This is a genomic window from Halorubrum ezzemoulense, from assembly GCF_004126515.1.
Taxonomy (GTDB): Archaea; Halobacteriota; Halobacteria; order Halobacteriales; family Haloferacaceae; genus Halorubrum; species Halorubrum ezzemoulense.
Genome location: NZ_CP034940.1, coordinates 2,067,665 through 2,120,841, shown reverse-complemented (window position 1 = coordinate 2,120,841; position 53,177 = coordinate 2,067,665). Strand labels below are relative to the sequence as shown.

At 71.6% G+C, this 53,177-nt stretch carries 59 protein-coding genes (2 of these 59 running past the window's edge); 34 read left to right on the top strand and 25 right to left on the bottom strand.

Going from position 1 to position 53,177, the window contains the following annotated elements; translation table 11 throughout:
• The 8 genes from pstA to EO776_RS10595 form a co-directional block, all read left to right on the top strand.
• Nucleotides 1-1,528: the 3' portion of a phosphate ABC transporter permease PstA gene (gene pstA / locus EO776_RS10630; protein WP_089308628.1), read on the top strand. Its footprint begins 101 nt before the window's first position; 1,528 of the gene's 1,629 nt are visible here — the last part of the coding sequence; its start codon lies off the left edge, out of view; the stop codon is at nucleotides 1,526-1,528.
• Nucleotides 1,529-1,533: 5 nt separating this feature from the next.
• The gene (pstB, locus tag EO776_RS10625; RefSeq protein WP_094520879.1) at nucleotides 1,534-2,466 is read left to right on the top strand and encodes a phosphate ABC transporter ATP-binding protein PstB; all 933 of its coding nucleotides are present in this window, start codon (nucleotides 1,534-1,536) and stop codon (nucleotides 2,464-2,466) included.
• Nucleotides 2,467-2,470: 4 nt separating this feature from the next.
• Entirely contained in the window at nucleotides 2,471-3,142 is a 672-nt protein-coding gene (phoU, locus tag EO776_RS10620) for a phosphate signaling complex protein PhoU (protein WP_094520880.1), read from the top strand.
• Between the two features lies 1 nt (nucleotide 3,143).
• Entirely contained in the window at nucleotides 3,144-4,169 is a 1,026-nt protein-coding gene (locus EO776_RS10615) for an AbrB/MazE/SpoVT family DNA-binding domain-containing protein (RefSeq protein ID WP_094520881.1), read from the top strand.
• A gap of 65 nt (nucleotides 4,170-4,234) precedes the next feature.
• Nucleotides 4,235-5,251 carry a mevalonate kinase gene (gene mvk, locus EO776_RS10610; RefSeq protein ID WP_094520882.1) on the top strand — a complete coding sequence of 339 codons (1,017 nt, stop codon included), beginning with the start codon at nucleotides 4,235-4,237 and terminating at the stop codon, nucleotides 5,249-5,251.
• On the top strand, nucleotides 5,248-6,051 hold the full coding sequence (locus EO776_RS10605) for an isopentenyl phosphate kinase (protein ID WP_049930758.1): 804 nt from the start codon (nucleotides 5,248-5,250) through the stop codon (nucleotides 6,049-6,051). The genes mvk and EO776_RS10605 overlap by 4 nt, the downstream gene beginning before the upstream one ends.
• Nucleotides 6,052-6,132: 81 nt before the next feature.
• Entirely contained in the window at nucleotides 6,133-7,176 is a 1,044-nt protein-coding gene (locus EO776_RS10600) for an Mrp/NBP35 family ATP-binding protein (protein WP_089308622.1), read from the top strand.
• Nucleotides 7,173-7,505 (top strand): hypothetical protein, encoded by a 333-nt coding sequence (locus EO776_RS10595; RefSeq protein ID WP_049930761.1) that lies wholly within the window; start codon nucleotides 7,173-7,175, stop codon nucleotides 7,503-7,505. The genes EO776_RS10600 and EO776_RS10595 overlap by 4 nt, the downstream gene beginning before the upstream one ends.
• A gap of 39 nt (nucleotides 7,506-7,544) precedes the next feature.
• Here EO776_RS10595 and EO776_RS10590 read toward each other — a convergent pair whose 3' ends face one another.
• Complete coding sequence (locus tag EO776_RS10590) at nucleotides 7,545-9,488, bottom strand: aldehyde ferredoxin oxidoreductase family protein (RefSeq protein ID WP_094520883.1); 1,944 nt, start codon at nucleotides 9,486-9,488, stop codon at nucleotides 7,545-7,547.
• Nucleotides 9,489-9,599: 111 nt separating this feature from the next.
• On the opposite strand from EO776_RS10590, the gene yqeC reads away from it, so the two are divergent.
• On the top strand, nucleotides 9,600-10,331 hold the full coding sequence (gene yqeC / locus EO776_RS10585; protein ID WP_089308620.1) for a selenium cofactor biosynthesis protein YqeC: 732 nt from the start codon (nucleotides 9,600-9,602) through the stop codon (nucleotides 10,329-10,331).
• A 34-nt stretch (nucleotides 10,332-10,365) separates the two neighbouring features.
• Here the strand turns inward: yqeC and EO776_RS10580 are convergent, their stop codons facing one another.
• Nucleotides 10,366-10,764 (bottom strand): hypothetical protein, encoded by a 399-nt coding sequence (locus EO776_RS10580; protein ID WP_094520884.1) that lies wholly within the window; start codon nucleotides 10,762-10,764, stop codon nucleotides 10,366-10,368.
• 128 nt (nucleotides 10,765-10,892) lie between these two features.
• On the opposite strand from EO776_RS10580, the gene EO776_RS10575 reads away from it, so the two are divergent.
• The 3 genes from EO776_RS10575 to EO776_RS10565 all read left to right on the top strand — a co-directional run bounded on the left by EO776_RS10575 (nucleotide 10,893) and on the right by EO776_RS10565 (nucleotide 13,805).
• A complete protein-coding gene (locus EO776_RS10575; RefSeq protein WP_049930768.1) occupies nucleotides 10,893-11,210 on the top strand; it encodes a DUF5785 family protein in 318 nt (105 codons plus the stop codon).
• A 445-nt stretch (nucleotides 11,211-11,655) separates the two neighbouring features.
• Complete coding sequence (locus EO776_RS10570; RefSeq protein WP_094494572.1) at nucleotides 11,656-12,762, top strand: DUF1611 domain-containing protein; 1,107 nt, start codon at nucleotides 11,656-11,658, stop codon at nucleotides 12,760-12,762.
• Entirely contained in the window at nucleotides 12,759-13,805 is a 1,047-nt protein-coding gene (locus EO776_RS10565; RefSeq protein WP_094520886.1) for a dipeptide epimerase, read from the top strand. Before EO776_RS10570 ends, EO776_RS10565 begins: the two co-directional genes overlap by 4 nt.
• Before the next feature lie 67 nt (nucleotides 13,806-13,872).
• Here EO776_RS10565 and EO776_RS10560 read toward each other — a convergent pair whose 3' ends face one another.
• Entirely contained in the window at nucleotides 13,873-14,760 is an 888-nt protein-coding gene (locus EO776_RS10560; RefSeq protein ID WP_049930773.1) for a PspA/IM30 family protein, read from the bottom strand.
• 175 nt (nucleotides 14,761-14,935) lie between these two features.
• On the opposite strand from EO776_RS10560, the gene EO776_RS10555 reads away from it, so the two are divergent.
• Nucleotides 14,936-15,907 (top strand): sugar phosphate isomerase/epimerase family protein, encoded by a 972-nt coding sequence (locus EO776_RS10555; protein ID WP_094520887.1) that lies wholly within the window; start codon nucleotides 14,936-14,938, stop codon nucleotides 15,905-15,907.
• Between the two features lie 16 nt (nucleotides 15,908-15,923).
• Complete coding sequence (locus EO776_RS10550; RefSeq protein ID WP_094520888.1) at nucleotides 15,924-17,057, top strand: Gfo/Idh/MocA family protein; 1,134 nt, start codon at nucleotides 15,924-15,926, stop codon at nucleotides 17,055-17,057.
• A 45-nt stretch (nucleotides 17,058-17,102) separates the two neighbouring features.
• On the opposite strand, the gene EO776_RS10545 is transcribed toward EO776_RS10550, so the two are convergent.
• Nucleotides 17,103-17,570, bottom strand: a complete 468-nt coding sequence (locus tag EO776_RS10545; protein ID WP_049930779.1) for a type IV pilin — start codon at nucleotides 17,568-17,570, stop codon at nucleotides 17,103-17,105.
• A gap of 202 nt (nucleotides 17,571-17,772) precedes the next feature.
• Between EO776_RS10545 and EO776_RS10540 the strand changes: the two genes are divergently transcribed.
• A complete protein-coding gene (locus EO776_RS10540; protein WP_089308614.1) occupies nucleotides 17,773-18,384 on the top strand; it encodes a YIP1 family protein in 612 nt (203 codons plus the stop codon).
• A 108-nt stretch (nucleotides 18,385-18,492) separates the two neighbouring features.
• Complete coding sequence (locus EO776_RS10535; protein ID WP_094520889.1) at nucleotides 18,493-20,682, top strand: DHH family phosphoesterase; 2,190 nt, start codon at nucleotides 18,493-18,495, stop codon at nucleotides 20,680-20,682.
• 36 nt (nucleotides 20,683-20,718) lie between these two features.
• On the opposite strand, the gene fer is transcribed toward EO776_RS10535, so the two are convergent.
• On the bottom strand, nucleotides 20,719-21,372 hold the full coding sequence (gene fer, locus EO776_RS10530) for a ferredoxin Fer (RefSeq protein WP_049930784.1): 654 nt from the start codon (nucleotides 21,370-21,372) through the stop codon (nucleotides 20,719-20,721).
• Nucleotides 21,373-21,525: 153 nt separating this feature from the next.
• On the opposite strand from fer, the gene fen reads away from it, so the two are divergent.
• From fen to gcvPB, 4 genes are all read left to right on the top strand, one after another.
• Nucleotides 21,526-22,503 carry a flap endonuclease-1 gene (fen, locus tag EO776_RS10525; protein ID WP_094520890.1) on the top strand — a complete coding sequence of 326 codons (978 nt, stop codon included), beginning with the start codon at nucleotides 21,526-21,528 and terminating at the stop codon, nucleotides 22,501-22,503.
• A 197-nt stretch (nucleotides 22,504-22,700) separates the two neighbouring features.
• Nucleotides 22,701-23,084: a glycine cleavage system protein GcvH gene (gene gcvH / locus EO776_RS10520; protein WP_089308611.1), complete on the top strand. Its 384-nt coding sequence runs from the start codon at nucleotides 22,701-22,703 to the stop codon at nucleotides 23,082-23,084.
• A gap of 137 nt (nucleotides 23,085-23,221) precedes the next feature.
• Nucleotides 23,222-24,550: an aminomethyl-transferring glycine dehydrogenase subunit GcvPA gene (gene gcvPA, locus EO776_RS10515; RefSeq protein WP_049930787.1), complete on the top strand. Its 1,329-nt coding sequence runs from the start codon at nucleotides 23,222-23,224 to the stop codon at nucleotides 24,548-24,550.
• Complete coding sequence (gcvPB, locus tag EO776_RS10510; protein ID WP_094520891.1) at nucleotides 24,550-25,980, top strand: aminomethyl-transferring glycine dehydrogenase subunit GcvPB; 1,431 nt, start codon at nucleotides 24,550-24,552, stop codon at nucleotides 25,978-25,980. Before gcvPA ends, gcvPB begins: the two co-directional genes overlap by 1 nt.
• A gap of 69 nt (nucleotides 25,981-26,049) precedes the next feature.
• Here gcvPB and EO776_RS10505 read toward each other — a convergent pair whose 3' ends face one another.
• A complete protein-coding gene (locus EO776_RS10505; RefSeq protein ID WP_086216448.1) occupies nucleotides 26,050-26,796 on the bottom strand; it encodes a helix-turn-helix domain-containing protein in 747 nt (248 codons plus the stop codon).
• Nucleotides 26,797-27,063: 267 nt separating this feature from the next.
• Between EO776_RS10505 and EO776_RS10500 the strand changes: the two genes are divergently transcribed.
• Complete coding sequence (locus EO776_RS10500; protein WP_094520892.1) at nucleotides 27,064-28,302, top strand: threonine synthase; 1,239 nt, start codon at nucleotides 27,064-27,066, stop codon at nucleotides 28,300-28,302.
• Between the two features lie 36 nt (nucleotides 28,303-28,338).
• Here EO776_RS10500 and EO776_RS10495 read toward each other — a convergent pair whose 3' ends face one another.
• Nucleotides 28,339-28,815: a cupin domain-containing protein gene (locus tag EO776_RS10495; RefSeq protein WP_094520893.1), complete on the bottom strand. Its 477-nt coding sequence runs from the start codon at nucleotides 28,813-28,815 to the stop codon at nucleotides 28,339-28,341.
• 155 nt (nucleotides 28,816-28,970) lie between these two features.
• Here EO776_RS10495 and EO776_RS10490 point away from each other — a divergent pair, with 155 nt between their 5' ends.
• The 3 genes from EO776_RS10490 (at nucleotide 28,971) to EO776_RS10480 (ending at nucleotide 31,395) form a co-directional block, all read left to right on the top strand.
• Entirely contained in the window at nucleotides 28,971-29,897 is a 927-nt protein-coding gene (locus tag EO776_RS10490) for an NADP-dependent phosphogluconate dehydrogenase (RefSeq protein WP_094520894.1), read from the top strand.
• 144 nt (nucleotides 29,898-30,041) lie between these two features.
• A complete protein-coding gene (locus EO776_RS10485) occupies nucleotides 30,042-30,386 on the top strand; it encodes a DUF5802 family protein (protein ID WP_049930796.1) in 345 nt (114 codons plus the stop codon).
• Nucleotides 30,387-30,609: 223 nt separating this feature from the next.
• Nucleotides 30,610-31,395 (top strand): TSUP family transporter, encoded by a 786-nt coding sequence (locus EO776_RS10480; protein ID WP_049930798.1) that lies wholly within the window; start codon nucleotides 30,610-30,612, stop codon nucleotides 31,393-31,395.
• Nucleotides 31,396-31,431: 36 nt separating this feature from the next.
• On the opposite strand, the gene EO776_RS10475 is transcribed toward EO776_RS10480, so the two are convergent.
• Nucleotides 31,432-31,962, bottom strand: coding sequence for a PH domain-containing protein (locus tag EO776_RS10475; RefSeq protein WP_049930800.1), 531 nt, complete (start codon nucleotides 31,960-31,962; stop codon nucleotides 31,432-31,434).
• Nucleotides 31,959-32,612 (bottom strand): PH domain-containing protein, encoded by a 654-nt coding sequence (locus EO776_RS10470; protein WP_086219095.1) that lies wholly within the window; start codon nucleotides 32,610-32,612, stop codon nucleotides 31,959-31,961. The genes EO776_RS10475 and EO776_RS10470 overlap by 4 nt, the downstream gene beginning before the upstream one ends.
• Before the next feature lie 205 nt (nucleotides 32,613-32,817).
• On the opposite strand from EO776_RS10470, the gene EO776_RS10465 reads away from it, so the two are divergent.
• Nucleotides 32,818-33,726, top strand: coding sequence for a Vms1/Ankzf1 family peptidyl-tRNA hydrolase (locus EO776_RS10465; protein WP_094520895.1), 909 nt, complete (start codon nucleotides 32,818-32,820; stop codon nucleotides 33,724-33,726).
• A gap of 21 nt (nucleotides 33,727-33,747) precedes the next feature.
• Here the strand turns inward: EO776_RS10465 and EO776_RS10460 are convergent, their stop codons facing one another.
• From EO776_RS10460 to EO776_RS10440, 5 genes are all read right to left on the bottom strand, one after another.
• Complete coding sequence (locus EO776_RS10460) at nucleotides 33,748-34,140, bottom strand: rhodanese-like domain-containing protein (protein ID WP_086215398.1); 393 nt, start codon at nucleotides 34,138-34,140, stop codon at nucleotides 33,748-33,750.
• A complete protein-coding gene (locus tag EO776_RS10455; protein ID WP_049930806.1) occupies nucleotides 34,140-34,466 on the bottom strand; it encodes a cupin domain-containing protein in 327 nt (108 codons plus the stop codon). Before EO776_RS10455 ends, EO776_RS10460 begins: the two co-directional genes overlap by 1 nt.
• A 47-nt stretch (nucleotides 34,467-34,513) precedes the next feature.
• The gene (locus EO776_RS10450; protein ID WP_094520896.1) at nucleotides 34,514-35,047 is read right to left on the bottom strand and encodes a cob(I)yrinic acid a,c-diamide adenosyltransferase; all 534 of its coding nucleotides are present in this window, start codon (nucleotides 35,045-35,047) and stop codon (nucleotides 34,514-34,516) included.
• Complete coding sequence (locus EO776_RS10445; RefSeq protein WP_049930810.1) at nucleotides 35,044-35,283, bottom strand: glutaredoxin family protein; 240 nt, start codon at nucleotides 35,281-35,283, stop codon at nucleotides 35,044-35,046. Before EO776_RS10445 ends, EO776_RS10450 begins: the two co-directional genes overlap by 4 nt.
• Nucleotides 35,284-35,378: 95 nt before the next feature.
• Nucleotides 35,379-35,777, bottom strand: a complete 399-nt coding sequence (locus EO776_RS10440; RefSeq protein WP_094494565.1) for an acyl-CoA thioesterase — start codon at nucleotides 35,775-35,777, stop codon at nucleotides 35,379-35,381.
• Nucleotides 35,778-35,886: 109 nt separating this feature from the next.
• On the opposite strand from EO776_RS10440, the gene EO776_RS10435 reads away from it, so the two are divergent.
• Entirely contained in the window at nucleotides 35,887-36,369 is a 483-nt protein-coding gene (locus EO776_RS10435; RefSeq protein ID WP_049930813.1) for an Lrp/AsnC family transcriptional regulator, read from the top strand.
• Here EO776_RS10435 and EO776_RS10430 read toward each other — a convergent pair.
• Entirely contained in the window at nucleotides 36,366-37,382 is a 1,017-nt protein-coding gene (locus EO776_RS10430) for an amidohydrolase family protein (RefSeq protein ID WP_094494564.1), read from the bottom strand. The two genes, EO776_RS10435 and EO776_RS10430, sit on opposite strands and share 4 nt — an antisense overlap.
• Nucleotides 37,383-37,634: 252 nt before the next feature.
• On the opposite strand from EO776_RS10430, the gene EO776_RS10425 reads away from it, so the two are divergent.
• Both EO776_RS10425 and EO776_RS10420 read left to right on the top strand, forming a co-directional pair.
• Nucleotides 37,635-39,122: a proton-conducting transporter transmembrane domain-containing protein gene (locus tag EO776_RS10425; RefSeq protein ID WP_094520897.1), complete on the top strand. Its 1,488-nt coding sequence runs from the start codon at nucleotides 37,635-37,637 to the stop codon at nucleotides 39,120-39,122.
• Nucleotides 39,112-41,604 carry a DUF2309 domain-containing protein gene (locus tag EO776_RS10420; RefSeq protein WP_094520898.1) on the top strand — a complete coding sequence of 831 codons (2,493 nt, stop codon included), beginning with the start codon at nucleotides 39,112-39,114 and terminating at the stop codon, nucleotides 41,602-41,604. Before EO776_RS10425 ends, EO776_RS10420 begins: the two co-directional genes overlap by 11 nt.
• 186 nt (nucleotides 41,605-41,790) lie before the next feature.
• Here the strand turns inward: EO776_RS10420 and phoU (EO776_RS10415) are convergent, their stop codons facing one another.
• Nucleotides 41,791-42,465, bottom strand: a complete 675-nt coding sequence (phoU, locus tag EO776_RS10415) for a phosphate signaling complex protein PhoU (RefSeq protein ID WP_049930819.1) — start codon at nucleotides 42,463-42,465, stop codon at nucleotides 41,791-41,793.
• 253 nt (nucleotides 42,466-42,718) lie between these two features.
• Here phoU (EO776_RS10415) and EO776_RS19630 point away from each other — a divergent pair, with 253 nt between their 5' ends.
• The 3 genes from EO776_RS19630 (at nucleotide 42,719) to EO776_RS10405 (ending at nucleotide 45,035) form a co-directional block, all read left to right on the top strand.
• On the top strand, nucleotides 42,719-42,853 hold the full coding sequence (locus EO776_RS19630) for a hypothetical protein (protein ID WP_254921774.1): 135 nt from the start codon (nucleotides 42,719-42,721) through the stop codon (nucleotides 42,851-42,853).
• A gap of 87 nt (nucleotides 42,854-42,940) precedes the next feature.
• On the top strand, nucleotides 42,941-43,678 hold the full coding sequence (locus EO776_RS10410; RefSeq protein ID WP_094520899.1) for a carbonic anhydrase: 738 nt from the start codon (nucleotides 42,941-42,943) through the stop codon (nucleotides 43,676-43,678).
• Nucleotides 43,679-43,781: 103 nt separating this feature from the next.
• The gene (locus tag EO776_RS10405; protein ID WP_094520900.1) at nucleotides 43,782-45,035 is read left to right on the top strand and encodes an outer membrane protein assembly factor BamB family protein; all 1,254 of its coding nucleotides are present in this window, start codon (nucleotides 43,782-43,784) and stop codon (nucleotides 45,033-45,035) included.
• A 170-nt stretch (nucleotides 45,036-45,205) separates the two neighbouring features.
• Here EO776_RS10405 and ndk read toward each other — a convergent pair whose 3' ends face one another.
• From ndk to rpl7ae, 4 genes are read right to left on the bottom strand one after another with little or no spacing between them, the layout of a single operon-like run.
• Nucleotides 45,206-45,685, bottom strand: coding sequence for a nucleoside-diphosphate kinase (ndk, locus tag EO776_RS10400; RefSeq protein ID WP_049930823.1), 480 nt, complete (start codon nucleotides 45,683-45,685; stop codon nucleotides 45,206-45,208).
• Entirely contained in the window at nucleotides 45,682-45,876 is a 195-nt protein-coding gene (locus EO776_RS10395; RefSeq protein WP_049930824.1) for a 50S ribosomal protein L24e, read from the bottom strand. Before EO776_RS10395 ends, ndk begins: the two co-directional genes overlap by 4 nt.
• Nucleotides 45,877-45,879: 3 nt before the next feature.
• A complete protein-coding gene (locus tag EO776_RS10390) occupies nucleotides 45,880-46,104 on the bottom strand; it encodes a 30S ribosomal protein S28e (protein ID WP_004595321.1) in 225 nt (74 codons plus the stop codon).
• A 6-nt stretch (nucleotides 46,105-46,110) separates the two neighbouring features.
• Nucleotides 46,111-46,473 (bottom strand): 50S ribosomal protein L7Ae, encoded by a 363-nt coding sequence (gene rpl7ae, locus EO776_RS10385; RefSeq protein ID WP_004595322.1) that lies wholly within the window; start codon nucleotides 46,471-46,473, stop codon nucleotides 46,111-46,113.
• 276 nt (nucleotides 46,474-46,749) lie between these two features.
• Between rpl7ae and EO776_RS10380 the strand changes: the two genes are divergently transcribed.
• Together EO776_RS10380 and EO776_RS10375 are read left to right on the top strand one after the other, a co-directional pair.
• Entirely contained in the window at nucleotides 46,750-48,171 is a 1,422-nt protein-coding gene (locus EO776_RS10380) for a bifunctional metallophosphatase/5'-nucleotidase (protein WP_094494560.1), read from the top strand.
• 143 nt (nucleotides 48,172-48,314) lie between these two features.
• Complete coding sequence (locus EO776_RS10375) at nucleotides 48,315-48,872, top strand: diadenylate cyclase (protein ID WP_049930827.1); 558 nt, start codon at nucleotides 48,315-48,317, stop codon at nucleotides 48,870-48,872.
• Between the two features lie 67 nt (nucleotides 48,873-48,939).
• Here the strand turns inward: EO776_RS10375 and EO776_RS10370 are convergent, their stop codons facing one another.
• Nucleotides 48,940-49,833, bottom strand: coding sequence for a tetrahydrofolate dehydrogenase/cyclohydrolase catalytic domain-containing protein (locus EO776_RS10370; protein ID WP_100050395.1), 894 nt, complete (start codon nucleotides 49,831-49,833; stop codon nucleotides 48,940-48,942).
• A gap of 93 nt (nucleotides 49,834-49,926) precedes the next feature.
• Complete coding sequence (locus EO776_RS10365) at nucleotides 49,927-50,703, bottom strand: aldo/keto reductase (protein WP_089308596.1); 777 nt, start codon at nucleotides 50,701-50,703, stop codon at nucleotides 49,927-49,929.
• Between the two features lie 200 nt (nucleotides 50,704-50,903).
• Here EO776_RS10365 and EO776_RS10360 point away from each other — a divergent pair, with 200 nt between their 5' ends.
• Nucleotides 50,904-51,446: a hypothetical protein gene (locus tag EO776_RS10360; RefSeq protein WP_094520902.1), complete on the top strand. Its 543-nt coding sequence runs from the start codon at nucleotides 50,904-50,906 to the stop codon at nucleotides 51,444-51,446.
• A gap of 34 nt (nucleotides 51,447-51,480) precedes the next feature.
• Here the strand turns inward: EO776_RS10360 and EO776_RS10355 are convergent, their stop codons facing one another.
• The 3 genes from EO776_RS10355 to EO776_RS18980 form a co-directional block, all read right to left on the bottom strand.
• Nucleotides 51,481-52,236: a hypothetical protein gene (locus tag EO776_RS10355; RefSeq protein ID WP_049930833.1), complete on the bottom strand. Its 756-nt coding sequence runs from the start codon at nucleotides 52,234-52,236 to the stop codon at nucleotides 51,481-51,483.
• Between the two features lie 68 nt (nucleotides 52,237-52,304).
• Nucleotides 52,305-52,988: an HAD family hydrolase gene (locus tag EO776_RS10350; protein ID WP_049930835.1), complete on the bottom strand. Its 684-nt coding sequence runs from the start codon at nucleotides 52,986-52,988 to the stop codon at nucleotides 52,305-52,307.
• A 57-nt stretch (nucleotides 52,989-53,045) separates the two neighbouring features.
• On the bottom strand, nucleotides 53,046-53,177 hold the 3' portion of the coding sequence (locus tag EO776_RS18980; protein WP_176450672.1) for a hypothetical protein. 9 nt of this gene lie beyond the right edge of the window; the window shows 132 of its 141 coding nt (coding positions 10-141); the start codon falls outside the window, past its right edge — the gene reads right to left on this strand; its stop codon occupies nucleotides 53,046-53,048.

Sequence of the window (53,177 nt, the reverse complement as noted above, 5' to 3'; positions counted from 1 at the left end):
CGCGCTCGCCGTCGCCGCGCTGTTCGAGCGCGTCAGCCTCACCGGCTCGCTGTTCGGGATTCGGACCGTGACGCTGCTCGGCGGGCTCCTGACCGCGCTCGGCGTCGCGGTGGTCGCCTTCGGCGCCGGCTCCCGTCTGGGCTACGTCGAGACCGACCCCGACCCGAGCGCCGGGCTCGTCGCCGGCTTCGGCGCCGCCGTTCCGTGGGTCGTCGTCGGCGGGAGCGTCGCGAGCCAGACGCTCGGTCTCGGCACGACGGTCGGCGTCCTCGCCGGGACGGCCGTCGGCGGCGGCGCGTTCGCGCTCACCGTCCTCCCCCGCGAGGACGTGGGGTCGACGCTCCCGCTCGGGAGCCTCCTCGCGCTGACGGGGCTCGTGTTCCTCACCGGCGTCATCGGCCCGACGTGGGTGTGGGAGCTGGACTGGGCCCAGCAGGCGGCCCTCACCGCGGAGTTCCTCATCCCCGCGGCGACGCTGTTCAGCGCGCTGTACGGCGGCTGGGCCTCGGCGAAGGCGTACGGTGGCTTCGGCGCCCGCGGTCGGCACATGGGCGCGTACGTCCTCGTGTACCTGAACGCGCTCTCGATCGTCGCTTTCCTGTTCGTCCTCGTCGCCTTCGTGGTCGTCCAGGGGGTCCCCGGGCTGTTGAACGGCGTCGAGATCGGCCTCGGCACCGGGCCGCAGACGACGGTCCTCGGCGTCTCGGTCACGCTGCCGGTGTCCGTCCCGTTCGTGATGAACGGCGTCGCCCTCTTCAACGACTTCCAGGGCGTGTTGCCCGCGATCGTCGGCACGGTCTGGCTCGTCCTCGGCGCCGTCGTGCTGGCGGTCCCGCTGGGCGTCGGCGCGGCGCTCTTCCTCACCGAGTACGCGGACCGCGGTCGGTTCACCCAGGTCGTCGAGATCGCGACAAACGGGCTGTGGAGCACCCCCAGCATCGTCTTCGGGCTGTTCGGCTTCGCCTTCCTCATCCCGCGGTTCGGCAACGGGAAGTCGCTGCTCTCCGGGATGATCACGCTCGGGTTCATGCTCCTCCCGCTCGTGGTGATCACCTCCCGGGAGGCGATGCTCTCCGTCCCCGACGAGTACCGCGACGCGAGCGCCGCCCTTGGGGTGTCGAAGTGGCAGACGATCCGGAGCGTCGTCCTCCCGGCGGCGCTGCCCGGCGTCGTCACCGGCGTCATCCTCGGCGTCGGTCGGATCGCCGGCGAGACGGCGCCGATCCTGCTGACGATGGCCGGCGGGACGTTCGTTCCCGGCTCGCAGACGGTCGACGTCCTCGGGAGCTTCCAGTTCACGTCCGCGCCGCCGTTCGTCGCCAATCCGGCCCTGCTGGAGGCAACCTCAGCGCTGCCGTACCAGCTGTACGCTCTGATTTCCGCCGGCGTGGGTGCCAGCAGCAACGTCGGCAACGCGGACGAGTTCCGCTGGGCGACGGCGCTGGTGCTGCTCGTCGTCGTCCTCTCATTCTACGCGATCGGCATCGCGACGCGCTACTACTTCCGGCGACGGCTCACACACACCTGAATCCGATGAGCGAGAACACCACCCAACAGACCCAGACCGCATCGACCGACGACCGCTCGCCGACCGACGGCCGCTCGCCCACCACGACGACCGGCGAGACCGTCGAGCAGACCCGCGACGAGTGGACCGACTACGAGTTCCGCGGCGACACGAAACTGGCCGTCGAGGACCTCGACGTTCACTACGGCGACGACCACGCGCTGAAGGGCGTCTCGATGGAGATCCCCGAGGAGAGCGTCACCGCCCTGATCGGCCCCTCAGGCTGCGGGAAGTCGACGTACCTCCGGTGTCTCAACCGGATGAACGATCGGGTCAGCTCCGCCCGGATCGACGGCTCGGTGAAGCTCGACGGGCAAGAGATCTACCGGGACGGGGTCAACCTCGTGGAGCTGCGTAAGCGGGTCGGAATGGTGTTCCAGTCGCCGAACCCCTTCCCCAAGACGATCCGCGAGAACATCGCCTACGGGCCAAAGAAGCACGGCGACCTCGACACGGGCCTCCTCGCCCGCCTGCTGAACCGGAGCGACGCCGACGAGCGCGACGCGCTCGTCGAGCGGTGCCTCCGCGACGCGGCGCTATGGGACGAGGTGAGCGACCGGCTCGACGACAACGCGCTCGGGCTCTCGGGCGGCCAGCAACAGCGGCTCTGTATCGCCCGCTGCCTCTCGGTCGACCCGGAGGTCATCCTGATGGACGAGCCGGCGTCCGCCTTGGACCCCATCGCCACGGCGAAGATAGAGGACCTGATCGACGACCTCGCGGAGGAGTACACCGTCGTCATCGTCACGCACAACATGCAGCAGGCGGCCCGGATATCGGACCAGACCGCCGTCTTCCTCACGGGCGGCGAGCTCGTCGAGTACGGCGACACCGATCAGGTGTTCGAGGACCCACACAGCGAGCGCGTCGAGGACTACATCACCGGCAAGTTCGGGTGATCCCATGCCCCGAGAACAGTACCAGGACTCGCTCGACGAGCTCCGGGCGGACGTGCTCGCCATGGGGGATCAGGTGATAGGGCAGGTCGAACGGAGCCTCGACGCCGCGGAGCGCCGCGACGAGCCGCTGGCGAAGAAAGTGGTCGACGCCGACGCCGCGGTCAACGAGACGTACCTGCGCTTGGAGGACCGGTGCGTGGACCTGTTCGCGCTCCAGCAGCCGGTCGCGGGCGACCTCCGACTCGTCACCGCCTCGTTCAAGATCATCACCGACCTCGAACGCATCGGCGACCTCGCGGTCAACCTGGCGGACTACCTCCGGACCGCGACGCGGACGCTCTCGCCGGAGGTTCAGCTCGACGCCATCGGCGAGGCGGCGCGCGACCTCCTCGAACGGAGCCTCGCCGCGTACGAGGCCGAGGACGCGGCCGCGTGCCGCGCGGTCGCGGCCGACGACGACGAGGTCGACGCGCTCTGCCAGCGGGCGAGCGAGAGCGTCACCCGCGATCTGATCGCCGGGACCGACGGGGACGGCTGGGAGGCCGAACGGCTGTTGGACGACGTATCGCGGGTGCTGTTGACGATCCGAGACCTCGAACGGATCGCGGATCACGCCGTGAACATCGCGGCGCGGACGCTGTACATGACCGAAAACGACCCGGAGCTGCTCTACTGAGATGGAGTCGAGAAAGGTCCAAACCGTGGGGAACGGGACGTACACGGTCTCGCTCCCGAAGGACTGGGCGGAGTCGCAGGGCGTCGCGTCCGGCGACACCGTGACGCTCCACGACCACATCGACGGCGTGTTGACGGTCCAGACCGGGAACGGCGGCGACGGCGACCCGCCCGTCGCCCGGATCGAGTCGGCCGACCCGGAGGTAATCGAGCGGGCGCTGCGGGCGGCCTACGCCGCTGGCGCGCGCGAGGTCACGCTCGAACGGGACGAGCCGCTCACCCCGGACCAGCGGCGCGTCGTCGAGCGGGTCGCCCGCAACCGGATCGGGATGTCGGTGGCCGCGGAGTCGGAGACCGCGACGACGGTTCAGATCATGCTGGACTCGACGGAGGTCTCCGTGAGTCAGTCGCTCCGACAGCTGGCGTTCACGGTCCGCTCGATACACGGCGACGCGGTTGAGGCGCTAGCGACGCCGCCCGACTCGTCGCCGATCGGCTCCCGCGACAAACAGGTCGACCGCCTCGCGTCGATGATCGACCGGTCCGTCTCCCGCAGCATGGCCGACCTCGGGGAGGTCGACGCCCTCGGCACGACCCGCCCGGAGCTGTTCGAGTCGTGGACGGCGATGCGGGAGCTGTGCCGCTTCCGCGACGCGGCGGCGGACATCGGGAGCGCCGCGGCGGCCCTCGACGACCCGCCGTCGGCCGCGCGACTGGCGGCGTGTCGCGACTTCGGTCGCACGGTCCGAGAGGTCGTCTCCGACGGGGTGAGCGTCGCCCTCGGCGACGAGGGCGCCGACGTCGCTCGGAGCGCGGTCGGTGAGCTGCGCCGGGCTCGCGACGACATCGACGCGCTCGATCGGGAACTGGACGAGGCGGGCGCGGGGGCGGCGGAGCTCCGCCGCGTCGCGCGCGCGCTACGGCAAACCGCGGAGTGCGGGGGCGACGTGGCGGAGATCGGGCTGCGTCGCGCGGTCCGCTGCCGCGAAACGATACGCGACCGCGACCCGGGACGGATAAACGAGTAGATGTCGGGTCCCGCCCAGACCCGCCAAGCGCAACGCCTGTAAGCGCGGGGGGAGAGGAGACTCGTATGACCGTTTGCGAAGCGCCGGGGAAGGTGTACCTCTTCGGCGAACACGCCGTCGTCTACGGCGAGCCGGCCGTGCCCGCGGCGATCGAGCGGCGCGCCACGGTGACCGCCGAGCCGCGCGAGGACGACCACGTGCGCGTCGAGGCCGAGGACCTCTCTCTGAACGGGTTCACCGTGGAGTACGCGGGTGGGACGAGCGACCGGCCCGATGTCGACGTGCCGACGCCGCTCGTCGAGGCCGCGATGGGGTACGTCGACGCGGCCGTCGAGCAGGCGCGCGAGGCGGCCGACGCGCCCGACGCCGGCTTCGACATCACCGTCGAGAGCGACATCCCCCTCGGCGCGGGGCTCGGGTCGTCGGCGGCCGTGGTCGTGGCCGGTATCGACGCCGCGACGCGCGCGCTCGGGGAGCCGCTCGACCGCCGAGAGCTGGCCGAGCGGGCGTATCGGGCCGAGTTCGAGGTCCAGGACGGGCAGGCCTCCAGAGCGGACACCTTCTGCTCGACGATGGGCGGCGCGGTGCGGGTCGAGGGCGACGACTGCGAGCCGATCGACGCGCCGAACCTTCCGTTCGTCGTCGGGTTCGACGGCGGCGCGGGCGATACCGGCCAGCTGGTCGCCGGTGTCCGCGAACTGCGGGCGGAACACGAGTTCGCCGCCGACACGGTCGAATCGATCGGCGACCTCGTCCGGACGGGCGAGGAACTGCTCGCGGATGCCGACCCCGAGAGCGACCCCGACCCGGCGCTGCTCGCGGAACTCGGCGAGCTGATGGACTTCAACCACGGACTGTTAGCGGCGCTCGGCGTCTCCGCCCGGTCGCTCGACGCCATGGTGTGGGCCGCGCGGGACGCGGGCGCGCACGGTGCGAAGCTCACCGGTGCGGGCGGCGGCGGCTGTATCGTCGCGCTCGACGAAAGCGACGCGACGGAGACCGCGCTCTCGTTCACGCAGGGCTGCGAGGAATCGTTCCGCGCCGAGCTGGCGACCGAGGGCGTCCGGGTGGTGGAGCCGTGACGGGGGGCGAAGCCGTCAGTAACGACGACGCCGGCGGAGAGTCCGCTCCCCCCGTCGTCCTCAAGCTCGGCGGGAGTCTGATCACGGAGAAGAACGAGCCCGAAACCCTCGACGAGGCGGCGCTCCACGCGGCCTGCGACGCCGTCGCGGACGCCCTCGCGGCGGGTACGGCCGACCGGCTCGTCGTCGTCCACGGCGGCGGGAGCTTCGGCCACCACCACGCCAGCGAGCACGGCGTGTCGACGACAGACGGGACGCGGGACGCCGAGGCGGCGGCCGCGATTCACGGGGCGATGAAGCGGCTGAACGCGCACGTGTTGGAACGACTCCGCGAGCACGGGGTCCCGGCGGTGCCGGTTCACCCGCTGTCGCTCGCGGCGCGGGCCGACGGCGCGGACGGCGGGCTCGACCTCCCGCTCGGGTCGACGGCGACGCTGCTCGGCGAGGGGTTCGTTCCGGTCCTCCATGGCGACGGCGTGGCGACGGCGGGCGACGGGGTGACGGTCGTCTCGGGTGACGAGCTAGTCGTCGAGCTCGCGTCCGGACTTGGCGCACGCCGCGTTGGGGTCTGCTCGACGGTGCCCGGCGTCCTCGACGGCGACGGCGACGTGATCCCAGCGATCGACGACTTCGGGTCGGTCGCGGACGCCCTCGGCGCGAGCGACGCGACGGACGTCTCCGGCGGGATGGCGGCGAAGGTGCGGGAGCTGCTCGCGCTGGACGCGCCGGCGTACGTGTTCGGCGCAGAGGGGCTGGTCCCGTTCCTGCGCGGCGAGGGCGCGGGGACCCGGATCGATTGAGCGGGTGACCGCGGGCGCGTCGCAAACGGTGGCGCGCCCCCGTACAGAACCCTTATTCGACCCACGGCCCTCCTCCCCGGCATGAACGAATCGGACGTACGGGAGCGGCTCGCGGAGGTGCGGGACCCCGACCTCGGCGGCGACATCGTCTCGCTCGGGCTGGTGAACGGCGTCGACGTCGACGAGGCGGACGGAACGGTCCACGTGTCGCTCGCGCTCGGCGCCCCCTTCTCGCCGACCGAGTCGGCCATCGCCGACGACGTGCGCGAGGCGCTCGCCGACACCGGGCTCGACGTCGAGCTGTCGGCGTCGATCCCGGACGACCTCTCGACCGAGGAGCAGGTCCTCCCCGGCGTACAGAACGTGATCGCGGTCGCCTCCGGGAAGGGCGGGGTCGGGAAGTCGACGATGGCGGTCAACATCGCGGCCGGGCTCTCCAAACTCGGCGCCCGCGTCGGCCTGTTCGACGCCGACGTGTACGGGCCCAACGTCCCGCGGATGGTGTCCGCGGAACAGCGCCCGGAAACCGACGGCGAGACGATCGTGCCACCGGAGCGGTTCGGCGTGAAGCTGATGAGCATGGACTTCCTCACCGGCGAGGACGACCCCGTCATCTGGCGCGGCCCGATGGTCCACAAGATCATCACCCAACTCGTCGAGGACGTGGAGTGGGGCGAGCTCGACTACCTCGTGATGGACCTCCCGCCGGGCACCGGCGACACACAGCTCACGATCCTCCAGACGCTCCCGCTGACGGGGGCCGTGATCGTCACCACGCCGCAGGACGTGGCGCTCGACGACGCGGTGAAGGGGCTCCGGATGTTCGGTAAACACGACACGAACGTCCTCGGTATCGCGGAGAACATGGCCGGCTTCCGCTGCCCGGACTGCGGCGGCTTCCACGAGATATTCGGCTCCGGCGGCGGGAAGGCGCTCGCCGCGGACCACGACCTGCCCTTCCTCGGCGGCGTCCCGCTCGACCCCGCGGTCCGGACGGGCGGCGACGACGGCGAGCCCGTCGTCTTGGAGGACGGCGAGACCGCAGACGCGTTCAAGGTGCTCGTCGAGAACGTCGCGAACAACGCCGGGGTCGTCCGCCGCCGCGGGGTGAGCGGCGAGCGATGACCGACGCGGACGACGGCGCGGGGGCCGGCGACGAAACCGGGGCGACCGGCGACGACCCGGAGGACCCCCTCGCGGCCGCGGGCGTCGACCCGGTGGTACCGGACGAGGCGTCGGGCGCGGAGATCCCGGCCGACGCGGAGGTGCGGGAGTTCCTCCGCGAGGTGGCGGCGGACGTACGCGCGGAGAGCTCGGAGAGCAAGCAGCTCTCGGCGATCCTCTACCGGGTGTCGGACTTATACGACGAGGAGGAGGAGACGTCGCCGGAGGAGATCTACCTCAACGTCCGGCACATCATGCGTATCAAGGCGGAGGGCGGGCTGCGTCGCTGAGGCCGCCGGAGCGGACGGCAGTCACGTCGCCGGGCGGGGTCAGTCGTCCGCGTCGGCCGCCGGGGCGGAGTCGATCGGGCTATCGTCCAGCGGCGTCGCGTCGTCGACGACGCGCGCGAGCCCGAGCCGCTCGGCGGTCTCCGGCGTCGGGAGCCCCCGTTCGCCCCACCCGCGTGCCGCGTAGTACCGATCGAGCAGGCGGTCGAACGCGTCGACGTCGACGCCCGGCGTCCCGTCGGCCGCGTCGGTGCGGAGCGGCTCAGGGAGCGCGTCGTCCGCGCGGTCGAATCCCTCTCGGGCGTTGAACAGTCGGGTGAGCGTCCAGATGCGCTCGCCGGTCGTCGCGAGCGCGGCGGGGGAGGGATCCGGTCGGCCAGCGTCCCCCGCGTCCCCGCGTTCCGACTCGTCGCGGTGCGGGCCGCCGCAGTCGGCGACCGCCGGGTGCTCGATCGCCGCGAGCCACTCCGCGCCGAGGTCGGCACAGACCGCCTCGCCGACGAAGTCGTCGACGACGAGGCTCCACAGGACCGAGCGCGCGTTCTGCTCCCCGACCACGTCGCGCACCCGGTCGGCGAGGGAGCGGTCGGGACGTGCCAGCGGCTCGCGCTCCTGCGGTCGCGCGCGCCGGTGACACGCGCCGCGGTCGCTCGTCGCGTACGCGAGCGCGACGCCGACCGCCGCGCGCGGGTCGAAGCCGGGCAGCGCCATCGACTTCACCGTCGGCACGAGCGCGTCGCCGCCGAATTGGGCCACCGCGGCGTCGACCCCGTCGGCGAGTGCGTCCGGGAGGTCCGGGTCCACGTCGAGATCGGCCGGGGGGTCGCGGGCCGCGATCGCCTTCAGCAGGTGCTCTGCGCCAGCGGCGTCACCGAAGTCGACCGGGCAGTCGACGACCCCAGCCCGCCCGGCGCGGATCGCCCAAGCGACCGCGCTGCCCGCGCCGATCACGTCGAGGCCGAGACGGTCGCAGACCCCGCAGAGCTCCGCGACGCGGTCGAAGTCGTCGATCCCGAGGCCGGCGCCGAGCGTGATCGGGGCCGCGCCGCGCGGGATCACTTCGCCGTCGGGCGTGTCGATCCGGAATCCGCCGGGGACGCCCGCCGGTCCGCTCTCGGCGCCCTCTCGGCCGTCACCGTCACGGCCGGCACTGACGGCTTCGCGTCCGGCCGCGCGCTCCGCCGCGGCCTCGACGCCGATGTCGTCGACCCCGTCGAAGCCGGTCTCCGTCCATCCCTCGGCCGCGAGGATCCCGACCTCGTCCGCGTAGTCGACCGTCTCGATCGTCTCGCCGGCCGCCTGCCACTCGCCGGTCGGCCGCCGCCCGTACGTCTCGGCGTCGCGGTCCCGGCGGGCGGCGAGGTCGTCCGGGACCGCTGGCGGGGGGTCGCGGGCGACGACGGCCTTCAGCCGCTTCGCGCCCATCACCGCGCCGGCGCCGCCGCGCCCGGCGTGGTGGTCGCCGCCGTCGCTCGCGATCGTCGCGTACGCCGCCTCGCGCTCGCCGGCCGGGCCGACGCAGGCGACGCCGGCGTCCGGGAACCGCTCGGCGGTCTCGGCGGCGTCGTCGCCCCACGCGTCGGTCGGCTTGACCCGGGCGCGACCCCCCTCGACCTCGATCCGGACCGGTCTGTCGGCGGTCCCGGTCACGAGCAGGCCGATGCAGTCGTCGAGCGACCCCGCGAGCCGGACGGCGAAGTCGCCGCCGGCGTACGAGTCGAGGAACCCGCCGGTGAGCGGCGACTTCGTCACTGCGGCGTACCGGGTCTCTCCCGGTAGGAAGCCCGCGAGCGGCCCGACGAGGAACGCGAGGAGATTCTCCGGCCCCGTCGGGTCCGTTCCCGGCGAGAGTTCCTCGTAGAGGTAGCGCGCTCCGATCCCCTTCCCGCCAACGAAGTCGCGTCGCCAGTCCCGCGGGACCCGTTCGCTGGTAGTCTCGCGCGTCGAGAGGTCCACGCGAATGACTCGGGTGCGGTTTCGGCGCATCCGGTTGACCTGCGTGGCGGAGTCGTATCAATTTGTCCGCCGCCGCGACGCCGCCGGTCGGCCGCCCGTCCGACCGCCAGAGTGAGGTTCGATGCGACTGAACGCCCCGGCATGGACCTGACGACCGCGCTCGACGCCCGCGACGCGACCGTTTGCGTCGTCGGCGCAGGCGGCAAGAAGTCGACGCTGTTCGCGCTCGCCGACCGGCTCGACCGGCCGGTCGTGACCGCGAGCGTCCGAATACCGATCTTCGACGACCGGGTCGCCGCGGTGCGCGTGACCGCGGACCCGGTGGCCGCGCTCGGCGAGGCGGGACCCGACGAGTGGCCGCTCGGGCTGGTCCCCGAGCGCGACCGGTCGGACCGGTACCTCGGGTACGACACGGAGACCGTCGCCGAGATCGCCGACGCCGCGCCCGGCGCGACGCTCGTGAAGGCGGACGGGGCGCGCCTCCGCGAGTTCAAGGCGCCGGGCGACCGCGAGCCGCAGATCCCGTCGAACGCGGACATCGTCGCCCCGATCGCGAGCGCGCACGTCGTCGGCGAACCGCTCACGGAGGAGCACGTCCACCGCCCCGAGGAGGTCGCCGCGATCACGGGCCGCGAGATCGGCGACGAGATCCGCCCGGCCGACGTCGCGACGGTCCTCGCGAGTCCCGCGGGCGGGCTGAAGGGGGTCCCCGGCGACGCGACCGCGATCCCGGTCGTGAACAAGGTCGACGACGAGGCGGACGCCGCCGCGGCCCGGGCGCTCGCCGAGGAGATCCTCATGCGCGCGAACGTGCCGCGCGTCGTTCTCACGCGCCTGACCGCGGACGATCCAGTCGTCGAAGTCGTGGAGTAGCGGCGGCGGTCTGGCCGTGCTCGGCCCGGTTCCGTCAGACCGGTTCCTCCAGTATCGTCTCATCCCCGTGCTGGACGACGGCGCGCTCCGGGACGGGAGTCTCCGTGAACGCGACGGCGACCGAGTGCGCGTGGGGCTCAGCGACGTCCGAGCAGCGGCCGACGTCCGAGTCGGGGTCGTCCTCGGAGACGATCCGGAGGCGGAGCGTCCCGTCGTCGAGCGCCGCCTCGAACAGCGTGACGCGTTCACAGCGGCGGGGGCCGTCGAGGAGCGATCCCGCCACGACCAGCCGCGGCGTATCTTCGTCGAGGCGCCGGCGAACCTCGGCGACGTCGATTTCCGCCGGGTCATCGCTCCACGGCGGGGTGGGACACCCTGCGAGCGCGGCGGTCGAGACGGCGGCCGCGGACGCGAGGAGGGCTCTGCGTCGCATGCCCGGAGCGACGCGGAGGGCCGTGAAGTGTTTCCGTGGTCGGGGGTGGGGTCGAGCGGCTCGGGAGGAGTGGCCGCCGCCACCACCGCATCCGAAACCACTATCCCCGATCCGGCGAACTTCCGGGTATGGACTGGCCACACGACCCCGACGGCGAGCAGGGGAGCGAGGGCATGCGGCAGTACGGCCACGCCGTGCTCGCGAAGAAGGTCAACGAGGATGAGGACTTTCCGCTGACCGCCGCGGAGTACGTCGAGCAGTACGGCGACCACCCGATCCGGATCGACTACGAGACGGTCGTCTCCGTCGAGGAGATATTCGAGAACGTCGAGCAGGAGGAGTTCGCGGACTTCGTCGAGTTCCACCAGGAGCTCGGCCGCGCGATGCGGGAGAACGGATACTGGTTCTACGAGGGCGCCGACCAGTTCGTGGACGGCAGCGCCTGACTGCTCGAACACTCGTTCCGGCGTCGTTCTCTTTCCCGAAGCCTCGGCTGTTCTGCGATACGTCGTCGCCACCGCGAGGAGCACTTCCGAAGCCCCAGCCGCGAGGCGGGCGCACGCTCGCTGTGCGCTTCGGTCGCTCGCGCTGCTCTCCCTCCAGTGCTTGCGCCACCTGCGCCCGCCTCGCGACTGCCCCTTCGAGTCCCGTCCCGCACCGCGACCGCACCTCACACCTCCCCAGCCTCGTCGACCGGCCGGAGCAACGCGGAGGGCGGTCGACTCCAGCGAGGGACCGAAGGTCCCTCTGGCAGCCGGCGCTACGCGCCGGCGACCTCGCGCGTGCGACTCGCGCCCTTCGGGCGCTCGTCGGCACGCGCCACCGCGGTTCGTTCGTATCGCTTGGCCGGCCCTCGACTCTTTTAAGAACGCGGGGGGCGAGCGAGCCACCATGGACCACGAGCGGATCGCCGTCCTCGCCCACGAGAAGTTCCCCGACCGCGCGAAGACCGCGCTCGGCGTGCTGCGCTACGGCGACCAAGACGTCCGGGCCGTCCTCGACCGCGACCGCGCCGGCGACCGCGTGAGCGATCACGTCGCGGACGTGGGGGACGCGCCGATCGTCGCGTCGTTCGAGGAGGCGCACGCGGCGGCCGACGGCGACCTCGACGCCTTGTACATCGGAATCGCGCCGATCGGCGGCGGCTTCGACGAGTCGTGGCGGTCGGACGTCGAGGCCGCGATCGAGGCGGGCTGTGACGTGGTGAGCGGTCTCCACTACTTCCTGAACGAGGACGAGGAGCTGGCCGCGCTCGCGGACGACCACGGTGTCGACCTCGTCGACGTGCGCGAGCCGGACGACGACCTCACGGTCGCGACGGGCGCGTCCGGCGACGTGGACGCCGACGTGCTGCTCACTGTCGGGACCGACTGCTCGGTCGGGAAGATGACCGCCTCGCTGGAGATCGTCGCGGCCGCCCGCGAGCGCGGCATCGACGCCGCGTTCGTCCCGACCGGCCAGACCGGGATCATGATCGCCGGCTGGGGGAACCCGATCGACCGCGTCGTCTCCGACTTCGCCGCCGGCGCGGTCGAGGACATGCTCGCCGAGGTCGGCGACGACCACGACCTCCTCGTCGTCGAGGGGCAGGGGAGCATCGTCCACCCCGCCTACTCGGCGGTCACCTGCGGCATCCTCCACGGGTCGATGGCCGACGGGCTCGTCCTCTGTCACGCCGCGGGCCGCGAGGTCGTCCACGGTTACGAGGAGTTCGCCCTCCCGCCGCTCGCCGACTACGTCGACCTCTACCAGGACTTGGCGGCGCCCGTCCACGAGGCGAGCGTCGTCGCGGGGGCGGTGAACACGAAGGACATCGACGAGGACGAGGCGGCCGCCGAGGCGGTCGCCGCGTTCGCCGACGAGACCGGGGTTCCCGCGATCGACCCGGTACGCCACGGCGCGGACGCCGTCGTCGACGCCGCCCTCGACGCCGGACTGGGCGCGGTCGACGCCGCGGACGCCGACTCGGAGGTCGACGGGGAGGAAGCGGCCGAATGAGCCTCGACACCGAGTTCGAGCGGGTGTCGCTGCCGCTCGAGAACGCGTTCACCATCTCGCGGGGGACGCAGACGGCGGCCGAGAACGTGGTCGTCCGCGTGACGGACGACGCGGGGATGACCGGGGTCGGCGGCGCGGCGCCGTCGACCCACTACGGCGAGACGGCCGACACGGTCGTGGCGGTCATGCCGGACCTCCTCGACGCCGTCGAGCGCGTCGGCGACCCCCACGCAGTCCGCGAGATCGAGACCGAGCTGCGGGCGGTCGTGAACGGGAACCCCGCCGCCCGCTGTGCCGTCTCGATCGCCGTCCACGACCTCGCCGCGAAGCGGCTCGGCGTCCCCCTCCACCGCCTGTGGGGGCTCGACCCGAGCGACGCGCCGAAGACGTCGTTCACCGTCGGACTCGACGAGACCGACCGCGTCCGCGAGAAGGCCGCCGACGCCGTCGCGGCGGGCCACGACGTGTTGAAGCTTAAGCTCGGGACCGACCGCGACCGCGAGCTGGTCGACGCCGTCCGCGAGGCGGCGCCCGACGCGCGGCTCCGGGTCGACGCGAACGAGGCGTGGACGCCGAAGGAGGCGGTCGCGAAGAGCGCGTGGCTCGCCGACCGCGACGTGGAGTTCGTCGAGCAGCCCGTCTCGGCCGACGACCCCGAGGGGCTCCGGTACGTCTACGAGCGGTCGGAACTCCCGATCGCCGCCGACGAGTCCTGCGTGACCGCGGCGGACGTGCCCGCGATCGCCGACCGCTGCGACATCGCGAACCTGAAGCTGATGAAGGCCGGGAGCCTCTCCGAGGCCCGGCGGGTGATCGCCGCCGCGCGAGCGCACGGGCTGGAGGTGATGTGCGGCTGTATGATCGAGTCGAACGCCTCCATCGCGGCCGCCGCGCAGCTCGCGCCCCTCCTCGATTACGCCGATATCGACGGGTCGCTGCTGCTCGACGACGACCCGTACGAGGGTATCGACCTCCCGGACGGTGAGATCCGGCTCGCCGATCAGGACCGCGCGGGGACCGGCGCGCGCCCGGCGTCGGAGTGAACCGAGTCTGAGGCGGGGACGAGAGGGACGGGGACCGCGGGGACCGAGCGCAGATCTGCTGGGGACCTCAGTTCCGCTTCTCGTCGGCTTGAGACTCCGACTCCTCTAGCTCAACGTCGAGCTCCTCGTCGAGGTCGGCGTTCGCATCACCGTCAAGATCGCTCTCTAAGTCGTCGGCGTCGATCTCCGACTCGATGTCCTCCAGTTCGGCGTCGACGTCCTCGTCGCTGACGGCGGCGTCGCCGTTCGACGACTCGCCCTTGCCGAGCTCGCCCTTCAGCGTCTCCAGCTCGGCGTCGACCTCGCTGTTCGTCGAGAGGCTCTCCAGCTCGCGGTCGATGCTGTCCTTGTCGGAGAGCGCGTCTTCGAACGCGCCGGAGTCCTCCAGCTCGTCCATCGCCTCCGAGCGCGCCTCCATCTCCTCGGTGCGCTCCTCGGCGCGCTCGATGGAGCGGCTCACGTCCTCCATCTCGTCGCCGACGCCCGTCATCGCCTCGGAGACGCGGGTGGACGCCTCGGCCGCCTCGTAGCGGGCCTTCATCGTCTCCTTCTTGGTGCGGAACTCCTCGATGCGGTTCTGGAGCTTGTTCTTCTTCTCGACGAGCTGCTCTTGGGTGTTGTTCAGGTCGGCGATCTGCCCTTCGAGCTCCTCGATCTGGGTCATCTTCGACTTCTTCTTCTCGAGGGCCTTGCGCGCGAGGTCGTCGCGGTCCTGCTGGACCGCCTCGCGAGCCTGTCGGTTGTGCTTCTCGACGTTCTCCTCGAGCTTGCGCTTCTGGATCTCCAGGCGCTTCTTCTGGGTCGTCAGGTCGGCGATCCCCTGTTTGACATCTTGGAGTTCGTCGCGCATCTGTTCGTACGAGTAGTCGAGCGATTCCGTCGGGTCCTCCGCCCGGTTGAGGAGGGCGTTCACCTTCGAGCGGACGACGTAGGAGGCGCGCGAGAGGATTCCCATACCACATCGTACGCGTTCCACCCGTTAAAACCTCATGCGGTTCGCGGCGCCAGCGCGGGCAACGCGCCGGAGACACCGCCGTCGTCGTCGCCGACGCGCGCCGGCCGCGGCGGCCGAGCGCCCCCGCGGCGGCGCTTCCTGAACACTTATTCGTGACGTTCGTGTAGCCTCAACCATGGACATCGGCGTGTTGACGGTCCCACTGGGCGGCGAACCGCTCGACGACGCGGCCGCGTACCTCGACGGCATCGGCGTCGACGCCGTCGAACTCGGTGTCGGCGGCTGGCCCGGCGAGGACCACGTCGACCGCGAAGCGCTCCTCGACGACCCGGCCGGGAGAGAGGAGCTGCTCTCGCTGCTCGACGACCGCGGGCTGCGGATCTCGGCGCTGGCGACGCACAACAACCCGCTCCACCCCAGCGAGGAGCGGGCCGCGGCGGCCGACCGCGAGCTGCGCGAGGCGATCGAGTTAGCCGACCTGCTCGGCGTCGACACGGTCACCTGCTTCTCCGGGCTCCCGGCGGGCGCGCCCGGCGACTCGACGCCAAACTGGGTCACGGCGCCGTGGCCGACCCAACACGCCGACGCGCTCGACTACCAGTGGGACGAGGTCGCGATCCCGTACTGGCGCGACGTGGGGGCCCACGCCGACCACCACGGGGTCGACGTGGCTATCGAGATGCACCCGAACATGCTGGTCTACGAGCCGACCGGACTGGTCGCGCTGCGGGAGGCGACGAACGACCGGATCGGCGCCAACTTCGATCCCTCGCACCTCTACTGGCAGGGGATCGACGTGACGGAGGCGATCCGGTTCCTCGGCGAGCGCGACGCGATCCACCACGTCCACGCGAAGGATACGAAGGTGTACGAGGCCGAGAGCCGCGTGAAGGGCGTGCTCGACACGACGAGCTATGCCGACACCGCAGACCGCTCGTGGCTGTTCCGTTCGATCGGCTACGGCCACGGCGAGGAACACTGGAAGGACGTGGTCTCGACGCTCCGGCTGGTCGACTACGAGGGCGCGCTCTCCATCGAACACGAGGACGCGCTCACCTCCTCGCGCGAGGGATTAGAGAAGGCGGTCGACGTGTTGGACCGGGCGGTGTTCGAGACGGAACCGGGCGACGCGTACTGGGCGGAGTGAGGCGGGGGAGGATCCGATGACACGAGAACCACTGAAGATCGGCGTACTGGGGTATCGCTTCATGGGCAGGGCGCACGCGAACGCCATGGCGCGGCTCCCGATGTTCTTTCCGGACGCGCCCGAAATCGAGCGGCACACGCTCGTCGGGCGCGACGAGGCGGCGCTCGCGGACGCGGCCGACCGGTTCGGCTTCGCGCACACCGCGACCGACTGGGAGGCTGCGATAGACGAGGTGGACGTCTTCTACAACCTCGGACCGAACCACGTCCACGCCGAGCCGTCTATCGCGGCCCTTGAGGCCGGGGTGCCGGTGCTCTGTGAGAAGCCGCTCGCGCCGACGCTGGAGGAGGCGGCAGCGATGCGCGACGCGGCGGCCGCGACCGACGTGACCAGCGGCACCGCGTTCAACTATCGGTTCGTCCCCGCGATCCGCCACGCGAAGCGGCTGATCGAGGACGGCGCGCTGGGCGAGATCCGGCAGGTCCGCGGGCGCTACCTCCAGGACTGGCTCGTCGACCCCGAGGCGCCGTGGGCGTGGCGGATGGACGCCGATATGGCGGGATCGGGCGCACTCGGCGACCTCGGCGCGCACACGCTCGACCTCGCGCGGTTTCTCGTCGGCGACCGCGTCGGCGAGTTCGAGCGCGTCTCTGGACAGTTGACGACGTTCGTCGACGAGCGCCCCGTCCACGACGAGGACGGCGGGGTCGCCGAGTACCGCGACGTGACCGTCGACGACGCGTACAGCGCGCAGGTCGAGTACGAGTCGGGCGCGACCGGAACCTTCGAGGCGAGCCGGGTCGCCGAGGGGCACAAGAACGACCACACAATCGCGGTCCACGGGACAAAGGGGAGCCTGAAGTTCTCCTTAGAGCGGCTCAACGAGTTAGAGGTGCTGCGCGAGGGGAACCGCGGCTACGAGACGGTGTTGGTCACCGAGGAGTCGGACCCGTACGTCGACCGTTGGTGGCCCCCCGGCCACGTGATCGGGTGGGAGCACACGTTCGTCCATGAGAACTACGAGTTCCTCTCGGCGGTCGCCGAGGGCGAGTCGTTCGAGCCGTCGTTCGCGGACGGCTACGAGGTCCAGCGCGTGCTCGCGGCGATCGAGCGGGCCGATGAGCGCGGCGAGCGTGTTCCGGTCGAGTGAGGGCTCCGCCTCAGCGTTGAGCGCGACCTCGACACCGAACCGACCTCAGACTCCGACGCCGCCGCCCGGCGTGCTGCCGCCGTTCTCCTCGCTCCACTCCTCTATCGCGGAGTCCTCGCCGTTGTACCTTCCGAGCGTCTCCCGGGTGTCGAACGCGACCGGCTCCCAGACGACCTCGAAGTTCTCGTTGCCGGTCGCGTTCGGGACTGGGACCCGATCGCCCGGCCGAACGACGCCGTCGCCGGGCCACGCGCCGAACTGGACGTTCCCGTCCGGGTCCTCGCCGCGGACGTACAGCTCCTCGGCCGGGACCGGCTCGGGCCCGAGCGCGACGACGACGAGCTCGCCGCCCTCCTGTCGACCCTCGAACTCGGCGTCGGGCGGGGCGACGCCGTCGATGAGGCCGAACACCGCCGCGCCGACGATGGCGAGCAGCAGCACGACGACCCCGACGAGCAGTCCGGTCCCCGCCAGCGGGGTGAACCCTCGCTCGTCGTCTCGGAACGCCACCATTCGGCTGTCACTCCGACACCGCCGATATAAGGGTTTGCGCACCGCGTATCAGCCCTGATAAGAATGAGGCGGTGTGGGGCCCGGCTCGGGACGGACGCGTGGCTGAACCAGCCACCGACGCGGGGTCGAACTGCCCACCGACTCGGGATCGAACCGGAAACGGGTTATTCCGCGCGGCCGAACTCCGACCGTGACGACTCGGATGAGCGACTCGGCGGGCGGACGCCCCCGCGGTCCGCGAGGGATCGCGCGCACCTGGATCGAGGTCCTCGTTCGTCCGCGGCGGGCGTTCGCGAACGGGATCACGCCCGGGGACCAGGCCCCGGCGCTGACGTTCGCGGTCGCGGTCGCCGCCGCGTTCACGCTCGGCCTGATCGCGACCGACTCTGGAGCGGTGCCCGTCGTCGTCCCCTCCTCGCGGCTCCTCTCGGACCTCGTCGTCTTCCTCGTCGCGGTCGCGCTGGCGGCGCCGGTCGGCCTCCACCTGACCGCCGCGGTCGCGACCGTCTCCGTCGTGGTCGCGAGCGTCGAGGTCGCCGACGGGAGCTTCTCGCTGCGCGACCGCGGCGGCGTGAGCGAGACGGTCCAGGTCGTCGCGTACGCGAGTTCGCCGATGGCGCTGGCCGGCCCGGCGATACCCGAACTCAGAGTCCTCTGCGGCGCGTACGCGGCGGTGCTGCTGTTCGTCGGGTTCCGCGCGGTTCACGGGCTGGGCGCGGTCCGGACGGTTGCGGCCGCGATCCCGCCCGCCGCGCTCGGGTACGGCGTCGGCTACCGCGTCGTGGCGGCGGGACGGACGCTGCTCGGCGCCTGACGCGTCGGGCCGTCGCGGCGTGACGACCGCGAACCCGCCGCGCTCCGATCGAGTCGCCGAGCCGGCTTTCGACAACCGTTTTAGGCCCGAGACTCTCGGTGTACTCAAATGGGATCCTGTATCATCTGTGGCACCGACGTCGGGGGCGGTCGCGTCTGCGACTCGCACCAAGAAGACGTCGCGTTCGACTTCCGCGGCGACTCTCCCGACGATCTGGTTCCGAGCCGCTTCTACCGGGGCGTCGTCGACGGATACGCCGAGTTCGGCGTGTTCGTCGACCTCGCGCCGGGCGTCACCGGACTGCTCCACCGCTCCGAGCTCGACCGTCGCCTCGACAGCCTCGACTGGGAGCCGGGCGACGACGTGTTCGTCCAAGTGAAAGGCGTCCGCGACAACGGGAACGTCGACCTCGGCTGGTCGATTCGACAGGCCGACCGCGAGTTCCGCGGCGTCCTCGTACAAGAGCCCTCCGGCGAGCACCTCCCCGACGAGGCGTCGGGCGACGACGTCGAAGAGTCCGAAGCCGACGACGACGCTGGCGCCGCGGAGTCCGCAGACGAGGACGAGACGGAAGCCGACGCGGAACCCGAGGCGCCGAGCGAGGAGGCCGAAGAGGCCGATGCGGAGCCGAGTGAGTCCCAATCGACGGACGCTCCTGAAGCGGATGCGGCCGCGGACGAGGGCGTCGGATCGGACGACGCGGACGCGTCGGAGGAGCCCGCGTCCGAGACGACCGCAGAAGACGAGGTGTCCGCGGAGACAGCCACGGACGAGTCTGACGTGGACGAACCGGAGCCCGAGCGCGTGTCGATCACGTCGCTCGGCGACGCGATCGGAGACTCGGTCCGGATCGAGGGCGAGGTCGTCGGCGTCCGCCAGACCGGCGGCCCGACGGTGTTCGAGGTCAGCGACGCGACGGGCGCCGTCGACGTGGCCGCGTTCGTCGAGCCCGGCGTCCGGGCGCACCCGGACGTGGAGGTCGGCGACGCGGTGCGGGTCGACGGGGAGGTCGAGAGCCACCGCGGCGACGTTCAGGTCGAGTCCGAGGCGCTCGTCCTCCTCGACGGCGAGGACGCCGAAACGGTCCGCCGCCGCCTCGCCGAGGCCCTCACAGACGAGGCGCGCCCCGAGGGGCTCCAGCCGCTGGCCGGCGACGAGACCGTCGCCGAGCTCGCTGACGACCTGCTCGACGCCGCTGAGGCGGTCCGCCGCGCGGTCCTCGAATCGCGCCCGATCGTCGTGCGCCACCCGGCGACCGCCGACGGCTACGTCGCGGGCGCCGCGGTCGAGCGCGCCGTCCTCCCGCTGATCCGCGACGAGCACGCGAAGAGCGACGCGGAGTACCACTACTTCACCCGCCGCCCGCTCGACGAGCCGGTGTACGGGATGGACGCGGCCACCAACGACGCGACGCGGATGCTCCAAGACCGCGACCGCCACGACGAGAAGCTCCCGCTCTTCCTCCTCGTCGGCGCCGGATCGACGACCGAGTCCGCCGACGGCATCGACCTGCTGTCGGTGTACGGGGTCGACGCGGTCGTCGTCGACGCCGCGGTCGCCGACCCCGAGACGCGGGACGCGGTCGACACGCTCGTCTCGCCGGAGCTGGCCGACGCCGACGGCGACGAGACGCTCTCGACGGGCGCGCTCGTCGCCTCGCTCGCGTCGGCGATCAACGACGGGGTCCGCGCCGACCTGCGACACTTGCCGGCCGTGAGCTACTGGGCGGACGCCCCCGATCGGTACGTCGACATCGCGCGCGACGCGGGCTACGACGCCGAGCGCGTCGCCGAGCTCCGCGAGGCGGTCGCGCTGGAGGCGTACTACCAGTCGTACCAGGACAAGCGTGAGCTGATCGCCGACCTCCTGTTCTCGGACGGCGGCGACCTCGCGGCGCACGTCTCCGAGCAGTTCCGGGAGAAGCTGGAGGCCGAGGTCGAGACCGCGGACGCGAACGTCGTGACCGAGGCGGTCGACGGCGTCGAGTTCGCCCTGCTCGACACCGACGGCTACACCCACCGGTACGACTTCCCGCCGACGCCCCTCCTCCTCGACGACCTCCACCGGCGCCGCGCCGACGGCGAGCCGTTCGCGACGGTCGGCGTCGGCACCGACGAGCTGTACGTGCGCACGACCGCGGACGTCTCCGTCCGCGACGTTGCCGACCGCGCGGCCGAGCTCGCGCCGGGCGCGGACATCGCCACCGCCGGCGTCCGCGAGGGGAAGATAGAGTTCCTCTCCGGCGAGCGCGACGCGGTCGAGGACGCCGTCGTCGCCGCCGTCTCCGAGTCGTTCTGAGGCGTCACGCGGTCAGCTTTTTCGGACGCGGCGGAGTCAGCGACGCGTGAACGGCCCGGGCGGGAGGATGAGGTCGTCGAGCTCGGGACGCTGTTTCACGTTGAACACGACCGACAGCTCGTCGGTCAGCGGGTAACCGTTACAGGAGAGCCGGAACCCCCGCTCGGCGAGGTCGTCGGGCATGATGTGGTCGGTCGGCTGCGAGAGCTCGCCCTCGGCGAGGTACACCGCGCAGTTCGCGCAGGCGCCGCCGCGACAGGAGAAGGGCCACGCGAAGCCGCTGCGCTCGGCCGCCTCAAGCAGACTCTCGTCCGCGTGGACGAGCAGGCGACCGTGGGCGTCGGGGCCGAGGTCGGCGTGGGCGGCCTTCCGGAACAGCTCGTCGTCCTCGAGCGACCAGCCGTAGTCGACGACCGCCTCGTAGTCGAGGAACTCGACGCGGGTCGACCGCGGCTCGCGCGCGTCGTCGCCCTCGGTGAGGTCGACGTCAGCCGGGTCGGTCCCGTCGCCCGCGTCGCCGTTCCCGTCGCGTTCGGACAGCTCGCGGTAGGCTCGGCGGACGAGCTGGAACTCCTCGATCGAGCCGCCCTGGTCCGGGTGCGCACGCTTCACGCGCTCGCGATAGGCCCGTTCGACCGCCTCGTCGTCGGCGTCCTCGTCGACCTCCAACACCTCGAACGGGGAAACCATTCAGACGCCTCGCCGTACGCGCGTGACGCACATAAACTGCCCAGAAGTCGGCAGGCGGATCGCGGCGGGAGCCGAAGCGACTGCGGGCCGCGAACCGCCGCCGGTCCCCCCGACCCGTCAGCGTTTAACAGCGACGCGCCCCACTGACGGGTAATGGGAAACGCCGACTTGCGCGACCTCGCGTCGATCCGCGACGCGCCCTTCGCGGAGATCGAGGGGGGCGTCGTCGCCGTCGACGCGCACAACTGGCTGTACCGGTACCTCACGACGACGGTGAAGTGGACAAGCGACGAGAAGTACACCACCGCCGACGGCGTCGAGGTCGCGAACCTGATCGGGGTCGTTCAGGGGCTTCCGAAGTTCTTCGAGCACGACCTGATCCCGGTGATGGTGTTCGACGGCGCGGTCACCGACCTGAAGGCCGACGAGGTAGCGGAGCGCCGCGAGAAGCGCGAGGCGGCCGAGGAACGCCGGGCAGCCGCCGAGGAGCGCGGGGACGCCGTCGAGGCCGCGCGCTTGGAGGCGCGCACGCAGCGGCTCACGGACACGATACAGGAGACGACCCGCGAGCTGCTGGGACTGCTCGACGTGCCCGTCGTCGAGGCGCCCGCGGAGGGGGAAGCGCAGTGCGCGCACATGGCCGCGACGGGGACGGTGGACCACGCCGGCAGCGAGGACTACGACACGCTGCTGTTCGGCGCGCCGACGACGCTCCGTCAGCTGACGAGCAAGGGCGACCCGGAGCTGATGGACCTGTCGGCGACCCTGGAGGACCTCGGCCTCGACCGGCAGGGGCTCGTCGACGTCGCGATGCTCTGTGGCACCGACTTCAACGAGGGGGTCCGCGGGGTCGGGCCGAAGACGGCGGTGAAGGCGATCGAGGAACACGACGATCTGTGGGGGGTCCTCGACGCCCGGGACGCCGAGATCCCGAACGCCGAGGCGATCCGGGAGCTGTTCATGGACCCGCCGGCCGAGGACATCGCGGTCGACGCCGACGTGAACCCGGACGTCGAGGCCGCCCGCGAGTACGTCGTCGACGAGTGGGGCGTCGCCGCGGGCGAGGTCGAGCGGGGGTTCGAGCGCATCGCCGAGTCGCAGGTCCAGACCGGGCTCGATCGGTGGACCTGACGGGGCGCCGAGGCGGGTGACGGAGGAGCTCGGACGCCGGGGTCGAGGTGGTTCAGACGCCGGGACCGATCCGGCGCTCCGGGCCGCCGTTCCCCGGCTCGACCGCCGCGAACACACCTTTTATTTCCTCGTCGTCAGAAGGATGATTCACACGTGTCGCGGACCGGAACCCGATCGGACCGCGGCGACCCCGACAAATGAGCTTCGACGTTCCCGACGACAGACGGTACTTGGAATCGCACGAGTGGGCGACGACCGGCGGCGACACCGTTCGGATCGGCGTCTCCGACTTCGCGCAGGACGAGCTCGGCGACGTAGTGTTCGTTGAGCTCCCCGAGGTCGGCGACGAGGTCTCCGCCGGCGAGTCGTTCGGCGTCGTCGAGTCGATCAAGGCGGTGTCGGACCTGTACGCGCCCGTCTCGGGCGAGGTCGTCGCGGTCAACGAAGCCCTGTTCGACCGCCCCGAACTCGTCAACGAGGACCCGTACGGCGAGGGGTGGATGCTCGAGGTCGACCCGGCCGAGGGCGGCGACGCCGATGGGACTCTCGACGCCGACGAGTACGACCAGCAGATCGCTTGACCGCGCCGACCCGGATCCGACGACGGACATTCGACACCGCACCCGATCATGACAACGCAACGTTTCGACCGACGAGCCGCGAACCGAGGAGCGAACGACGGCCGGGCGACGGCCCGGGGACGCGGGGGAGCGACCAGATGAGCCGGGCCAACGGCACCCCGTACGCACCGCACACGGACGAGGAGACCGCGGCGATGCTGGCGGCGATCGGCGTCGAGGACGAGGAGGCCCTGTTCGACATCCCCGACCCGGTCGCCTTCGACGGTGACTTCGGCATCGAGCCGCGGACGGAACGCGAGATCCGCGACGAGTGCGCGCGGATCTTCGCGCGCAACGACGACCTCACGGAGTTCCTCGGCCGGGGGCACTACGGTCACTACGTGCCGAGCGTCGTCGACCACCTCGCCGACCGCGCGGAGTTCCTCACGAGCTACACCCAGTACCAGCCGGAGGTGTCGCAGGGGTTCCTCCAGGCGCTCTTCGAGTACCAGTCGATGCTCGTCGAGCTGACCGGGCTCGACGTCGCGAACTGCTCGATGTACGACGCCGCGACCGCGCTCGGCGAGGCCGCGACGCTGGCGGACCGCGTCCGCTCGACATCGGGCGACGTGGTCCTCGTGCCCGAGCAGCTCCGCGAGGGGAAGCGGGCGGTACTGGAGAACTACTGCGACGGCGCCGACATGACCGTCGAGACGTACCCGATGGCGGACGGCACGGCCGACGTCGACGCGCTCGCGGACCGCGCGGGCGACGACGTCGTAATGCTGTACGCCGAGAGCCCGACGGTGCGGGGCTGCCTCGAAGAGCGGCTCGCGGCGATCGGCGACCTCGCCGACGAGACCGGCGCGCTGTTCGCGCTCGGCTCCGACGTCGTCGCGCTGTCGGTGCTCGAATCGCCCGCGTCGGTCGGCGCCGACGTGGTCGTCGGCGAGGCCGGTTCGCTCGGCCTGCCGACCAGCTACGGGATGGGGCTCGGCATCTTCGCCTGCCGCGACGACTTCCTTCGGCAGGTCCCCGGTCGGCTCGTCGGGGCGAGCGAGGACGCGAACGGCGACCGCGCGTACACGCTGACGCTCCAGACGCGCGAGCAGCACATCCGCAAGGAGCGCGCCACATCGAACATCTGTACGAACCAGGCGTGGGTCGCGCTCCGGGCGGCGATCCACGCGGCGACGCTGGGGCCCGACGGCCTCGTCGACCTCGCGAACGACTGCGTCCGCGACGCCGAGGCGCTGGCGGCCCGGATCGAAGGCCTGTCGGGCGCGACCGCCCCCGTCCACGACCGTCACCACTTCCGCGAGTTCGTGGTCCACGTCGACCAGCCGGCCCCGGCGGTCGCCGAGGACCTGGAGGCCGAGGGGTTCGCGGTCCACGCGATCGACGACCACCTGCTTCAGGTGTGCGTCACTGACCTGAACGCGGAACGGACGGACGGGCTCGTCGCGGCCTTCGAGGAGGTGCTCTAATGATCCACGACCAAGCGAACTACGAGCGAGACGGCGAGGATGTCCGGGAGCCGCTGCTCTCGGAGAAGGGGCAAGCGACCGTCGACGTGCGCGAGGACTCCCCGCTGCCGGACGACCTGACCCGCGAGGAGCTGACGCTGCCGAACCCCTCGGAGCCGGAGACGGCGCGCCACTACACCCGGCTCTCGCAGATGAACTGGGCCATCGACGCGGGGCCGTACCCGCTGGGGAGCTGTACGATGAAGTACAACCCCAAGTTCACCGAGGACGTGGCGGCCGACCCGAACGCCGCCGTCCACCCCGACCGCTCCGCGCGCTCCGCGCAGGGGAACCTCGAACTCCAGTACCGGCTCCAGGAGGCGCTCGCCGACGTCGGGGGGATGGACGCCGTCACGCTCCAGCCGCCCGCGGGCGCGGCGGGCGAACTGACGGGGATCCTCGTCACGAAGGCGTATCACGAGCACCACGGCAACGACCGCTCGGAGGTCGTGATCCCGGCGTCGGCCCACGGGACGAACTTCGCGACAGCGGCGACCGCCGGCTACGACGTGGTCGAACTGCCCTCCGGCGAGGACGGGCGCGTCGACCTCGAGGCCTTGGAGGCGGCCGTCGGCGACGACACCGCCGCGCTGATGCTCACGAACCCGAACACGGTGGGCCTCTTCGAGCGCGACATCACCGAGATCGCGGAGATCGTCCACGACGCCGGCGGCTTGCTCTACTACGACGGCGCGAACCTCAACGCGCTGCTCGGCCGCGGCCGCCCCGGCGACATGGGGTTCGACGTGATGCACTACAACGTCCACAAGACGTTCGCGACGCCGCACGGCGGCGGCGGTCCCGGCGCCGGCCCGGTCGGCGTCGTCGACGAACTGGCGCCGTTCCTCCCAACGCCGCGGGTCCGCGAGGCCGAGACGGGGTCGGGGTACGAGCGCTTCGAGCCGGACCGCACGATCGGCCGGGTCCACGGCTTCGCCGGCAACTGGCTCGTGCTGATCAAGGCGTACGCGTACGTCGCCCGCCTGGGCGACGAGGGGCTCGCCGACGCGGCGGCGAAGGCCGTCCTCAACGCGAACTACCTCGCCGAGCGGATCGACCTCGACGTTCCCTTCGGCCCGTTCCACCACGAGTTCGCGGCGACCGCGGGCGACCGCGACGCGGCCGACGTGGCGAAGCGAATGCTCGATTTCGGCGTCCACCCGCCGACGACGAAGTGGCCGGAGATGGTCCCCGAGGCGATGCTAACCGAGCCGACGGAGATCGAGGGGCAGTCCTCGCTCGACGACCTCGCCGAGGCGTTCAACCTCGCGTACGCGGACACCGACGAGGCGCTCGACGCGGCGCCGAACCGGACCGCCGCCGCGCGGATCGACCAGGTCGGCGCCGCGCGGGACCCGCGGCTCTCGTGGCAGGCGCTCGACGGGGAATAGCACACTCGCACACACGCGAACCGACCGGCCGACCCGCGGCCCGGTCGCGCCGAGCCCGTCGACGCAGAACTAGTCGGCGTCGAGCTTGTCGGCGTCGGGCTCGTCGGCCTCAAGCGAGGCCGCCCCGGGGGGCGCGCGCTTCGCCGTTGGCCAGCCCTCGGCGTCCGACGGCGAGTCGAACGGCCCCTCGCCGTCGACGAACCGGCGCATCACCCGTCCCTCGGCGCGGTGGAGCGTCTCGCTGCACGTCGACTTCGCGATCCCGTTCGCCTCGGCCAGCTCCGTGAGCGTACACCGCCGCGGGGTGTCGTAGTAGCCCCTCTCGACCGCCGCGAAGACGAGGTCGCGCTGCGCTTCGGTGAGCGTCCGATCCGGCTCGTCGCCCCCGGTCGCGGCGACGCCGACCGTCACCCCGTCGTCCGCGAGCCGACGCCCGAACGCTTCGATCCGGTCCCGATCGCCGACGACCGTCACCGTGGCGCGGCCGTCGGCGACCTCGACCGTCGACTCGATGGGGAGGCCGACCGCCCGCGCCGCGGGGAGGTAGACGGGGGCGCGGCCGACCACGCGGAGCGTGCGAACGTCGCCGCGGCGCTCGACCGCCGTCACGCGCGCGACGCGCTCGTGGCCCCGGACCATGTTCTCCACGCGGTCCCTGTCGGTGCCGGCGACGCGAACGGTCGCCGCGGTCTCCGGAGCGTCGCCGTCGACGGCGATCGTCTCCGCGATCCGGAGCGTCGCCGCGGGGACGCCCCGCGACGCGTCGGCGAGCCACGACCCGGCCGGGAGGTCCAACCGGAGCACCGTCCGACTCATCGCTTCCACCTCGCTCCACCCCACGGACCCGCCGTCCGGGCGGTCGCTGGTACACGCATCTCCCGTGGGAGTACCGTCCCGACTCCCCTCCGCCTACCGCTTCATACGTTTCGGACCTAAGTACCCCGGGCAGGGACGGGCGGACCGCGGGCCGCCTCGCTCGCCGAAACGTGACCGTCTCGGTCGCCGAAGCGAGGCCGCTTCGGTGGTCGGGCCGACACCGCCGCGACCGCAGCACCGAAGGCCCCGGCGCCCGAGCGCGCTGGCATGGAGACCACGGACGCGTTCGTCGGCCTGACCTGCGTCGACTGTGGGGAGACGTTCGACGCGGAGGCGGCGACCCACCGGTGTCCCGACTGCGACGGCATCCTCGACCCGACGTACGACTACGACCGCGTCGGGCTCCCGCCGGAGACGCTCGACGCCCGCCCCGACGGGTCGATGTGGCGGTACGACGAGCTCCTCCCGTTCCCCGCTGAGACCGCGGTGTCGCTCGGCGAGGGGGCCACCCCGCTCGTGGAGTGTCCCGGGCTGGCGGACGCGATGGGCGTGGGGCGGGTCTTGTTGAAAGACGAGGGCGCGAACCCGACGGGGACGTTCAAAGACCGGGGGCAGGCGGCCGCGATGACGGCGGCGCGCGAGCACGGCGCAAGCGAGGTCGCCCTGAACAGCGCGGGCAACGCGGGGCAGGCGGCAGCGGCGTACGCGGCCCGCGCAGACCTCGACGCGCACGTGTTCCTCCCCTCGCGGGCGGGGTTCACCCAGAAGGCGATGACCGAGGTCCACGGCGCGGACCTGACCGTTACCGACCCGGTGGACGGCAGCTCCCAGATCGGCGACGCCGGAGCAGCGTACGCCGAGGCGATGGCTGATAACCCGGATTGGTACTCGACGAAGACGTTCGTCACGCCGTACCGCCACGAGGGAAAGAAGACGATGGCACTGGAGCTGCTGGCACAGCTCGACTGGGAAACCCCCGAAGCGGTCGTCTACCCGACCGGCGGCGGCGTCGGGCTGGTCGGGATGCACAAGGCCGCCCGGGAGGCGAGAGAGCTGGGGTGGACCGACGAACTGGTCCCGATGTACGCCGCGCAGGCCGCGGGCTGCGCCCCGGTCGTCCGCGCCTACGAGTCCGGGGCGGACCGCCACGAGCCGCTCGCGGACGACGAGGTCGACACTGCGTGCAACGGGATCGCGATCCCGGATCCGGGCGCGAGTCACCTCATCTTGGAGGCGGTCCGCGAGTCCGACGGCGGTGCGGTGGCAACGACCGACCGGGAGATCCTCGACGCCGCGGTCGACGTGGCTCGCACGGAGGGGCTCGAGGTGGGCGCGACCTGCGCGGCCGCCGTCTCGGGGGCGTTCGCGCTCGCGGAATCTGGCGAGTTCGGTCCCGACGACACCGTCGTCCTTTTGAACACCGGCGCGGGCAACAAGGACGTGGACGCGCTGCGCGCGCACCTCGGAGAGCGAGAGGCGGCGGCCGCCGAGCGCGACGGAGTCTGAACTCTCGGGCACCTGAGTTCCCAGTCGCCGGAGCGGCTACATCTCCCAGTAGTCGACCGCGTCGTCGATCTCGTGGTAGCCGGACAAGGAGCGCTCGTCGCGGCCGCCGGGCGGCGACCCGACGAAGACGCCGAACGTCTCCGAATCGGGGTACACCGTCACGTCCGGCTCGGTCATCGTCGACAGCGCGAGGTAGCGCACGGGGTCGTCGCCCTCGTTGACGACGCGGTGCGCGCCCGACTCGTCGGCGGCGAAGGCGACGTAGTCGCCGGCCGCGATCTCTTCCGTCTCTCCCCCGTGGCGGAGCGTGGCCTCGCCCGCGAGGACGTAGAGCGCCTCCTCGTTGGCGGTGTGGTAGTGGTACGGCCACGACTTCGCCCCGGCGGGGAGCTCGTAGAGGCTACAGCCGATCGCCTCGCCGTCGGCCGCTTCGGCCAGTTGCTTCCGGCAGAATCGGGTCCCGCCGCGGTCCGTCTCGCCCCAGTCGAGGTCGCCTTCGTTGACGCGTCCCATGACCCCGGCACTCCGCGGGAGCTAAAAACGGTTCGGGAGACCGCATTCCCGCTCGTCGACGACGGCAGCCCGAGGCCGAGATCGGCTACTGACCCGGGCCCGGGGTCGCCCGGCGAACCGGAACCACTACGGCCGGGCCCCGCCACCCCTCGCGCATGGAACTCGGGGTCATCGGACTCGGGCGGATGGGGCAGATCGTCGCGAACCGGTCGCTGTCGGCGGGCCACGACGTGGTCGCGTTCGACCTCTCGGCGGAGGCGACCGCGGAGGCGGCCGAGAACGGCGTGGAGCCCGCAGATTCGCTCGCGGACCTCTGCGACCGGCTGGACCGGTCCGGCGGCGACGAGGACGCCGGCAAGCGGATCTGGCTGATGGTGCCCGCGGGCGACGCGGTCGACGCCACGCTCGCGGACCTAGAACCGTACCTCGACGGTGACGACGTGGTCGTCGACGGCGGCAACTCCCACTTCGAGGCGTCCACGCGGCGCGCCGCGGATACCGACGCCGCATACCTCGACTGCGGCACCTCCGGCGGCCCCGCGAGCGCGGAGGCGGGCTTCTCGCTGATGGTCGGCGGTCCGGCGTGGGCCTACGAGGCGATGGTACCCGTGTTCGACGCGGTGGCGACCGGACCGGACGGCCACGACCGCATGGGCGAGTCCGGGTCGGGCCACTACGTGAAGATGGTCCACAACGGCGTCGAGTACGCCCTGATGCAGGCGTACGGCGAGGGGTTCGAGCTCCTCGCCGACGGGCGCTACGACCTCGACATGGAGTCGGTGGCGCGCACGTGGAACAACGGCGCGGTGATCCGGTCGTGGCTCTTGGAGCTCTGCGAGGAGGCGTTCCGCGAGGAGGGATCGGAGCTCGGCGACGTGGCGGACCACGTCGCGGGCGGCTCGACGGGGACGTGGACCGTCGAGGAGGCGCTCGAACAGGAGGTCCCGGTGCCGATCATCTACCAGGCGCTCGCGGAGCGGTTCGACTCGCGCAACGAGGGCCGCTTCTCGCGACGGCTCGCGAACCGACTCCGGTACGGGTTCGGTCGCCACGAGGTCGCGCGGCGGTCGGACGAGGAGTGAGGGCGAGCACCCCGCGGACCGCTCGGTCACGGCGCGCTTGAGGACGCTGACTGAGAACCGGGCGCGTTCCGTCCCCGATTATCAGGGCCGGTCACGGCCGAGAAACACTTATGTATGGTCGTGGTAGGTGTTGACACGCATAGAATGTTCGAGCGATTCTCGAGCGGCTACTACCTGGGGGAACTGTACGTGGAACCCCATGACGGCGAGCGCGCCGTCATCCGGCGGGCGGACCACGAACACGTCAACGAGCAGCTGTACGCGGACGGGGACGGCGTCGAGCGACTCGACGCCCCGCTCGTCATGAAAGTCGACGGCGGCCACATCCCGGTCGGCGGCGACGACGACGTACCGAGCGGCACGCTCGCGATTCCGCAGGGACTCGCCGACGAGACGCTCCCGGACCGGCGGAACGTGCTGTTGGCGGACGCGGACCGCGCCGAGACGCTCCTCCGCTGGGAGGGGTGGGAGCCGTTCGTGAACGCGTAGGACGCCGCCGCGTGTCTGAGGGAGTCGCGAACGGCGAAGGCCGCGGCGGTAGCGCCCGGAGACCGATAGGGGCGGGCCCGCGCGTCGAGTCGAACTGCGCGTGGGACCGACCGGCATAGCGACCGCGTAGGCGGGAAATGGTTCGATGTCGGGCCGCGGACGCCGCCGGAGCCGCCCGATCGGGCACTCGTGTTATTATGCCGGTCCGGCTCGTGTCGAACGTATGGCGCTCGCGCTCTCGGCCGAGCTGGTTGCGACCGTCGCGGTCGTCGTCGCGGTCGCGGGCGCCGTCAACGGGGTCGCGGGGTTCGGCTTCGCGGTCGTGGGGACGACGGTGCTCGCGTCGACGCTCGACCCGGCGGCCGCCGTCGCGTTCATGATCGTCCCGATGTTCGCGGTGAACGTCGCCCTCGTCGGAGAGCTCACGCGCGAGGAACTGCGGACCTGCGGGGCCCGGTTCGCACCGCTGCTCGTGGCCGCGCTCGTCGGCACCCTCGCGGGGATGGCGCTGCTCGATCGCCTCCCGGCGGCTCCCCTGCGCGTCCTGCTCGGCGTCGTCTCGCTCGGGTTCGTGGCGACCGCGCAGCGCGCGGTCGCGCTCCCGTCGCTGCCGACTTCGGCCGACCGCGAGCGCGCCGAAGGCCCGCTCGTCATGGGGGTCGTGGGCGTCGTCTCCGGCGTCCTGTTCGGCGCGACGAACGTCGGCGTCCAGCTGGTCGCGTTCGTCCGGAGCTTCGACCTCTCGCACGGGGTGTTCGTCGGCGTCGTGGCGCTGGTGTTCGTCGGGATCAACGGCCTTCGCGTCGGGGCCGCGGGCGCGCTCGGACTCTACCCGGACGCCGCGTTCGCGCTCGCGTCGGCCGCCGCCGCGGTCCCTGCGGTCGCCGGCGTCGCCGTCGGGACTCGCCTCCGAGACCGCGTGAGCGAGCGGCTCCGGCGCGGCCTCGTCCTCGGCCTCCTCACGGTCATCGGGCTCCGGCTGATACTCGGCGGCGCGGGCGTCGCCTGACCGGTGTCGCCGTCGCTCCGCCGGAGTCGCCGCCGGTCAGTCGACTGCGGCCTCGATGTCGCGGACGACGGACAGCACCGCCCGCCACTGCTCGACCGTCCCGGGCGGCTCGCGGTCGACGGTCCCGGTCCGGTCGGTGATCGACCGTCGGACCGCCTGCGGGTCGTTGATCCGGCGGAGCTCGAGGTCCGGCCCGCCGGCGACTTCGATCGTGACCGTGCCGTACCCGAACGCGGAACCGGTCACCGATTGACTGTACGCCGTGTTCTGTACCTGTGCCAGCCCGACGCGGCGGACCTTTCGGCCGAGCACGCCGCGTTTCGACCAGATCGCTCGAGTCGTGACCACGTAGTCGGTCCGTGTGACGCGGAGCAGTTCCCAGCCGGCGATGCCGACGCCCAGCGGGCTCGCCGCGGCGATGCGCGGGTCGACCGCGGCCGCCGCGAGGAGCGCGACGGCGACGGTCGCGACGCCGACGACGCCCCCGCCGAGCGCCGCCGACAGCCGCGGGCGACCCGTCCACACGACGGTCTCGTCGTCGTGCCGAAACCACCAGTCGCCGGTCATCGGTCCTCGCACGCCGTCTCCGACGCGGTCCGCTCGGCGCCGACGTCCTCGCCGGTCGCGGTCGGCGTCTCGGCGTCGCCGCCGGCACCGTCGTCGGTGACCGCGGAGCGGATCGCGCGAAGTTCGACGAGGATCTCGGCGAGCACGTCGTCGGCGTCGCCGTCGCCGTCGGCGCTGTCCCGCTTTCCGGCGTCGATCTCCCTGGCGATCAGCTCCTGGACCGACGCCGGGTCCGGAATGCTCCGGAACCGTAGCTCGACGCCGGAGCCGCCGGCGGTGCTGACCTCGACCGACCCGTACCCGAGCGACGAACCGATGGCCGACTGCGAGTAGGAGATGTTCTGTACCTTCTCGAACCCGATCTGTTTCACGTCCCGGGAGAGGATGCCCCGCTTGCTGTAGAGCCCCTTGTTCGTGACGACGTAGTTCGTGTTCTTGTACTGGAGGTAGCTCGCGGCGACGATCGGGATCCCGACGAGGACGAGCGACAGGGGAACGCCGACGAGAAGCGCCGGGACGACGCTGTACCTGTGCGGCGTGCTCGCCCAGCGGATCTCCTCGTCGTCGTCGAGCGACAGCCAGTCGAGGTCGAGGTCGGCGGTGACGCCGTTGCCGGTCTTCGGTTCCTCCTGGAGGGACGGAGACGACATATCCCCCGAAGCGTCGGGAGACGCTAAAACGGTGGCGGAGGCGCACCGATCGGGTCACGCGCGAAGCGGACGACGTGAACGCGGCGACGAACGGTCGCGCGGGAGACGGCGGCGGACGGTGGCGCGACGCGCGGACGGCCCGGAGAGCGGCGTCCGTCTCCGCCGCAGACGCACCTTTTAGGTCGCGGCGGGTCGCGAATTCGGTATGATCGACAGGCTGCTCGGGCGCGCCGAGCTGAAGGAGCGCATCGAGGAGTTGGAGGAGGAGAAGCGTCACCTCGAACGCCGCGCCGAGGCCGAGGAGGAGCGGCGGTCCGACGCGGTCGCCGACCGGCAGCGCGCCGAGGAGCGCGTGAACGAGCTCGAACACCGGATCGAGTCGTTAGAGGAGCGGCTGGAGCGCGCCGAGGGGACGGAGGAGACGGTCGAGTTCCGCCGCGTGAGCGACCGCAGCGGCTCGCGGCTGACGGACGCGCTCGAGCGGTTCCGGGCCGTCGAGAGCGACGACCCGGAGGGGTTGCTCACGGCGTATGTGCCGGACGCAGACTCGGTCCCCGCGACCGTGTCGGACTGGCTCGGCGACCGGACGGCGCTCGTCCGGCGGGCCGCGCCCGCGGTCGTCCTCGCCGACGACACGGGCTCGGTGAGCGCCGCGCTGACGCCGCCGGTCGAACCCGAACCGTTCGACCGGTGGAGCGACCGGTTCCGGCTCGACGACGCGTGGTTCCGCCCGACCGGCCGGTTCGCGTTCGCCGTGGTCCGCTCGGACACCTTCGCGGTCGGCACCTACGAGGGCGACGAGCGGGTCGCTTTCGAGGGGTTCACCACCGACGTGAAGGAGGCACACTCGAAGGGCGGCTTCTCGCAGGGGCGATTCGAGCGCCGCCGGGAGGGGCAGATCGACGACCACCTCGACCGGGCCGACGAGGCGCTCGCCGCGGTCGCCGCGGGAGAGGACCTCGACCGCGTGATCGTCGTCGGCGAGCGCAGCGTGCTGGGCCGGGTTCGGGACCGCGCCGACGTCACCGACGTGTCGGACGCAACCGGCAAGCCGAAGGGAGCGCTCGACGACGCGTTCCGCGACTTCTGGCGGGTGCGGATTCGTGCGATCTGAACCGGGGACGCCCGTCCGGCGTCAGAACGGGCTCTCAGGCCCCTCGTCGGGATCGCTGGCGGCCGGCTCGTCCGACGCGGGCAGGTCGCCGATTTCCCGCTCCCACGCCTCGATGCCGCCGCGGAGGCTGTCGACGCGCGCGTCCTGCGTCCCCTCGTAGCTGCCGATGAGCTGGGCCGCCTGCTGGCTGGCGACGCCGTGGGGGCAGACGGTGACGATGCGGTCGCCGCCCTCGAGCTCCGCGATCCGGTTCGTCAGCTCCGGGAACGGGATGCACTCGCTGTCGGGGAGGTGCCCTCGGTCGAACGCGCGCCGGTCGCGGATGTCGACGATGCGGAGCGACTCGTCGGGAGAGCTGTCGCCGCGCTCGTCGAGCAGGGCTGACAGCTCTTCGGGGTCGATTTCGCCGTCCATCAGTGGAGCGGGGCGAGGGTGGCCGTGAGCACGGCTCGGTCGTCGGTGTCGTTGCGGGCGCCGTGGACCGCGCCCCGGGCGTTCTCCACCACTGCCGGGGCCGCGAGCGCCTCTTCCTCGCCGTCGCGGATCACCGTCGGTTCCCCCTCCAGCACGTGGAACACGTTCGTGGCGTCCGCGTGCTCGTGGGGGTCGACGGTCGCGTCCGGGCCGAGGACGAACGCCTTCACGAGCGCGTCGTCGGTGACGACGACCTCCGCCGTCTCGACCTCGCCGGGAGCCGGGTCGAGATCGGCGACCGCCGCCGCGTAGCTGTCGAGCGTCATACCCGCACCTCGCGCGGGACGGGGAAAAATCGCGCGCTCGGGGCGGCTCAGTACGTCGGCGACTCCTCGGGCTCGCCGTCACGCGCGTTCGCGACGCGGCCGAGGGTGAAGAGGAGGTCAGAGAGGCGGTTGAGGTAGGTGACGACCGCCTCGTTGATCGGCTCCGAGCGCGCCAGGTCGACGACGCGCCGCTCCGCGCGCCGGACGACGGCGCGCGCGTGGTGGAGCGCCGCCCCCGCCTCGCCGCCGCCCGGGAGAATGAACGACCGCAGGGGCTCCAGCTCCTCGTCGAACGCGTCGATGCGCTCCTCCAGCAGGTCGGTATGGTCGGGCTCCACCTGCGGGTCGTCCGGGTCGGGGTCGGGGTTCGCGAGGTCGGCCTGAACGACGTGAAGATGGTTCTGTATCGTCCCCAGCAGCTCGTCGATGTCCTCGTGGCCCGTCGGGCGGACCGTTCCGAGCAGCGCGTTCGCCTCGTCGACCGAGCCGTACGCCTCGATGCGGTGGCTGGACTTCGACACCCGGCTCATGTCCCGGAGGTCGGTCTCCCCCTCGTCGCCGCGACCGGTGTAGATGCTCATGCGAGGGTCCTCTCGACGTAGTCGACGATGTTCGCGCTCTCGGCCATCGTCACGCCGCGTCCCTCGTCGACGAGGACGGGGACGCCGCGCTGGCCGCTCACTCGCTTCACCTCGTTCCGGTCGGAGTGGAGCGCTTCCACCCACTCCGTCTCGTACTCGACGCCCGCGTCGTCCAGGGCGTCGGCCGCCTTCTCGCACCACGGACACCCGTCGAGGGCGTACAGTCGAACGCTCATACCGATCGATCGGTCCGCGCGGTCAAGAAGGTGTGCGTCCGACCGCGACGGTGGGGGAGGCCTCGTATCGCAGCCCCGGGCCGCGGGCCGCCCCCTCAGCGATCTCGGTACGACGCCATCGCCTCCCGGTGTGCCTCCGGGATCGGCGTCGGCTCGCCCGTCTCCGGGTCCACGGCGACGAGCGTCGCCTCGGCTTCCGCCGCGACGGCGTCGCCGATCCGGATATCGTGCGTCATCGTCGCGCTCGACCGGCCGAGATCCGCTATCTCGACGCTCACCGCGACCGCGTCGTCGTCGAGTTCGACCGGTCGCCGGAAGTCGATCGACAGCGACGCCAGCACGGTCGACGCCCCCGAGATGTCGAGGTCGAGGACATCGCGGAAGAAGCGCGTCCGCGCCTGCTCGATGTACGTCGCGTAGACGGCGTTGTTGACGTGGCCCATCGCGTCGATGTCGCGGAACCGAACGTCGATGTCCGCGGTGTAGGTCGCCATATCCGACCCACTGGCGGGGATCGTATGTAGGCGTCGGGATCGGCGTCGACCGCGGCGGCGCCGGGCGCCCCACCAACGTATAAAACCGACACGCGCGTACCGGCGAGACATGGACAACGGCGCGATAGACGACGTCGACAGGGCGATCCTGTACGCGCTCCAGGCGGACGCGCGGAACACGTCGTCCGGGGACATCGCGGAGCGGGCCGGCACCTCGGACAGCACCGTCCGCAAGCGCATCCAGCGGTTGGAGTCCGAGGGCGTGATCAAGGGGTACAGCGCCAGCGTCGACTACCAGCGGTCGGGGTATCCGCTCCGGATGCTGCTCTACTGTACCGCGTCGATACCGGAGCGCGGCGAACTCATCCCCGACATCCTCGCGATCGACGGAGTCGTGTCGGTCCAGGAGCTCGTCACCGGCGAGCAGAACCTCCTCGTCACCGTCGTCGGCGAGTCGGACAGCGACATCACGCCCGTGGCGCAGGCGCTCCTCGACATGGGCGTCACCGTCGCCGACGAGGTCCTCGTGCGGACCCACGAGACGACCCCGTTCGGGCGGTTCGACGCCGGGCGGGACGGGGCGGAGGACTAACCGACGACGCGCTCGACGTCGAGCCCGGTCGCCCGCCGGACGACCGCACGGACCGGGTCCTCCGAGCCGGACAGGTTGTCGGAGTCGCCGTCGAGGACGAGGAGGGCCGCCCGCCGCCCGGGCTCGATCGCCCCGCAGTCGAGGTCGGCGATTTCGGCGCCCGCGGCGGTCGCCATTCGCAACACCTCCCGGTCGGTCACGTCGAACCGCTTCGCCGCCGTCGCCATCTCGCGGAACATTGACGGCTGGTTCAGCATGGCGTTGTCGGTGCCGAGCGCGACGGTGGTGTGGTCGAGCAGCTCCCGTATCGGCGGCGTCCCGACATCGAGGACCGCGTTCGCGCGCGGACAGACGGCGATCGGGACCGACTGGTCCGCGACGCGCTCCAAGTGGTCCGGCTCGGCGTGGACCATGTGAACGAGCAGATCCGGGTCGTAGTCGAGCGCCGGGTGGATGTCGGTCGCGTCCGGCTCGCCCGCGTGGATCGCGAACGGGCGACCGCGATCCTCGCAGGCGGCGCGCTCCGCGGCGAACTCGTCGTCGTTCGCGCCGGAGGCCCCGTAGCCGTCGGCGACGTCGAGGACCGACGGGTCGCCGCTCCCGAAGATGAACGGGTCGACGCCCGTCTCCGCCGCCGCCTCGCGGAGCGCCCGCGCGCCGGCGGGCCCCGACTCGCGGAAGTCGAGCGTGGAGACCGTGCCGGTCCGACGCATGAACCGGAGCGTCCGCCGCATCGCCGACACCAGTTCGTCGCGGTCGGCGGCCGCCAGCCGCCGGTGCTTCAGGCTGTCCGGCGGCGCGACCGCCTCGTCGAGCGACAGGCCGACCGCAGCCTCCTTCGCGACGGAGTCTCCGAGGTGGGTGTGCGCGTTGACGAACGCCGGCAGCACGATGTCCGTCGAGTCGGTGTCCGTCTCCTCGACGGCGTCGATCCGCCCGTCTTCGACGACGACGCGTCCGCGGACGGGCTCGAACGACTCCCCGACCAGGACGGTCCCTGCGAGTTCTCGCATACCGGTCCTCCGGACTCCGAGCCGATATGGTTTCCTGAGTCGCGACGCCGAACGGGCTCACTTGCGACCGCGGACTCGCCAGGCCCTCCCCCACGAGAGGATAATCATAATGTTCTATAATGCTGTTCTTGCGAACGAATTGTGAACACAAACAGCTTTAATAGACGTTATGTTCTCAAAGTGGGTAGACAACGACCGGGTTGCGACTCGACCCGACGGCGGGTCGAGACCGGTCGCGTGGTCGCTCGAACGATGTCAGGACCCACCTCGAAGACGACGGTCGGAGCGCTCCGGAAGACGACGGACTCGTCGTTCGTCTCCGCTGTACTGACGTGGCTCGCGTGGTCGCTGTTCGCCGCGAGCGTCGCCGTCCTCGTCGCCCGACTCCGACTCGGCGCCTCGTGGGAGGTGCCCGGCGCGGTCGCCGTCGACGGACTGACCGTCCTGCTGTGGACCGTCGTCACGTTCTTCAGCGGGATCGTCCACAGCTACTCCCGGCGCTACATGGCCGGGAGCGCCCACGAGACCGACTTCTTCCTCGGGATCTTCTCGTTCACGCTCGCCGTGATGGCGCTCGTCGCGGCCGACCACCTCACGCTGTTCTGGCTGTGCTGGCTGGCGATGGGGCTCTTGATGGCCCGGCTCATCGGGACCGTCGACGGCTGGCCGCAGGCCCGCGCGGCCGCGAGCGTCGCCCGGCGGCACTTCCTCGCGAGCAGCGCGCTCCTCGGCGTCGCCCTATTGACGCTGTGGCGGGCAACCGAGGCGACGACGATCTCGGGTATCGCCGCGAGCGCGGACGGGCTCGGCGGCCCCACGCTGCTCGTCGCCGGGGGCGCGCTCGTCCTCGCGGCGATGATCCAGTCCGCCCTCGTCCCGTTCCACGGGTGGCTGCTCTCCTCGATGACCGCTCCCACGCCCGCGTCGGCGCTGATGCACGCCGGCTTCGTCAACGCCGGCGGCATCCTCCTGACCCGCTTCGCGCCCGTCGTGACGGCCGAAACCGGGCTCATGCTCGCCCTCGTGGTCGCGGGCGCCGCGAGCGCCCTCGGCGGGAAGCTGCTCAAGACCGTCCGGTCGGACGTCAAGGGCGAACTAGGCTGCTCGACCGTCGGGCAGATGGGCTTTATGATCGTCCAGGCCGGGCTCGGCTTCTTCGCCGCCGCCGTGACGCACCTCGTGTTACACGGGTTCTACAAGGCGTACCACTTCCTGAGCGCGGGCGACGAGGTCGAGCGCACGGCCCCGACGGAGACCGAATCGGAACTCGGGGGAACGGGCGTCGCGGGTGCGGCCGTCGTGTTGCTGACCGGGCTCGCCGGCGGCGCGACGTTCGCGGTCCTGACGGGGAAGGGAACGAGCCTCGACAGCGGGCTGCTGCTCGCCGGGTTCGTCACGCTCACGACGCTCCACGCGGCCCGGAGCGCCGTCCGGCAGACCGGTCTGTCGACGGCGGCCCGCTACGGCGCCGTCCCGCTGGTGGCGCTCCCGGCCATCGCCGTGTACGCGCTCGCGTACGAGGCCGTCTCGGGGCTGCTCGCCGGGCTCCCCGTCGTCTCGGCGCCGACCGAACTGACAGCGCTCCACGCGCTCGTCGGCGTCGCCTTCCTCGCGGCGTACGTCGCGATCGAGACCGGCGTCTACGAACGGAGCGAGCGCCTCTACGTCGCCCTGCTGAACGCGGGGCAGCCCGCCCCGGAAACCGTCCTGACCGCCACGGAGGAATACGATGAACGCTGAATCCACCACCGAAGACGACGCAGACGCCATCGGAGACGCTATCGAGACGGCCGCGACCGCCGTCGGGTCGGTCTGGCCGGTCCACTCGTTCGTGACCGCGAACCCCCTCGCCGGCTTCGAGGACCGGCCGTTCGACGAGGCCGTGAGCCGGGCGGCGGACCTTCTCGGCGGCCGCGGCTACCCGCGGGCGGCGACGTTCCGGACGGCCCTCAACGAGGGGCGGATCGACGCCGACCTGCTCGACGAGACCCTGACCGACCGCGGCTACGAGGCCGGTCCCGAAGCCCTGCTGGACCGGCTGGAATCCGCCGAGGGGACGGACGAACCGAGCGACGCCGGCGCCGCGACGCGTCCGGATTCCGACGCCGAGCGCGTCGACCGCGTGCTGACGAAGTGGCTGTCGGCCTTCCTCGACGAGGGGCGGGCCGAGTGGTCGATGCCGAACCGCGAGGCGGGGTTCTACGACGCGTTCCGGTCGGTCGCCCAGCACGACGACGAGATCCCCGATCGGGGGCTCGCAGCCGACCTCCCGGCGTCGCCGACGGCGGCCGTCGAGTCCGCGCTGGAGCCGTATCCCGACGACCGGTGGCAATCGATCTTCGAGGCGCAGTTCGCCGCGCTCCCCGGGTGGACCGGGCTGCTCAAGCGCCGCGCCGACGACGGCGGCGCGTGGCAGTCCGCGTACCCGATCACGCTGACCGGGTACCTCGCGGCCCGGCTCGCGCTGGCGGACGCCTTCGGTATCGACCTCGCCCCGCCGGCCGAGTCCGACGGTCCGGTCGTCGACGCGGAGGACGAGATCGCGGCAGCGTTCCTGAGCGCGTGGGAGGCGACGTACCGCGACGCGCTCGTCGAGCGGGTCGCGGCCGAGAGCGAGGCCCGCCACGGCGAGCGCGGGGCCCGCGCGGACGGCGGCGCGTCCGGACGCCCGGACGCCCAGCTGGTCTTCTGTATCGACACGCGCTCGGAGGTGATCCGTCGGCACGTCGAGGCGACAGGGGACTACGAGACGCACGGCTACGCCGGCTTCTTCGGCGTCCCGATGGAGTACCAGGGGTACGACGACGACGTGTCGATCGACGCCTGTCCCCCGATCCTCGACCCGCAGCACCGCGTCGCCGAGATCCCGACGGACGACGGCGCGCGGGCGAGCCGCGACCGCTGGGCGCGCGCTCGCGAGGCCGCGGGCGAGGCGATCGAGACGCTCCGCTCGAACCCCGCGACCGCCTTCAGCTTCGTTGAGGGCGCCGGCAGCGGCTACGGGCTCGCGCTCGCGGCGCGCACGCTCCTTCCCGCCCGGGTGTACGACCTGCTCTCGACGACCGACGACGCGGTTCCGGGCGACCACGAGTTCTGCGAACCGGGCGTCCACCGGCAGGACGGCGCTCCCGGAGCGCTTCCGACCGGTCTGACTCGCGACGAGAAGGTCGAGTACGCCGCGACCGCGTTCGAGCTGATGGGGTGGGAGGAGTTCGGTCGCCTCGTCGTCTTCACGGGCCACGCGGCCGAGACGGCAAACAACCCCCACGACTCCAGCCTGGACTGCGGTGCCTGCGCCGGCAACCCCGGCGGCCCGAGCGCCCGCGTCCTCGCGGCGATCTGTAACGACCCCGAAGTGAAGACGGGACTGCGCGAGCGCGGCCACGACGTGCCCGACGACACCGTTTTCCTCGCCGCCGAACACAACACGACGACCGACGAGGTCGAGCTGTACGACGGGGACGTACCGGACTCGCACGCGGCGGACCTCGAACGGCTGCGCGCGGACCTCGACGCCGCCCGCGAGGCGGCAGCCGCCGAGCGGGTCGGACCGGCGGGCGAGGCCGACTCGGCCGGACCCGGGGGCGCGGCGGGCGTGCGCGAGGCGGAACGGCGGGCCGCAGACTGGGCCGAGACGCGCCCCGAGTGGGGGTTGGCCGGAAACGCCGGCTTCGTCGTCGGGCCCCGGCCGCTGACGAGCGACCTCGACCTCGACGGGCGCGCCTTCCTCCACTCGTACGACTGGGCGACCGACCCCGACGGAACGGCGTTGGAGGCGATACTGACGGGCCCGATGGTCGTCACCCAGTGGATCAACGCGCAGTACTACTTCTCGACGGTCGACAACGCCGCGTACGGCAGCGGGTCGAAGGTGACCCACAACCCGGTCGGCAACGTCGGCGTCTATCAGGGCAACGGCGGGGACCTGATGACCGGCCTTCCGCTCCAGTCGCTCATGGCCGACGCCGACACGGCGTACCACCAGCCGCTGCGGCTCTCGACGGTCCTCCACGCGCCCGTCGACCGCGTCACCGATATCCTCGCCGACAACGAGGCGGTGGCCGGACTGCTGGACAACGACTGGCTCTCGCTGACGGTCGTCGACCCGACGCGGGACCACCGCGCGTTCCGCTACGAAGAGGACTTAGAATGGACGCCGGCGCCCGCGGCGGCCGAAGCGCGCCCCGGAACGGCGACGACGCCGGCCGTCGCCGACGACTGAGATCGGTTCGCCACGGAACCCGGCGAGCGGAGCAAGCGCGGCCGCCCACGCGACGGCGCCGAGAGCCACGCCTGTTTCGTCTCGATCCGGAAGGACACAGCACAGGGAGAGCGTCCCGCTCGGCGACGCGTTCTCAGCGGGCGGGCGACGGTACGTGGTGGGCGTCCCCGGACCGAGTGATCTCGGTCAGTACAGCAGTTCGTCGTCGTTCTCGATCATGTACAGCGACCGGGCGGCGATGTTGACCGCGTGGTCGCCGACCCGTTCGAGGTCGCGGATCGTGAGGAGCAGCCGCGAGACGTTCTGCATGGTACCCTCCACGTCCTCGTCTTCGCGGAGCTCGTCGCGCTCGATGAGGTCGCGGACGACGAGGTCGCTCGCGGCCTCGCAGGCGGCGTCGACTTCGTCGTCCGACTCGGCGACGGCGTAGCAGCGCTCTGCGTCAGACTCCGCGTACGCGTCCATCGCCTCGTCCAGCATCGCCAGCGTGTCGTCGCCGATGCGCTGGACGTCGACGTCGGGGAACACCTCGCGGTCGGCCCGCTTGGCGTACTCGCCGAGGTTCGTCGCCAGGTCTGCGATCCGTTCGAGGTCGGTGATGATCTTGAACGAGGCCGCGATGAACCGCAGGTCCCCGGCCACCGGCTGCTGGAGCGCGATGAGGTCCGTACACTGTCCCTCCAGTTCGAGGTAGAGGTCGTTGATCTCGGCGTCGCCGGCGATCACCTCTTCGCCCAACTCCTCGTCCTGCTGTTCGAGCGCGTCGAGCCCCATCCGCAGGCGCTCGGCGACGACCTCGCTCATGTAGAGGACATCGTCGCGGAGGTCTTCGAGCTTCGTCTGGTACTGTTCGCGTGGCATCTTGGCAGATCCGCCACGCCCGACGCACAAAAACACGTCGGCGGCCGGTTCCCGAACGCGGCAGCCGGGCGGTCGACGAATGACCGAGCGGAGCGACGAGGGAGCGGCCGCGACGACACCGACACGTCGGCAGCGGTCACGACCCCGCGTGACTCGGCCGGTACCGGACGGGTTCGGCCGGTGACGGACTGGTTCGACCGGTAGCGGAGCCTCGGTCGAAGCGTTCAAACCCCGCGGCGACGACGGCTCGGATATGCAGAGCTTGGAAGACTTCGTTGTCGACGAGAACGAGGAGGCGCTCGCGCCCGCGGTGGTGCTCGCGACGATCGCGCTCCTCGCGGTGTTCGTCGTCGGAATCCTGGTCTCCGCGGTCGGGCTCGTCGCCTGACCCGTCCCGGCCGTTCGGGCAGGAGGACTCCGTCAGAAGCCCCCCCGCGCCACGGCGTTTTTTGTGCCCGCGGCCGGGCGGGACGGTATGGACCGCCGGATACTCGCCGACCTCCTCGGCCGCAACGACGACCACGTCGCCGCTCTCCCTCCCGACGTTTTCGACAGCCACCGCGACGGCCAGCGCCCCGGCGTGGTCTCCGTCTGCTGTTCCGACTCGCGCGTGTCACAGGAGGGGATGTTCGCCGTCGACGAGCCGGGGTTCCTCTTCACCTCCGGCGCCATCGGCAACAGCGTGAGCGCGCTCGTTGACGGCGAGCGCGTCCTCGACGGGAGCGTGGCGTACCCGCTCCGGCACACCCACACCGAGGTCCTCGCCGTGGTCGGCCACACCGGGTGCGGCGCGGTCGGCGCCGCGCTCGCGGCGGCGCGCACCGGCGAGTTCCCGGCCGAACCGGGCGTCCGCGCCGCCGTCGAGGCGCTGCTGCCGATCGTCGAGGCCGGGCTCGACGACCCGGCCGTCGTCGGCGAGGGTGACGGCGAGGCGGTCGACGGCACGACCGACGAGGACGCCGAGAGCGATGCCGGTGTCTCGGTCCGCGACCGGCTCGTCGAGTACAACGTTCACGAGCAGGTCGCGTTCGCCCGCGGCAGCGCCGAGGCGGCCGACGCGACCGTGTACGGCTTCGTGTACGATCTCCACGGCGTCTACGGCGACCGTGACGGCGTCGCCTACCTCGTCAACGCCGACGGCGAGCGCGACCCGGCGGCGCTGCGCGACCTCGTCGGCGCGTCGCACGACGACCACGTGGTGACACTCCTGTAGCGCGAGGGGCTCCAAGCCGCCGAGATCGGGAGGCACCGGGACGCCAAGGGCGAGGGGATCGCATCCGACAACCGTTTTACGGCGACGCCCGAATGGGGTTCAAATGGACCGACGCGTCCTGTTCGCGACGCTGATCCTGCTGGCCGGCGGCGCGACCGGGGTGGGCGTGGCGCTGTTCGCGTTCGTCGGCGTCGACGACGCCACCACCGAGACGACAATCGTCTGGGAGTCCGGGCCGGCGCCCGGCGACGACGGCAGCGGCGCGGCGGTCGCGACCGTCGACGGCGAGCCGCTCCTCTTCCGCCCCGCGGCCGAGGACGGGTCGCGGGTCGTCCGCGCGACGGCCGTCGGGACCGACGAGACGCCTTGGTCGGTCCCGGTCTCCGGCCCGGACGCGGAGCGCGGCGGCGGGGACGCCGGCGACACGAACGGCTCCGACGGCGACGGCCCGGTCGGCGTCAGCGGGCTCACCGCGGGCACCCTCGCCGGCGACCCGGTCGTCGCGCTCACGACGGCGCCGGGGGAGCTCGTCGTCCTCGACGCCGCCGACGGGACGGAGCGGTTCGCGGTCGACCTCGGCGGTCCGAGCGGGGTCCGCCCCGCGATCGGCGACCTCACCGGCGACGGAAGTCGGGAGGTGGCCGCGGTCACGACCGACGGGGGCGTTCGCGTCGTCGACGCCGCGGGCGACTCGGTCGCCGAGGCCTCGCTGGCGGGCGAGATCAGCCGCCGACCGCTCATCGTCGAACCGGACGCTGAGGCCGACGAGCGGGGCGGAATCGCGGTGCTGACGACCGCGGGCGCCCCCGCGACGGTCCACATGCTCGACGCGAGCGGCGGGACGCGATGGACGACCGAGCCGACCGTGAATCCGCTGAGCTGGAACGCGGCGGACAGCCGGGACGGGCCAGTGCTCGCGCTCGGCGGCGCCAACGGGAACATCGAGACGCTGGAGACGAGCGACGGCTCGGACCGGTACGAGGTCGGCCTTCAGGATCTCCCGGTCGCGATCGGCGATGCGGACCCCGGACGGGTGTACGTCGGCGGCTCCGGGAGCGTCTGGGCCGTCGACCTCCTCGACGGCGAGGTCGTCTGGAAACAGCAGTACGGTGCCTCGACCCGGATCAACGAGCCGCGCATGGGCGACGTCGACGGCGACGGCGAACTCGCGCCCGTGGTGGTCAACCGCGACGGCGAGGCCCTCGCGATGACCCAACAGGGCGAGGTGACCGCCCGGGGCGGTCCCGCCGAGGTCGTCGCGTACGGCGGTCCCCTGTTCGCCGACGTCACCGGCGACGGCGGTGACGAGGTGATCGTCGTCGCGGACGACGGGACCGCGATCGCGGTCGACACGTGATTCCGGGAGCGGCGCTCGGCGGCAGTTTATGCCGGCAAGGCAGAGCAAAACCAACCGACTGCGCCGCACTCAGCGCGAATATTCACCGGAAACGCGGTGTGTCGCGTGAGCGGTAGCTCTGTGCGGGATCGGACAGCGGAGAAACGGTAGACGCTCCGCGAGCAGCCGCGTCAGTGAGATTCGTCCTCGTACACCCACGCGGCGGTGTCGAGGTCGTAGTCGACGAGCTCCTCGTCGTCGAAGAACAGGTCGATCTCGCGCTCGTTCGCGCCCTCGTCCTCGTGGTCCGACGCGTGGATCACGTTGTGGCCGAGGTCTAAGCCGAAGTCGCCGCGGATCGTGCCCGGGGCGGACTCGGCGGGGTCGGTCTCGCCGACCATCGCGCGGACCTGCCGGGTCGCATCCGCGCCCTCCCACACCATCGCGAAGACGGGGCCGGAGGTAATGAACTCGACGAGGCCGTCGAAGAACGGCTTGTCCTCGTGTTCACCGTAATGGTTCTTCGCGAGATCCTCGTCGAGCTGGACGAACTTCCCGGCGACGAGCTTGAGCCCGCGCTCCTCGAAGCGGGAGACGATCTCGCCGATGAGACCGCGCTGGACGCCGTCGGGCTTCACCATCACGAAGGTGCGCTCGTCGTGGTGGCTCACTGCTCGTCGCCTCCGGCCCGGTGACCCTCCTCGGTCCACTCGACGTCGCGCGCCTCGCGGCCGAGGAAGTAGTTCTTCTCCGCCTTCGAGTCGACGAAGTGGAGGATCTGTCCGTCCTTCTTCACGTACATCGTGCCCGTGCCGGGCTCGATCTCCTCACCGCTGTAATCGCAGGTGCGTGTCTCGACCATTGGTTATCGGCCTCCGATGGAGTCGGCGTCGCGCTGGGTCTCCCGCAGCTGGAGCACGTCGCCCAGACGGACGGGACCCAGGACGTTCCGGGTGATGATCCGGCCCTGGTTCGATCCCTCTTGGATGCGGCACTTGACCTGCATGGCCTCGCCGTGCATCCCGGTCTTGCCGACGACCTCGATGACCTCCGCGGTCGTCGAGTCGCCGGTGCCCTCTTCTGCGCTCATGGGAGGTTATCGGAGCTCCGCGACCTTCTCGCCGATGTCCTCGACGTCGTCGGCGGCGTCGCCGGCGTCGACGACGGCGGCGGCGGCCGAGCCGACCTCGAGGCCGGCGGCCTGCCCGACCTCGTCCTGCGTGTCGACGAAGGCGACGGGGATCCCCTTCTCCTCGGCGAGCTCGGGGAGGTGCATCACAATCTCCTCGGGGGAGACGTCCTCGGCGACGATGACGAGGTCGGCGTTGCCGCGCTCGACGGCCTTGGTGGTCTCGTTGGTTCCTTTCTTCACGGTACCGGTGTCTCGGGCGACCTCGAGCGCTTCGAGGGATCGCTCCGCGAGGTCCGCCGGGGTGTCGTAGTCTACGTAAACGGGCATATGTTGTTCACCTATCCTCCGTGCGGGCTCGCGTGCCCGTCCCGTGGTCGGTCCCTAACGGAACGGCACATCATCAACCCCACAGAGGCTGTGCCCCGTGGTAGTCAGGACATCCATAAAAGCGCTTTCAATGTCTCGCGCGTGTGCGAGCGGGAGTCACGGGGCGAGATCGCGGGCAGGACCGGCCGTACCGCGGTCGCCGTCGCACCGCCCGCGGCGGACCCGGCGACACTCCGCGCTTTTTATGCGTCGCTCGCCCCTCAGTCGACTCGACGAATGGTCCGCCTCGTTCACTACTCCGACATCGAGAACGTCTTCGACGCCCCCGAGCGAGCGGCGCGCCTCGCCGGCCGGATCCGAGCGCTCTCGGGCCCCGACGCCGCGGTCGTCGGCACCGGCGACACGACCGCGCCGGGCGTCCTCTCGCTGGTTGCGACGGGCAGGCAGGTCCTCGACTTCTACGAGGTGACTGACACCGCCCTCGACACGTTCGGCAACCACGAGTTCGACTACGGTCCCGACCCGCTCCGCGGCCTCGTCGCCGACTCGCCCGCGACGTTCGTCTCCGCGAACGTCCGCGGCGAGGCCGGCGAGCCGTTCGGCCGCGACGAGGGCGTCGTCCCGTGGGCAACCCGCGAGGTCGACGGCGAGACGGTCGGGTTCGTCGGCGTCACCGACCCCGCGACGGACTCGCTTAACCCCATGGCCGCCGACCTCTCGTTCGACGACCCCGTCTCGGCCGCGCGCGACGCGCTGGCCGAGATGCGCGCCGCGGTCGCCGAGCGCGAGAGAGGCGGGGGCGGCGACGAGGGCCTCAATCACGTCGTCGTCCTCTCGCACCTCGGCGCGGGCGACGACGACCTCGCCCGCGAGCTCGACGTCGACGCGATCGCCGGCGGCCACGTCCACAGCCGTCGGAACGAGGTCGTCGACGATACCCTGCTCGTCCGACCCGGCGTCAACGGCGAGGCGGTGGCCGAGATCGACCTCGATTCCGAGCCGCCGACCGCGACGCTCCACGAGCCCGACGGGGCCGACCCCGCGCCGGGGCTCGCCGACGCGCTCGCCGAGCGGATGGCCGCGGCCGACCTCGACGAGACCGTCGACACCGTCGACCGACCGATCGAGCGGTCCGGCGACGTGGTCCACGGCGGGGAGTGCCGCGTCGGCAACTTCGTCGCGGACGCGTTCCGGTGGGTCCACGACGCCGACGTGGGGCTGTCGAACGCGGGCGGGCTCCGCCAGGGCGACCCGTGGACGGGCGACGTGACGAAGGCCGACCTGATCAGCCTGATCCCGTTCGAGGAGCCGGTGGCGCTCGCGTCGGTCACCGGCGCGGAGCTCAGCGACGTGTTCCGCGAGATGGCCGCCCCCGACGTGGACTTCGGCGAGGACGACTGGTGGCACGGCCACGTCTCGAACGCCCGCGTCGTCTGGGACGACGACGCCGAACTGGTCTTAGAAGCCACCGTCGGGGGCGAGCCCATCGACCCGGACGCGCGCTACACGGTCGCCGTCTCGGAGTACCTGCTCCACTCCGAACACGAGTACCCGACACTCGGCCAGCGTCATCGGGTCGACGAGGCGGACATCCAGTACGAGGTGTTGGCCGCTTACGCCCGCGAACACGGGATCGCCCCCGAAATTGAGGGACGGATCGAGATCCGGAACCGGGCCCCCGCAGCGGACGACGACTGAACGAGCGGCGACGGGCGGGCGGTCGGGATGCGAGTGTCGGATCGCGTCTCGAAGCGGCGAGTCCGGCGTCACGGCCCCGGTAGGTTCGGTCGGGTCACCGAGAGAGAGTTTAACACTGTTTGTTTCGTGTGTACATATAGCACATGGACGCGCTTGACGAGGTGCTCGGGAAGTACGCGACGAGCCAGAAGCTGATGGATCACATCAGGTACACCGCCGAATCGCTGAGCATGGAATTCGACGGCTGGGGCGAACAGTACGTGAGCGGTCCCAGTCTCTACGTCCTCATCGTCGCCGAGGTGAACTTCGCCGACTACACCGACCCCCTCGGCGACAACGAGTGGCCGGTCGACCGGTGCCGCGTTGTCACGGAGTCGCGTGATACGTTCACGAAGGTCGCCCGGGACGTGGCGTTCAGTCGAGACGGGGCCGTCATCGTGACCGGCGACGGTACCGTTCAGCGACAGATGGTGCGGGTCCGGAACCCCTCTCGCGGCGAGATCGAAGACGTCGACGGCCTCGAGTTCCCCGGCTGGATGGGGACCAAACACATGAGCGCCTTGGAGACGTCGCTCCGCGACGACGTCCTCTGGGGAATCACGCTTAGCGAGGAGGACGGACGCGTTACGACGTTCCTGAACGGTACGTACCAGGACTACCCTCGCGACGAGATCGGGGGGCGGTGGCGACCCGAGACGTAGGCAGACGCCCCACCGAGCGACGACCGCGAGGTTTCGGCGGGACCGCGCGCGTCCGTCGCCGCCCCGGCTACTCGAGGTCGACCTCGACGTCGCGCTGGAGTCCGGCCGCCTTCACCGTGTTGTACAGCAACATCGCGCGCGTCATCGGCCCGACGCCGCCGGGGACCGGCGTGATAGCGCCCGCGACTTCTTCCGCCGACTCGTAGTCCACGTCGCCCACCAGCTCGTACCCCTTTTCGGTGTCGGCGTCGACGCGGTTGATCCCCACGTCGATCACGGTCACGCCCTCTTTGAGGGTTGAGCCGTCGACGAACTCGGGGATGCCGGCGGCCGCGACGACGATGTCCGCGTCGGCCAGTTCCCCCTCTAGGTCTTCGGTTCGGGAGTGGCAGACGGTCGTCGTCGCGTTGCCGGTCGGGGACTTCTGTATCAGCAGGTTCGCCATCGGCTTGCCGACGATGTCGGAGCGGCCGACGACGACCGCGTCCGCGCCCTCCGTCTCCACGTCGTAGGCGGCGAGCAGCTTCTGGACGCCGTGGGGGGTACAGGGCTTGAACCGGGCGTCGCCCGCGACGAGGCGGCCGACGTTCTCCGGGTGGAAGCCGTCAACGTCCTTCTCGGGGGCGATCCGCCGGAGGACGGTCCGCTTGTCCACGTGGTCCGGGAGCGGGAGCTGGACCAATATCCCGTGAACGTCGTCGCGGTCGTTGAGGTCGTCGATCGTCTCGTACAGCCGCTCGGCGGGCACGTCCGCGTCGATCTCGACATGGAAGCTCTCGATGCCCACCTCCTCGCAGTCGCGCTGTTTCATCGAGACGTACGTCTCGCTGGCGGGGTCGTCGCTCATCAGCACCGTGGCGAGGCCCGGCTCGACCCCGGAGTCGGACAGCCGCGACACCTCGTCGGCGACCGCGTCTCGCACGTCCGCCGCGACCGCCTCCCCGTCGATGATCTCCGTCATGAGCGATTCTCGTCGTCCCCGCGGTAAAAGTGAACCGGGATCATGCGTATCGAGTCTCTCATAACTCCCAGGTTATACGTATATGTGGATCGGCTACTCCGGGAACAGCTCTTCCTCGCGCTCGACGGCGTCGATCGCGGCGACCTCCGCGTCGGTCAGTTCGAGGTCGGCCGCCGCGAGGTTGGCGCGGAGGTGGGCCTCACTCGACGCCTTCGGGATCGTCACCACCGGCTCCTTCGCGGCCGCCCACGCGATCGCGACCGCCTCGGGCGTCGCGTCGTGCGCCTCGGCGACCGCGGCGACGGCGTCGATCTCGCGCACCCGACCGCCAGCGAGCGGCGAGTAGGCGACGACCGGATACCCGTGTTCGCGGGCGTGACCGAGTAGCTCGGGTCGGAGGAACAGCGGGTGGAGTTCGGTCTGGTGGGCCGCGGGCGGCCGTCCGAGAACCTCGATCGCGCGGTCGAGGTCCGCGACCTCGAAGTTCGAGACGCCGACGTTCCGCACGAGTCCGTCGTCGCCCACGCGGTCGATGGCGGGCAGCGTCGTCTCGGGGTCGTAGTCGCCGCGAGGGCGGTGAACGTACAGCAGGTCTATCGCGTCGACGCCGAGCCGGTCCGCGCTCTCGCGGGCCGCGGGCGCGACCGCGCCGGCCGCGAGGTCGTCTGTCCAGAGCTTCGTCGCGACGGTCACGTCGCCGCGGTCGAGGTCGCCGTCGGCCAGCCCGGCGGCGAGCCCGTCGCCCACGACCGCCTCGTTGTCGTAGATCCGAGCGGTGTCGAGGTGGCGGTAGCCGACGGAGAGCGCCGTCGCGACCGCACCCGGATCGTCGATCCCCATCGTTCCGAGACCGACCGGCGGGAGGTCCATGTCGCGACGTGCGCGGGACGGGAACTAAAGGCTCTCGCCGTGTGAGCTGGACGGCGGGGCCGCGCTCGCGGCCGTGAGTTGACGCCAGCAGTTACGAGCCCGGCCCTCGTACGGACGCCCATGTTTCCCTTCCCCTTACACAGTCGTCGACCCGCCCTCCAGCGCTCGCGCGGCGCGTCGGTGGTCGGCGCCGACGCCGCATGAGCCGGACCGGCGCGTGGTCGCTCCCGACGGCCGCGGGACGCCTCGCGGTCACCCCGGGCGAGATACGCGTCCGGAACCGACCCGACCGCATGTGCGTCGAGGGGCTCCGGGCCCTCGCGAACGGCCGAGCGCCCTCCATCGGTCGCGACGTTTCGGGGTCGGCGGTCGCCGCCGCTATCGCCGCGCTCGGGACGCTACTGGAGTGGGTCGGCAGCGGCGGGACTGGTGGCGGGATCGCCGCGTTCGGGCTCGTGACCGGGTTCGCCGGGGTTTGCGTCTCGGCCGTCCGGAACGCGCGGACGGAGATACCGCTGCGAGACGTCCGGCGCGCCGAGTTCAGGGACGGCGACGTGGTCGTCGTTCACGAGGACGAAGACGGCGACGCGGTCGAGACGGCCTTCCGACCGCGGTCGCCCGCGGCCCGGAACGACGCGGCGCTCGCGCTCCGCCTTCGCGGCGTCGACCTGCGCGGTGCCGACGACGCCGACGGCGTCTCCCGGACCGTCGTCGACGCGCCCGAGACGGAACTCGTCGCGTGAACCGTGACGGCTCGTCCCGTTGTCCTACCGGGGTTCACCGCGTCATCGACACCGACCGCTCGACGACCTCGTACCCCTGCGCGGCGAGCGCCTCGGCGTAGTACCGCTCGGCGACCCGCCCCTGCGGGAGCCGCCGGAGGCCGAACCGGCGCGTCGGTCGCAGTTCGAGGTCGACGACGGTCCCGCCGTCGGTCGTCTCGCGGACCGTCGCCGCGTACGAGGCCCACGGCCGACCGTCCGCCGTCCCCTCTATCTCGACCGTCGCGACCGGCGGGTGGTCGGAATCGCTCTCGCCGACCGCGGCGTCGTCGACCGCGTCCCTCCCGCTCACGTCGACGGAGAGGTCGAGCTCGACCGACTTGAGGCCGAGGAGATACGAGAACTCGTAGGTTGCGTCCGTTCCGGGCGCGCTTCTGTCGGTAGCGGCGTCGGTCGACGCTGCCGTGTCGGCGGCGCTCCGGACCTCGTCGGCGACGCCCCACTGGAACGCGAGGTTCGGCGGTCTCGCCGACCCGAACCGCCGGACGACCGCTCCGGGCGACGCGTCCGTCCGGAGGCGAGTCGAGCCGCGCCGTCGAAACACGGGCACGCGGAGCGCGACGACGATGACGGCGCCGACCGCCACGCCGGGCCAGAACGAGATGGCGACGACCGCCGCGAGAAATGCGACGACGACGAGCAGCGCGAGGGTCCAGCCGACGGCGCGCTCCGCCCGGCGGTAGCGAGCGACGACGGACCGCACGTCCGATGCGTCTGTGTCGAGGGGCTGACTCGCGGAGGGCGAGGGCATCGCTCGCGCTTCGGGGACCGATCACATGTCCGTTTTGATCGCGCGGCCGTCGCGAGTCACACGCCGAATCAGATCCCGCCGTCGGCGTCGGGCGGCGCTCGCCCGCAGATGCTCACGAGGTCGTGGAGGTCGTCGATCTCGTAGGTCGGGTGGCAGTCCAGTTCGGTCGACCGGCGGTGAGGGCGGCGGAGGAACGCGGAGTCGATTCCCGCGTTGTCGGCCGCGCGCACGTCCGACTCGTTGTCGCCGACGAACAGCGCCGTCTCGGCGCCGAGGTCTTCGAGGGCGCGCTCGATGTAGTACGGCGAGGGCTTCTTCCGCGAGAGGCTGGCCACCGAGGGGTCGCGGCCGTACGCGACCTCGAAGTGGTCCGCGAGCCCGAAGTGGTCCAAGAGCGCGTCGACGGTCGCCTGCTGGTTCGAGGAGACGACGCCGAGGGAGGCGTCCAGCGCGCGGACGACGTCCACGTCGTCGTACGGCGTCTTCTGTCCCTCCCGGGCGGCGTCGATCTGCGCCGCCGACGCGACCTCGTCTCTGACCCGCCAGAACTCCGCCGGGTCGACGCCGTAGCGCTCGCAGATGTCGGCCAGGGTGGCGGGGTCGACCCCGACGGCGACGTCGTCGACGTGGGCGAGGTCCGGGTCTTCGACGCCGAGGCTCACGAAGGCGTCCCAGGCGGCCTCGCGGAGCGTGTCGAACGGCGTCCGCCCGACCAACACCCCGTCGTTGTCGAAGACGACGGCGTCGTACACGCATCGCCGTGGGTGGGTAACGGGCAAAAAGGTTTCACACGTCGGCCGGTCGGTGCCTCAGACGCCGAAGAGCCGGAGGAAGAGCCCGGCGAGCAGCGCCAGCGCACCGACGATCACGCCGACGAAGGGGATCGGTACCGGGAGCGGGATCACGATCAGCGCGACGCCGACGGCGATCAGCGTGGTCGA

What these genes read in the sequence shown, in the direction of transcription:
- EO776_RS10380 (WP_094494560.1), top strand. Translation starts at nt 46,750, where the DNA reads ATGGTCCGCCTCGTTCACTACTCCGACATCGAGAACGTCTTCGACGCC.
- EO776_RS19630 (WP_254921774.1), top strand. Translation starts at nt 42,719, where the DNA reads ATGCAGAGCTTGGAAGACTTCGTTGTCGACGAGAACGAGGAGGCGCTC.
- EO776_RS10435 (WP_049930813.1), top strand. Translation starts at nt 35,887, where the DNA reads ATGGACAACGGCGCGATAGACGACGTCGACAGGGCGATCCTGTACGCG.
- EO776_RS10470 (WP_086219095.1), bottom strand. Translation starts at nt 32,612, where the DNA reads ATGTCGTCTCCGTCCCTCCAGGAGGAACCGAAGACCGGCAACGGCGTC.
- EO776_RS10410 (WP_094520899.1), top strand. Translation starts at nt 42,941, where the DNA reads ATGGACCGCCGGATACTCGCCGACCTCCTCGGCCGCAACGACGACCAC.
- EO776_RS10430 (WP_094494564.1), bottom strand. Translation starts at nt 37,382, where the DNA reads ATGCGAGAACTCGCAGGGACCGTCCTGGTCGGGGAGTCGTTCGAGCCC.
- EO776_RS10440 (WP_094494565.1), bottom strand. Translation starts at nt 35,777, where the DNA reads ATGGCGACCTACACCGCGGACATCGACGTTCGGTTCCGCGACATCGAC.
- EO776_RS10555 (WP_094520887.1), top strand. Translation starts at nt 14,936, where the DNA reads ATGGACATCGGCGTGTTGACGGTCCCACTGGGCGGCGAACCGCTCGAC.
- EO776_RS10580 (WP_094520884.1), bottom strand. Translation starts at nt 10,764, where the DNA reads ATGCGACGCAGAGCCCTCCTCGCGTCCGCGGCCGCCGTCTCGACCGCC.
- EO776_RS10500 (WP_094520892.1), top strand. Translation starts at nt 27,064, where the DNA reads ATGGAGACCACGGACGCGTTCGTCGGCCTGACCTGCGTCGACTGTGGG.
- EO776_RS10475 (WP_049930800.1), bottom strand. Translation starts at nt 31,962, where the DNA reads ATGACCGGCGACTGGTGGTTTCGGCACGACGACGAGACCGTCGTGTGG.
- EO776_RS10600 (WP_089308622.1), top strand. Translation starts at nt 6,133, where the DNA reads ATGAACGAATCGGACGTACGGGAGCGGCTCGCGGAGGTGCGGGACCCC.
- EO776_RS10450 (WP_094520896.1), bottom strand. Translation starts at nt 35,047, where the DNA reads ATGAGCATCTACACCGGTCGCGGCGACGAGGGGGAGACCGACCTCCGG.
- phoU (WP_094520880.1), top strand. Translation starts at nt 2,471, where the DNA reads ATGCCCCGAGAACAGTACCAGGACTCGCTCGACGAGCTCCGGGCGGAC.
- phoU (WP_049930819.1), bottom strand. Translation starts at nt 42,465, where the DNA reads ATGCCACGCGAACAGTACCAGACGAAGCTCGAAGACCTCCGCGACGAT.
- EO776_RS10455 (WP_049930806.1), bottom strand. Translation starts at nt 34,466, where the DNA reads ATGACGCTCGACAGCTACGCGGCGGCGGTCGCCGATCTCGACCCGGCT.
- gcvPB (WP_094520891.1), top strand. Translation starts at nt 24,550, where the DNA reads ATGATCCACGACCAAGCGAACTACGAGCGAGACGGCGAGGATGTCCGG.
- EO776_RS10480 (WP_049930798.1), top strand. Translation starts at nt 30,610, where the DNA reads ATGGCGCTCGCGCTCTCGGCCGAGCTGGTTGCGACCGTCGCGGTCGTC.
- mvk (WP_094520882.1), top strand. Translation starts at nt 4,235, where the DNA reads ATGACCGTTTGCGAAGCGCCGGGGAAGGTGTACCTCTTCGGCGAACAC.
- EO776_RS10575 (WP_049930768.1), top strand. Translation starts at nt 10,893, where the DNA reads ATGGACTGGCCACACGACCCCGACGGCGAGCAGGGGAGCGAGGGCATG.
- EO776_RS10495 (WP_094520893.1), bottom strand. Translation starts at nt 28,815, where the DNA reads ATGGGACGCGTCAACGAAGGCGACCTCGACTGGGGCGAGACGGACCGC.
- fer (WP_049930784.1), bottom strand. Translation starts at nt 21,372, where the DNA reads ATGGTTTCCCCGTTCGAGGTGTTGGAGGTCGACGAGGACGCCGACGAC.
- EO776_RS10615 (WP_094520881.1), top strand. Translation starts at nt 3,144, where the DNA reads ATGGAGTCGAGAAAGGTCCAAACCGTGGGGAACGGGACGTACACGGTC.
- EO776_RS10465 (WP_094520895.1), top strand. Translation starts at nt 32,818, where the DNA reads ATGATCGACAGGCTGCTCGGGCGCGCCGAGCTGAAGGAGCGCATCGAG.
- EO776_RS10445 (WP_049930810.1), bottom strand. Translation starts at nt 35,283, where the DNA reads ATGAGCGTTCGACTGTACGCCCTCGACGGGTGTCCGTGGTGCGAGAAG.
- EO776_RS10460 (WP_086215398.1), bottom strand. Translation starts at nt 34,140, where the DNA reads ATGGACGGCGAAATCGACCCCGAAGAGCTGTCAGCCCTGCTCGACGAG.
- gcvH (WP_089308611.1), top strand. Translation starts at nt 22,701, where the DNA reads ATGAGCTTCGACGTTCCCGACGACAGACGGTACTTGGAATCGCACGAG.
- EO776_RS10355 (WP_049930833.1), bottom strand. Translation starts at nt 52,236, where the DNA reads ATGCCCTCGCCCTCCGCGAGTCAGCCCCTCGACACAGACGCATCGGAC.
- EO776_RS10370 (WP_100050395.1), bottom strand. Translation starts at nt 49,833, where the DNA reads ATGACGGAGATCATCGACGGGGAGGCGGTCGCGGCGGACGTGCGAGAC.
- pstB (WP_094520879.1), top strand. Translation starts at nt 1,534, where the DNA reads ATGAGCGAGAACACCACCCAACAGACCCAGACCGCATCGACCGACGAC.
- EO776_RS10540 (WP_089308614.1), top strand. Translation starts at nt 17,773, where the DNA reads ATGAGCGACTCGGCGGGCGGACGCCCCCGCGGTCCGCGAGGGATCGCG.
- EO776_RS10420 (WP_094520898.1), top strand. Translation starts at nt 39,112, where the DNA reads ATGAACGCTGAATCCACCACCGAAGACGACGCAGACGCCATCGGAGAC.
- EO776_RS10390 (WP_004595321.1), bottom strand. Translation starts at nt 46,104, where the DNA reads ATGAGCGCAGAAGAGGGCACCGGCGACTCGACGACCGCGGAGGTCATC.
- EO776_RS10485 (WP_049930796.1), top strand. Translation starts at nt 30,042, where the DNA reads ATGTTCGAGCGATTCTCGAGCGGCTACTACCTGGGGGAACTGTACGTG.
- EO776_RS10550 (WP_094520888.1), top strand. Translation starts at nt 15,924, where the DNA reads ATGACACGAGAACCACTGAAGATCGGCGTACTGGGGTATCGCTTCATG.
- EO776_RS10590 (WP_094520883.1), bottom strand. Translation starts at nt 9,488, where the DNA reads ATGCGCCGAAACCGCACCCGAGTCATTCGCGTGGACCTCTCGACGCGC.
- EO776_RS10425 (WP_094520897.1), top strand. Translation starts at nt 37,635, where the DNA reads ATGTCAGGACCCACCTCGAAGACGACGGTCGGAGCGCTCCGGAAGACG.
- EO776_RS10595 (WP_049930761.1), top strand. Translation starts at nt 7,173, where the DNA reads ATGACCGACGCGGACGACGGCGCGGGGGCCGGCGACGAAACCGGGGCG.
- EO776_RS10395 (WP_049930824.1), bottom strand. Translation starts at nt 45,876, where the DNA reads ATGGTCGAGACACGCACCTGCGATTACAGCGGTGAGGAGATCGAGCCC.
- EO776_RS10545 (WP_049930779.1), bottom strand. Translation starts at nt 17,570, where the DNA reads ATGGTGGCGTTCCGAGACGACGAGCGAGGGTTCACCCCGCTGGCGGGG.
- EO776_RS10365 (WP_089308596.1), bottom strand. Translation starts at nt 50,703, where the DNA reads ATGGACCTCCCGCCGGTCGGTCTCGGAACGATGGGGATCGACGATCCG.
- fen (WP_094520890.1), top strand. Translation starts at nt 21,526, where the DNA reads ATGGGAAACGCCGACTTGCGCGACCTCGCGTCGATCCGCGACGCGCCC.
- EO776_RS10565 (WP_094520886.1), top strand. Translation starts at nt 12,759, where the DNA reads ATGAGCCTCGACACCGAGTTCGAGCGGGTGTCGCTGCCGCTCGAGAAC.
- EO776_RS10570 (WP_094494572.1), top strand. Translation starts at nt 11,656, where the DNA reads ATGGACCACGAGCGGATCGCCGTCCTCGCCCACGAGAAGTTCCCCGAC.
- gcvPA (WP_049930787.1), top strand. Translation starts at nt 23,222, where the DNA reads ATGAGCCGGGCCAACGGCACCCCGTACGCACCGCACACGGACGAGGAG.
- EO776_RS10360 (WP_094520902.1), top strand. Translation starts at nt 50,904, where the DNA reads ATGAGCCGGACCGGCGCGTGGTCGCTCCCGACGGCCGCGGGACGCCTC.
- EO776_RS10375 (WP_049930827.1), top strand. Translation starts at nt 48,315, where the DNA reads ATGGACGCGCTTGACGAGGTGCTCGGGAAGTACGCGACGAGCCAGAAG.
- rpl7ae (WP_004595322.1), bottom strand. Translation starts at nt 46,473, where the DNA reads ATGCCCGTTTACGTAGACTACGACACCCCGGCGGACCTCGCGGAGCGA.
- EO776_RS10405 (WP_094520900.1), top strand. Translation starts at nt 43,782, where the DNA reads ATGGACCGACGCGTCCTGTTCGCGACGCTGATCCTGCTGGCCGGCGGC.
- EO776_RS10560 (WP_049930773.1), bottom strand. Translation starts at nt 14,760, where the DNA reads ATGGGAATCCTCTCGCGCGCCTCCTACGTCGTCCGCTCGAAGGTGAAC.
- yqeC (WP_089308620.1), top strand. Translation starts at nt 9,600, where the DNA reads ATGGACCTGACGACCGCGCTCGACGCCCGCGACGCGACCGTTTGCGTC.
- EO776_RS10505 (WP_086216448.1), bottom strand. Translation starts at nt 26,796, where the DNA reads ATGAGTCGGACGGTGCTCCGGTTGGACCTCCCGGCCGGGTCGTGGCTC.
- EO776_RS10535 (WP_094520889.1), top strand. Translation starts at nt 18,493, where the DNA reads ATGGGATCCTGTATCATCTGTGGCACCGACGTCGGGGGCGGTCGCGTC.
- EO776_RS10490 (WP_094520894.1), top strand. Translation starts at nt 28,971, where the DNA reads ATGGAACTCGGGGTCATCGGACTCGGGCGGATGGGGCAGATCGTCGCG.